This window comes from Anaerobiospirillum sp. NML120448 (genome assembly GCF_023050945.1).
Taxonomy (GTDB): domain Bacteria; phylum Pseudomonadota; class Gammaproteobacteria; order Enterobacterales; family Succinivibrionaceae; genus Anaerobiospirillum.
In genome coordinates this window covers 1-49,883 of sequence record NZ_JALKIM010000022.1, presented here as the reverse complement: position 1 = coordinate 49,883, position 49,883 = coordinate 1, and the positions used below count along the sequence as shown (strand labels likewise).

The 49,883-nt window shown below is 41.3% G+C and carries 12 protein-coding genes; 2 read left to right on the top strand and 10 right to left on the bottom strand.

All coding sequences use genetic code 11. The features are described 5' to 3' along the window. Nucleotides 1–493: 493 nt before the first annotated feature. The 7 genes from MXE38_RS05720 to MXE38_RS05690 form a co-directional block, all read right to left on the bottom strand. Complete coding sequence (locus MXE38_RS05720; RefSeq protein ID WP_246913062.1) at nt 494–4,909, bottom strand: autotransporter domain-containing protein; 4,416 nt, start codon at nt 4,907–4,909, stop codon at nt 494–496. A gap of 1,009 nt (nt 4,910–5,918) precedes the next feature. Continuing rightward, a complete protein-coding gene (locus MXE38_RS05715) occupies nt 5,919–10,247 on the bottom strand; it encodes an autotransporter outer membrane beta-barrel domain-containing protein (RefSeq protein ID WP_246913061.1) in 4,329 nt (1,442 codons plus the stop codon). A 1,155-nt stretch (nt 10,248–11,402) separates the two neighbouring features. Further along, nucleotides 11,403–13,790 (bottom strand): hypothetical protein, encoded by a 2,388-nt coding sequence (locus MXE38_RS05710; RefSeq protein WP_246913059.1) that lies wholly within the window; start codon nt 13,788–13,790, stop codon nt 11,403–11,405. Nucleotides 13,791–14,160: 370 nt separating this feature from the next. Further along, nucleotides 14,161–14,784, bottom strand: a complete 624-nt coding sequence (locus tag MXE38_RS05705) for a hypothetical protein (protein WP_246913057.1) — start codon at nt 14,782–14,784, stop codon at nt 14,161–14,163. A 1,982-nt stretch (nt 14,785–16,766) separates the two neighbouring features. Further along, nucleotides 16,767–21,044: a TraI domain-containing protein gene (locus MXE38_RS05700; protein WP_246913054.1), complete on the bottom strand. Its 4,278-nt coding sequence runs from the start codon at nt 21,042–21,044 to the stop codon at nt 16,767–16,769. 125 nt (nt 21,045–21,169) lie between these two features. Then, complete coding sequence (locus MXE38_RS05695; RefSeq protein ID WP_246913052.1) at nt 21,170–23,542, bottom strand: ShlB/FhaC/HecB family hemolysin secretion/activation protein; 2,373 nt, start codon at nt 23,540–23,542, stop codon at nt 21,170–21,172. A 1,047-nt stretch (nt 23,543–24,589) separates the two neighbouring features. Further along, nucleotides 24,590–25,462, bottom strand: a complete 873-nt coding sequence (locus MXE38_RS05690) for a hypothetical protein (protein WP_246913050.1) — start codon at nt 25,460–25,462, stop codon at nt 24,590–24,592. A gap of 1,595 nt (nt 25,463–27,057) precedes the next feature. Here MXE38_RS05690 and MXE38_RS05685 point away from each other — a divergent pair. After that, entirely contained in the window at nt 27,058–28,734 is a 1,677-nt protein-coding gene (locus MXE38_RS05685) for a class I SAM-dependent methyltransferase (protein WP_246913048.1), read from the top strand. A 649-nt stretch (nt 28,735–29,383) separates the two neighbouring features. On the opposite strand, the gene MXE38_RS05680 is transcribed toward MXE38_RS05685, so the two are convergent. The 3 genes from MXE38_RS05680 to MXE38_RS05670 form a co-directional block, all read right to left on the bottom strand. Next, nucleotides 29,384–35,416 (bottom strand): hypothetical protein, encoded by a 6,033-nt coding sequence (locus MXE38_RS05680; protein WP_246913045.1) that lies wholly within the window; start codon nt 35,414–35,416, stop codon nt 29,384–29,386. A 72-nt stretch (nt 35,417–35,488) separates the two neighbouring features. Beyond that, nucleotides 35,489–36,622: a hypothetical protein gene (locus MXE38_RS05675; RefSeq protein WP_246913044.1), complete on the bottom strand. Its 1,134-nt coding sequence runs from the start codon at nt 36,620–36,622 to the stop codon at nt 35,489–35,491. A gap of 593 nt (nt 36,623–37,215) precedes the next feature. Continuing rightward, nucleotides 37,216–43,476: a type IV secretion system DNA-binding domain-containing protein gene (locus MXE38_RS05670; RefSeq protein ID WP_246913043.1), complete on the bottom strand. Its 6,261-nt coding sequence runs from the start codon at nt 43,474–43,476 to the stop codon at nt 37,216–37,218. Nucleotides 43,477–46,144: 2,668 nt separating this feature from the next. Here MXE38_RS05670 and MXE38_RS05665 point away from each other — a divergent pair. Beyond that, nucleotides 46,145–49,768, top strand: coding sequence for a S6 family peptidase (locus MXE38_RS05665; protein ID WP_246913042.1), 3,624 nt, complete (start codon nt 46,145–46,147; stop codon nt 49,766–49,768). The last annotated feature ends 115 nt before the right edge of the window (nt 49,769–49,883 follow it).

The following is a 49,883-nucleotide window of genomic DNA, read 5'->3' as shown; positions in this document are numbered from 1 at the left end:
CCACTGCTCTTATTGGCCAGATCAAAATTGGCTGAAGCCAGTACCTGTCTTCAGCCAATCAAAGATCAAAAGTTTTTGGGAAAATTTTTTTTGTAATATTTTTGAAAACTACGTTGACATCTACCGGAGTTAATCAGTAATAGAGCTTCTTTCCGTAAGCCAAAGATACAATTTACTTAATCTCGCAGTAAGAAATGCAGTCATGACAGATCTTTAGTTAGCAGTTTTTAGGGAACCTTATGTATTCATAAAAGTGTGGGAATTAGGTTTAACAAATTTAATCCTAAAAGGTATTGAGTAGTGTCATGCGAGCTGCCGTTGTTGTTTTAAAAAGACAAAGCTCAAAGCAAAATGCAAAAAGGCAGACCTTAATCGGAGGATCTGCCTTGTAATAATTGAGCATTGAAATGGTTCTTAGGCGGCTCTTAGCAAAGTGGCTTGCCTTTCACAAAAGCTAAGAACCGCCCGCTCAAAAATAAGCTAGATTAGCTTATTAGAACATGTAACGAACGTTGCCCATTACACCGAACTCATCAGCATTGGAAGAGCCAACATAGTTGGTGTTCAAGCCAACGGAGAACTTCTCACCATACTTAGCATCGATACCCATAGTTGCGCCATAAGTGAAGCTATCGAAAGCCTCAGAAGTTAAGCCAATGGTCTTGGTACCAATAAAGGTAGTATCAAGCTTAGTATCGGTATCGCCAGCGTTAGCAGTTAAGGTTAAGTCGAATACTGGCTTAATAGTCCAAGAACCAGCTACGATGTCCTTAGAGATGGATACGCCAAATGGGATAGCGAACATCTGCATGGTGTCTACATCAGTAGTAGCAACAGTGTAGCCATCAACCTTAGCATCATAACCATCAACTGCTAAACGAGTGTAACGTACACCTAAGTGTGGAGTTACGTCCATAGTAGCTACGTTGAGCTTGTACTCGCCACGTAAACTTAAGGTTACAGAGCTTGAATCGAAGGAAGCCTTAGCCTTAGAGAAGTCCTTGTGGTTAATGTTCTGCTCTACATCATTAGAAACCTGAGTAAAGCCAGCATCAGCTACTAAGCTCATTTGACCAAAGGTCATGCCTGCATATAGACCAAAGCCGAAGTAATCAGCATCATTAGATACTTGATCGCCAACGCCCTGACCATCAACAGAGGCGGAACCAAAGTTGAAGTAAGCACCAGCACGTACGCCAGACTCAGAGGTGAAATCACCACCTAATACTAAGCCAGTTAAGTCTGCGTCTACACCGTAGTCAACGCCATCAGCGTCGAAGTTATCAGACTCTAAGCTCTTGTAAACTGGGGATAACCATAAGCCGCCGCCCTGAGCATTGTTAGCAAATACTAATGAGCCATTAGGATTTGCACGAGACATACGCTCTACTACAGCATCATTAGCAGCCTGCTGTGCTAAGTTGGTTGCCTGAACAGCACCACCGTAAACAGCTAAACGTGCAGTCTCTTCAATTGCCTTACCGCCGTCCTGACCATTTACAGCACCAATGAATGCTACACCATTCTCATCACGGTTATTCTTGTAATTACCTGCCATTACGTCGTAGGTAAGATCCTTAACTGGAGTGGATTGGTTGTAAAGCTTGTCCTTAGCATCCTGTGCAATAGCAAAGGTTAAGCCCTTGTTAGCAGTATCTAAAGTACCAACTAATAAGCCATTAGCAGCCTCAATTGATACAGTACCGTTTGAGGTTAATTGACCATTTGTTAACTTAACAAAATCACCACCAAAAGCATCGGTCACATCAAATACAAGCTTAGAGCCATCATTTAAATGTAAAGTTGTCTTGGTTGTATTAGTTGTATCAGCAAACTGGATAATTTCCTTATTCTGTGAAGTGGCATTATCAAAGAGCTTACCAGTAATTACTAAACCAGTATTGGCTCCTAACTCTACCCAACCACCTTGACCATTTAGATCAGAAGTACCTGTCTTATCGCTAATCTTTTTAGATAAGGTATCAGTAGTACCAGTGCTATCTAAGAACACAGCATCGCCAGAAGCAATAGACATACCTTGGTCTAATACAATAGCAGAACCGAGTTTGTTCTCGATTAAGCTGTTGTTTGCATATAAGTAACCATTAGAACGTAATACTTCAAGGGCAGCGTCTGCGGTTAAGCCTACAGCAAATACAGAGTTCTTACCAACACCAATATCACCGCTAGCAGCTACATAAACAATATCCTCAGGAGCAGTACCAGTCTGATTAATAGCAGCTACAGAAGCAGGAGTGCCAAACTCTGGGTCAAGAATTAAAGAACCACCCTTTAAGTCTAAGCTCTTAACCTCTAAGAGACCATTATCAGCACCTTCACCAACAGCTAAGGTCTTTGTATCAGCTAATACTAAGGAATCAGCCTTTAAAGAACCAGTGATGCTAGAGTTATCATCAAGAGTTACGCTTGTAGCCTGTAAAGTACCACCTAAGTCTAAAGTCTTAGCATAGACATTCTTAACGTTTAAGGTGCTATCAGCAATTACGTTAACAGTGTCTAACTTGGCGGTAGAAGAGCCTAAATCGTTAGTTACAGTTACGTTATTCTTACCATCAACAATAAGCTTGCCGTTACCATCATTAGCTGCAACAACTTCCTTAATGGTACCAGTTGCTTCTACAGTTAAGATAGAGCCATTACCGAGCTTAACACCAGCATCTTGCTCACCAGTTGAGTCAGCAACAAGCTTGTTAGAACCATTACCATTTAAGGTGATAGCACCGCCATCCTTAATTGAAAGCTCGGTTTGGCCTTGGGCTAACTCAACAGTACCCCAATCATTGGAGCCAGCTACATCACCAGTTACACCAGTAACAGTATTGGTGTCGAATACACCAGCTGCACCAGTACCACTTTGAGCCTTATCAAAGGCTATATCAGCGTTCTGCTCAACACCTGAATTAATGGTTACACCAGAAAGCTCTAATAAACCAGTGTCGCCAATAAACTTGGTCTTGATTTCACCGAACTTAGTAAGGTCGATTGAACCACCAGATGCTTCATAACCAGTTAATACTAAGGTTGAGGAACCGTCGAGCTTAACCTTGCCTAAAGCAGAGCTCTTTTCAGCCTCAGCATACTTAACAGAAAGCTTAGAGTTGTCAGTTAATGAAACTTTATCTTGGACTGTCTTTACAGTGCCATCTACGGTGAGTAAAGAGCCATCAGTGATATTTAAAGCACCGTTGGTGTCAACTACTAAGTTCTTGATGGTAACATCAGCTGCATTTGCAAGATTTGCAGCACCGCTAGCACCTACATTTAATTCAGTGCCAGTTAAGTCCCACTTGCCATTGATGTTGAGGGTTCCTTCCTGGTCTTGAGTAGTTCCCTTTACAGTAATTTTCTCTACCTTAGTAACTTGACCATTGGTAGTGCCTGCTTGACCAAGAGTTAAAACACTCTTAGAGGTGCCACCAGAAACAATAACTTCCTTTAAAGAGGTCTCATTGGCAGAGGTTAAGCCATTTAAAGCTACTAAAGAACCAGAGGTTTGTGTGAAAGTATGTGCATCGCTAGATGTGCTTGGGGTTAACTTTAATACACCAGCTTTTACGGTGAACTTGTCAGCAGCAAAAGCAGAACCTAAAGTTACTGCACCATCAGCAGCAAGTTCAAGGGTCTTACCACTTGTAATGGCAAAAGTAGATTGAAGAGCACCAGTGTCAGATGCTAAAACTTTCTTAGTAAGGTCTAAATCACCTGTTACATTAGCAACAGAGCTCTCTTTAAACTCTACCTTAGTGCCGCTGGTTAAAGCGTTAAAGTTATCTGCACTTAAGTTAACCTTAGGAGCATAAATATTTACAGTACCGCCATTTACAATGGTGCCACCATTAGCGTTGAACTCACCAGTCTTGATATCGAGTGTACCGCTTGACTTAACATCAATCTTACCTTGGGTAAGAGTGAAAGTACCTTGGCCAGCTTGTAGTGTTGCAAGGTTAACTGTATTGGAAAGAGGGCCTGCAATGGTTAATGCACCAGTACCTTCAACAGTAAGTACAGAATCAGCGCTATTTACAACAATGTTTTGGCCAAGAATGAAGTCACCAGCACCCTTGGAGGTAAGCTTTGCACCTAAGAAGTTAACATAGCCACCACCGTGAGCACGTAATATTGCAGACTCACCAGAAGTGGTAGTTCCGCTCAAGTTAATGGTGCCGCCATTTAAATTGGCTACATTGGCAGTAATTACAGAACCGCTATTGAGCTTAATATCTGACTTGCCATTAATTTCAATTACGCCAGTACCTGACTGAGCGTTCTGAAGAACAGAAATGCCTGTATTGTCAGACCAGTCAGAGTTGGCTGCGGTTTCACTATTTGTGCCTAAAGTTACAGTGGCATCAGTTAATACAACTTTGTTGAACTGAATATGAGACTTAGTTGCTGATACAGTACCGCCATCAACCTCAAAAGTTGTAGTAGCATCATCAAAATTATGATCGTCTGCGATAGTACCAATAATACCTACGTGACCTACAGTTGTATTAGAAAGATCAGTAATAGTTAAGGTGCCGCCTTTCTCAACCTTTAACTTATTGCTAACCTGAAGGTTCTTTGCAACTTCATTGCTGCTTGTACCTTGCTTTAAGGTTAAAGTACCACCACTAGCAATAGTTAGGTTGTCGATATAACCTTGAGAATTACCTGCGGCAATTGCATCTACAGTTTGAGCATCGCTAACAGTAAATTCTGCTACTGGTTTGCTAGATGTGCCAGTTTTTAAAGCATCCTCAAGATCTGTTTCAGCAGCCTGAGCCTGACCAGCTGCTAAGCCCATGGTTACTACAGCGGCTGTGGCTAAACCCTTGAAGTATGCATTCTGGAAGATTGCACGGTATTGGGTCATTAAGAATTTAATGGCGTTGTTAGTTTGCTTCATTTCTTTAGAAATTCTAAATGAAAGGAGAAAGCTTTGTCTTGTTTAGGTTTGCTTTATCAGGTAGCTACAAAGACTTTTAAATTGCGGATAGTGGAGGGTACTAGCCTCCAAAGCCAATGTAGTTTTGCTGATTACTTTGATTTGGGCTATCAAGAGGTAGTTTAAGATAGATCATTCCAATCAAAGGTTAGCAAAAGGATAAAGCATGCGGCTATTTAAAGCCTATGCTCATGAAAGTGCGTACATGAGTAAAAAGGGACGTTGGATTAGAACAAAGTCTATTAGAGGATTGTCCCAGACCAAAAGACAGCTTAAAGCTGGGCTATCTTAAGGGAAGACACTTGGGCAAAGCTGTTGTTTTATCCTATGGCTTAAAGGTTCCATGTAAAATCATAGAAAAGGGCCATAGATCGCTAACTATCGATTGTTATGGGGTCTATTTGAACCTGTTCTTAGGTTAAGCTCAACAACCTGCTTTGTTGGTAAAGACAAAACTTGCGGAAAGGATAATAGCAATGAAAACAGCACTACCATTATCTATGCGATTTATTACAGAAAGGAATAAAAATTCTACGAAAAAAAAAAGCATAAACTATGCCTAAATTGTTTGCAAAATAAAAAGAACATTATCAAGTGAGTTAATCAGTAATAGAGCCTCTTTCCGTAAGCCAAAGATACAATTTACCTAATCTCATAGTAAGAAACACATCCATGACAGATCTTTAGGTAGCAGTTTTTAGTGAGCACGATGGATGCCTAAAAGAGCTGGGATTAGGTTTCATAAATTTCATCCTCAAAGTTATAGAGTAGTGTCATGCGAGCTGCTGCCATGGTTTTAAAATGACAAAGCTCAAAACTCAACGCAACAAAGTAAAAAGGCAGACCTTAATCGGAAGATCTGCCTTGTAATAATTGAGCATTGAAATGATTATTAGGCGGCTCTTAGCAAAGTGGCTTGCCTTTCACTAAAACTAAGAACCGCCCGCTCAAAATAAGCTAAAGCAGCTTATTAGAACATGTAACGTACGTTACCCATTACGCCGAACTCATCAGCATTGGAAGAGCCAACATAGTTGGTGTTCAAGCCAACAGAGAACTTCTCACCATACTTAGCATCGATACCCATGGTTGCGCCATAAGTGAAGCTATCAAAAGCCTCAGAGGTTAAGCCAATGGTCTTGGTGCCTACGAAGGTGGTGTCGAGCTTAGCATCGGTGTCACCTGCGTTAGCAGTTAAGGTTAAGTCAAATACTGGCTTAATAGTCCAGGAACCAGCTGCGATGTCCTTAGAAATGGTTACTCCAAATGGTACAGAGAACATCTGCATGGTATCGAAGTCAGTGTTAGCAACTAAAATACCATCAGCCTTAGCATCGTAGCTATCAACAGCTAAACGAGTGTAACGTACACCTAAGTGTGGAGTTACGTCCATAGTAGCTACGTTGAGCTTGTACTCGCCACGTAAACCTAAGGTTACAGCGGAGCTATCAACATCAGCCTTTACCTTGCTTACCTTAGCGCTTGGGGTCTGCTCGATATCATTTGATACCTGAGTGAAGCCAGCATCAGCAACTAAGCTCATCTGACCGAAGGTCATACCAGCATAGAGACCGAAGCCGAAGTAATCAGCATCATTAGATACCTTATCACCAACGCCCTGACCATCAACAGAAGCTGAACCAAAGTTGAAGTAAGCACCAGCACGTACACCAGACTCAGAGGTGAAATCACCACCTAATACTAAGCCAGTTAAGTCAGCGTCTACACCGTAGTCAACACCATCAGCATCAAAGCTGTCAGACTCGTGGCTCTTGTAAACTGGGGATAACCATAAGCCACCGCCCTGAGCATTGTCAGCAAATACTAAGGAACCATTAGGATTTGCACGGGACATACGGTCTGCAACAGCATCAGTAGCAGCTTGTTGTGCTAAGTTGGTAGCCTGAACAGCACCACCATAAACTGCTAAACGAGCAGTCTCTTCAACAGCCTTACCGCCATCTAAACCAGTCATGGTCTGGATGTACTGAGTACCAGCCTCACCTAATACAACCTCACCCTTGGTGCCCTTTAAGGCTGCAATAGCAAGATCTTGTACTGGAGCAGACATATTAACAGCCTGCTCACGGAGCTTATCCTCATCTAAGGTAAAGCTAATTTGAGAGCCGTTTAAAGTACCATTTAATAAGCCACCAGCAGCGGTAATTACTACACCATTGTCAGTTGCTGCTGTATCAGAGTTAGAAATAAGAACCTTATCTTGCTCAGATAAAGCAGACTCAAAAGCGATTTTTGAATCTTTCTCTAAAGTTACTGCTGCACCAGTGCTATTAGCAAACTGAATTACTGCCTTATTACCATCTAACTTGGATGATAAGTTATCTGTTACAACTAATGCAGAGTTTGCACCTAATGAGAAAGAGTTATTGGTAGTTAAAGCGCCAGAAAGTGCAGCATGATCTGCTGTAGAATCTAATAATACCTTACCATTTGTTGGAACATAGAGAGACTCATTAGCAACTAAAACAGCACCGTTAGTTTGCTTTAAGGCTTCGCCATTGAAGAAATCTAACTTGGTTAATAAGGCCTTGGCCTCATCAGCGGTGGTACCAACTGCTAAGATAGAGTTCATACCAACACCGATATCACCATTAGCAGAAACTACATCCTTGGTAGTATCAGTTACGTCCTTTAAGGCAACGATAGTTGATGGCTGATCGTAAGCTGGGTCAAGTAATAACTTACCACCCTTAAGATCTAAGGTGCCAACCTCTACTAAGCCAGTATTTGCGCTATCACCAACGCTTAATACAGAGCTAGTACCAGAGAGGGTTACCTTGTCGGCAATTACAGTGTCAGAGACAGTAATGCTGCCAGCAGTAATGTTTTGAGCCTGAACTAAGCCATTAGCCTCTAGCTTAGTGGTAGCAGAAATATCCTTGGTAGTAGAAACTGCACCATCAACTACTAAGTTGTTAGTGTAGATATTACCAGTAGTGGATAATTGACCGCCTTGAACATTTACTTCGCCTAAAGCTAAGGTTGAAGAACCAATGTCGCCAGTAACAGAAAGGTTAGCATTTACTAATGCCTTGCCCTTTTGATTCTCAGTGGCTGTAATAGTTGCTAAAGTACCATTACCTACAACACTTAAAGTTGCATCCTGGGTAAGAGCAACACCACCATTAGTAGTGCCGTCTTTCTTGGTTACAAGTTCACCACCTACACCATTTAGGGTTACAGAAGCACCGCTAGCAATTTCTAAGTTGTCCTTGGTGTCGGCTAACTCAACAGAACCCCAAGAATTGGAGCCACTTACAGCAGCGTTAGCACCTACAATGGTCTTATCCTCGTAAATACCACTTACACCAGAGTTGCCTTGTGCGGCGGTAAAGTCAGCAGTATCGCCAGTGATACCTGCTTCCTTATCAGATAAGGACGCGCCAGCAATCTCAACCAAGCCTTGGCCATCAGCGCCTAATAAAGCTTTCTTGATAGCATCTAACTTAGCTTTCTCAATTACACCTTCTGCACGGCCAGTAAGAACAATCTTAGAAGTGCCGTCTAACTTGAAGTTCTTAATAGTGCTGTCACTTACAACATCACCACTTGTAACCTTAGAGTATTGTGCACTTACTGAGGAGTTGTTCTTAAGATCTACACCATTAGCAGCGCCATTCTTAACAGCATCAGCAACAGTTAAGTTAGAACCATCTAAAGCTAACTTACCTTTTGCTTGAACATCAACACTCTTGAAAGTTAATGCATCAACGCCCTTTAAGTTAAGAGTACCGCCGCTCTGTAATACAACAGCAGTAGTGTCTAGACCAGACCACTTACCTTCAATGTTTAAGGTAGCGGAGTTGTCGGTGGCCTTTACAGTAAGAGTCTCAATGCCAGAAATGGTACCTGCGGTAGCATCGGCGTTTACTAAATTGAAATTAGCAGCAGCGCCGCTAGAATCAACAGTAAATCCCTTGGAGCCAGATAAGCTCTTAGCTACATTAATAGTGCCCTTATTCTGGGTAAAGCCCTCACCAACCTTTAAAGTATCAGTATCTAAAGATAACTTCTCTACATCAAACTTCTTACCTAAGGTAGTGTTGCCAGCATCTAAGGTAAGGTTACCAGTTAAGGTAAGCTTACCGCTTTCTGCAGTGCCACTAGCATTTAAAACATCCTTAGTAAGGTCTAAGTCATCAGTGATATTAATGGTAGCATCACGCTTAACATCAAACTTACCAGCAACAAACTGATGTAAGTTCTCATTGGTCATAGTGGCAGTAGAAGCATATAAGTTCACTGTGCCAGAGTTGGTAATCTTGCCACCAGTAATATTTAAGGTGGTGGCGGTATCCTCACCATAGCCAAAGTTTAAATTCTTACCAGAGGCAATCTCTAAGGTAACATTGTTAAGAGAGATTGAACCTGCATTGGCTGGAGCTGTTGAATCACCACTTACACTCTTGTAAAGGTCATAGCTTGAACCAATAGTTAAGTCGCCACTGCTTAGTTTAATAGTAGAGTCTTTAATAGAAATAGACTTGCCGTGTAAAGCATTGGTAGCACCTGATACATTTACAACAGCCTTATTCTGAATCTTAAGCTCTTTAGCGCCAGATAAGTAGGTTAAGTTATCAGTGTTTTTATTTACATTAGAATGATTGCCATTTAAAGCAATAGTACCGCTATCTACAGAAAGCACACCAATAGAAGTGATATTGGTAGCAGTATCTAATGTAGCAGTCATATTGGTTAATGAGCTGTTAGCGTTGCCGCTGTAGATAGGCTTAGAAGAGGTTTGAATACCACCTTCACCATAAGCAGTTAAGTTAGTTGAACCAACACCGCCTGAGGTAAGAGTAATAGTGCCGTTTTGAAGAGCAAAATCAACAACACCAATATTGCCACCTGATAGGGTTAAAGTACCGCTATTGGACTCAAAGCGACCTACATATGGAGTTTGCTGCTTATCGTTATCGTGGCCTAAAAGGATTGAGCCACCAGATACTATGAGTTCAGCATTATTAACAGTTAAATCACCCTTAGCAAATAAATCACCGCTAGTGGTTACCTTGCCACCAGTGACAGTAATGCCTAGAGCATATTTATTTGAAGAAGCATCTAAGGTTTGATCACCAGAAGTAACTTCGATTTCTACAGCTTCAGCCTTATTAGCCTTTAACTCACCAGTCAAACCATCGGCAGCCTGAGCCTGTCCAGCGGACATAGCTACAGTTACGAGGGCAGCGGTTGCTAAGCCCTTGAAGTAGGCATTGTTGAAAATAGCACGGTATTGGGCCATTAAGAATTTAATGGCGTTATTAGTTTGCTTCATTTCTTTAGAAATTCTAAATTAAGAAGAGAAAGCTTTGTCTTGTTTAGGTTTGCTTTATCAGGTAGCTACAAAGGCTTTTAAAATTGCGGATAGTGGAGGGTACTAACCTCCAAAGCTAATGTAGTTTTTGCCCAGTGACTTTGAGTGAAGCTATCAAGAGGTAGTTTAAGATAGAGTATTCCAATCAAAGGTCGGCAAAGGATAAAGCATGCGGCTTTTTAAAGCCTGCGCTCATGAAAGTGCGTACATGAGTAAAAAGGGACGTTAGATTAGAACAAAGTCTAGTAGAGGATAGTCCCCGACCAAAAGAAAGCTTAAAGCGAAGCTATCTTAAGGGAAGACACTTGGGCAAAGCTGTTGTTTTATCGTATGGCTGTAAGTTCCATGTAAAATCATGAAAATAGCCAATATAGCTAACAAAATAGTTTGCTTTTGTTAAGCTCAACAACCTGCTTTGTTGGTAAAGACAAAACTTGCGGAAATGATAATAGCAATGAAAACACCACTGCCATTAATTATGCGATTTATTACGGAAGGGAATAAAAATTCGACGAAAAAAAAAAGCATAAACTATGCCTAAATTGTTTGCAAAATAAAAATAACAGTATCAAGTTAGCAAATAACAAATAGAGCATCTTGCCGTAAGCCAAAGACACAATTTACTTAATCTCACAGGAAGAAACATAGCGATGACAGATCATTAGTTAGTAGTTTTTAGTGCGCACGATAACTTTCCTAAAGTGCTGCTATTTGGTTTCATAAATTTAAAGCTTTAACCAATGTTGGTTTAACGTAATAATGCTCAATCTTCAGGTGAAGAGAACTGTTGAGAAATCCTGTTTTGCTAGACATAAAGTCAATAACAATCAGTGTTTTGTAGATCTTTTGAGAGCAGTCTGGATAGATTTCATTTTGTCATTTAAGCCATGAACAATTGGCTTTTTACAAAACATTAGGGGCGGGCGATAATGGTTGTGTGCTGTAAAAAACTTCCCTCATAGTGAATACATTTGGTCTCAAAACAACAATCATAAGAATATGCAAGAGTAGCTAACAGCAACATAGTGTACAGAAAGCAAACAAACCCCTAACTAAAGCTATTTAGTTAGGGGCTTGAGAGTTAATAGTTAGCAACTCTAGCAGTGTGGCTCTTAGCTATGAGTTTTGCTTGGTGATTTGGGCTTTTGTTTTAGCGTCTTGCTGGTCGCAAAAGTTGCAATACTCAGTATCCTGCTTACCAAAGATAGCTAGAACATGATAGTTTGAGAGATTCTTGGCTCTTAGCACATTATTCTTTGCACCACCCAAAATTACAAAGCGTTTAGGCAAGGCCTGTAAATCATTAGGGGTAATACCTTTTCTCTTATTCTGGAGTGTATTAGCTAAAAGTTCATTAAGCTCTTGGCTACCAATACCAAAAACATGAAGCTTATTACTGTCAAAGCCATGCTTAAAGCTCTGGTCAACCTCATTCATATTGCCTTTTGCTAAGAGTTTTGAGGCTCTCATATTGGCCCTAGCAATAGGATCAAGTATAGCCTCATCAATTTCTGACTCAGTATTTTCAGCCTCAGTACTATCAGAGTTATTTTCATCAGTCTCGCCATCACCCTCATTAGAGTTTGCAGCACTCTTATTAGTGGCATCACTTGGAGAACTATCAGAGCTATTGCATGAGCCATAATCATCCTCATTAGAGGCATCACTCTCTTGATTGGAAGTAGTGTCCTTAATAGGAGTGCAAGGCTTGCCATTAGTAAATTCAACATTGGTTGGTATGTCTTCGAGCAACATTTCATCGAAAGCTGAATCTTCATTATCAGTATCGATATCACTGTCAATGTCGTCGTAGTCACTTTGATAAAGAGCCTCTAATTCCTCTTGAGCCGCTAATTCTTGCTCTATAGCTAAATCATCATCATTGGTAGAAGCATCAATAGTCTCATTAGCATTATTAGTGCTGGATTCTGCTTGCTTTTCAACAGGGTCAATACCTGTAAAGGTCTGAAAAATCACAGCAACTGGTTTGGCCTCACTGCTATTACTGGTGTTGCTGTCATTGCTAACATTAGGGGAGTTAACTGCTTTACCCTCATTAGAGCCCTTTTGCTTTTCATTGCTTGAGGATCTGTTGTTAGCTTTAGCACTGCTATTATCTACAGTGTTAGCTGAATCGACCTCCACTTTATCACCTGTATCAGCAGTAGCTTCACTTGCACTAACATCATGGCTAACACTATCTGTAGTACTGTTTGCTTCTGCAACTGTAGTTTTAGTGCTGGATTGCTCGTTGTTAGCAGAACTGTTGCATTGAGCCTCCTGCGATGTACTACTTGGTTTTATGCCGCTGTCATTGCCATTAGCACGGTTGTTGTTAATAGCTTTATCGCTGCCAACATCTCTTGAACTGTTGCTACTGGTAAGGTCGCTACCATTGCTACTGCCGCTGTCGCTGGCTTTGTTGTTGCCAATGCTACCCTTGCTATTGTTGTTGCTAAGGTTATCTTGCTGGGCTTTATTAGATTCAGTAGCAACGCTAGAGTTGGCAGTGGTTGCCTGTTTTGTAGCGTTATTGGCATCATCCTTGTTTTCTGATGCTGCTTCTGAGGCTACAGCTAAGTCTTTTGCAGTAGGGGAATCCTTAGAAATAGCGGTGCTGGCCTTAGAAGCAATAGCAATAGCAGTAGCTGCCTTACTTTGAGTAGAGCTTTCTAACTTATTGCCGCTTGGGGCCGCATTAGAGGACTGAGATTGTAGGGCTACAGTAGCGTTAGAGCTATCAAGCTTGGTTGAGTTCCGCTCAATTTGCTCTGAGCCTTTATCATTCATGTTAGTTAAGTAAGAGCAGTTTAGCTCTTCAAGAATGGTGCTGGCATCTAAGTCATCAACGTCTATACCTTTTGATAAAGCCAGGGCAAAAGGAACAACTAAACTTTCATTACCTTGAGCTCTAGCAGCTTGAATAGCTTTTTGTCTCATTTCGAAAGATAAGCTACGGTATTGAGAAAAGTGCTGATCAGCTATGAGAATTTGCTCAGGCACAGCTGTAACGGTCTTCTTAAGAAGACTATTGTAAGTATCGGTATCATACAACAGCTCATTATGAACAGTAGGAGTTAGATCGGTTCCTACTTTGTTGTAGTAAACATAAGGGAGACACTTAACCATAACAGGAAAGTTAATATGTGGTGGAAAAGGCTCAGGGTGATAAAGGGCTTTTATCTCTGGCTCATTCTTCAGGATTTGAATACATCTCCTAATAGCACCAGGAGAAACTAGAAACATGGCACCAGCTAAAAAATCACTCATATCATTTTCAATGGCTTGATAAGCAATATTAAGGTAGTATTCCTCAGATCGAGCAGGATAGACGCTTAACTCTTTAAGAGCTTTTAGTTTGCCCTCACCATGAATCATGTAGACATAGCGCAAGTGCCTATTTTGATTTCGAAGAAGATTATGATATTTAAATTCTGTTGCAAAAGCAGGGATCTGTTTGATAAATTCAACCACTTGGTCATAATCATCTTTACTAGTAAACATGCAAATAATCCTTTGAAAATAAGGTCGCCCTAGGCTGAGTTAAGCTTAAAAACAAGGGCACAAATATTAATGGGTTAAACATGGCTCAAGAATACTCACTGATGGCTATCAGCTTTTTCTCTAGCGTAAAAATCAGTCTTTAAACTACCTAAGCACCAGCAAAGTTGCTTATAGGTTGTGGTCACCAAGAGCAAATTTAGCTGCTGTAGCAGTAGCAGTAGTAGTAGTGCTTTCTTATTACTTTCTGTTTAAAGCTTTGGTCATAGCTTCCTTTGTGCTCCCATTTAGCAAATTAAGAGGATTAAGATGCTTAAGTGCTAAAAGAGTAATAAGAGCTTGGGCTTATTGTTTAAACAACAAAGAGCTATGCTTACTCGTCACTACAAACATAGCTAGTGCTTCCATATTTAAAGGAAGTTTTGATAGGTGGTTTTTCCTTCTTTGCTGCCTTAGTGCTCCTTGTGGAGGAGCGTTTCTTTGCTTGAGGTGGCGGACAATCATCACTATCTAAAATTGCTTCATCATCTTGAGTTAAGAATGAGGAGGATGAAGATGAATGCTGGTGCTGGGCAGCCAATTGCTCTTCCAGAGCTAAGCCTTCCTTTAAAGCATTAGAGGCTTGCTCATTAATAGCCTTATTGAGGTTATCTTTGATATTCATACGCAAACTAATACGATCCTTATTAAGCTTAGTAAAGACCTGATCCTCGCCTTCAAAAAACATAGCCACATCAAAGCAGGAGCGATCAATAGCCTCTAAAAAGTTATCAATAGCACCTCTACGAACGACAATGCGAGTGGGCAAGTCTTTAATCTTGAATGCTCGTTCAGTTAATTGCTTAGTAGAGACAATACTCTTAGAAATAAAACTATTAAGAGCCTCTGAGGTAATACCAAACATTTGGATACGACGGCAATCTATGCCTGCTCGTAAACCTTGAGTAAGAACAGGGGATATTTTTTCCTCTGGTTCTTGTTTTGTTGTTAGTGCCATATTAATTAACACCTCATTATTCATAAGTACCAAAGTACCAGTCTTATGCGCTTTAGTGGTCAGAACTTGCTTACAAGTCCAGACCCCAAGCACACTATTGTTGTTAGTGATTGTTTGTTGCTAAACAACCTAATCCTGCTTAGGAGGTCTAGGCCAAAAAGCAAGGCCTAGACACGGTGGTACAAAAAATCTGTAAGTTTTGCCAAGCAACGCCCCAATCCATCCCAGACTTAGTCCTAAAGTTAATTAGGAGGTCTAGGCCCAAAAGTAAGGCCTAGACACGGTGGTAAATTAAATCAGTAAGCTTTGTTAAGCACAGCCCCAATCCCAATCCCAATCCTAAAGGTAATTAGGAGGTCTAGGCCCAAAAGCAAGGCCTAGACACGGTGGTATAAATAATCTGTAAGCTTTGCTAAGCACTTCTCAAATCCCAGTCTCAGTCCTAAAAGTGATTAGGAGGTCTAGGCCCAAAAGCAAGGCCTAGACACGGTGGTATAAATAATCTGTAAGCTTTTCTAAGCACAGCCTCAGCTCCCCAGACTCAGTACTAAAAGTAATTAGGAGGTCTAGGCCCAAAAGCAAGGCCAAGACACGGTGGTATAAATAATCTGTAAGCTTTGCTCAGCACTGCCCCAATCCATCCCAGACTTAGTCCTAAAATCAATTAGGAGGTCTAGGCCCAAAAGCAAGGCCTAGACACGGTGGTAAATTAAATCTGTAAGCTTTGCTAAGCACAGCCCCAGTCCCAGACTCAGTCCTAAAGTTAATTAGGAGGTCTAGACCCAAAAGCAAGGCCTAGACACGGTGGTACAAATAATCTGTAAGCTTTGCTAAGCACAGTCCCAGTCTTAAAGTTAATTAGGAGGTCTAGGCCCAAAAGCAAGGCCTAGACACGGTGGTATAAATAATCTGTAAGCTTTGCTAAGCACTTCTCGAATCCCAGTCTCAGTCCTAAAAGTGATTAGGAGGTCTAGGCCCAAAAGCAAGGCCTAGACACGGTGGTAAATTAAATCAGTAAGCTTTGTTAAGTACAGCCCCAATCCATCCAAGACTCAGTCCTAAAATTAATTAGGAGGTCTAGGCCTCAAAGCAAGGCCTAGACACGGTGGTAAAGTAAATCTGAAAGCTTTGCTAATCACAGCCACAATCCCATTCTCAGTCCTAAAGGTAATTAGGAGGTCTAGGCCCAAAAGCAAGGCCTAGACACGGTGGTAAATTAAATCTGTAATCTTTGCTAAGCACAGCCCCAATCCATCCCAGACTCAGTCCTAAAAGTGATTAGGAGGTCTAGGCCCAAAAGCAAGGCCTAGACACGGTGTTATAAATAATCTGTAAACTTTGCTAAGCACAGCCCAATCCATCCCAGACGCAGTCCTAAAAGTGATTAGGAGGTCTAGGCCCAAAAGCAAGGCCTAGACACGGTGGTATAAATAATCTGTAAACTTTGCTCAGCACGGCCACAATCTCAGACTCAGTCCTAAAGTTAATTAGGAGGTCTAGACCCAAAAGTAAGGCCTAGACACGGTGGTATAAAAAATCTGTAAGCTTTGCTCAGCACAGCTCCAGTCCATCCCAGACTCAGTCCTAAAAGTGATTAGGAGGTCTAGGCCCAAAAGTAAGGCCTAGACACGGTGGTACAGAAAATAAGAAATCTTTGCTAAGCACAGCCCCAATCCATCCCAGTCTCAGTCCTAAAAGTGATTAGGAGGTCTAGGCCCAAAAGTAAGGCCTAGACACGGTGGTATAAAAAATCTGTAAGCTTTGCTAAGCACTTCTCGAATCCCTGTCTCAGTCCTAAAGGTAATTAGGAGGTCTAGGCCCAAAGCAAGGCCTAGACACGGTGGTAAATTAAAGCTGTAAGCTTTAGAGCTAAGAGCCAGGATGAGCCTTGGTTGTGAGTGCAACCTCAGCTCATCTGGTGGTTGGTAGCTCCTGTTAGCCAGGATGAGGCTTACTTAATAATGGTGGCTTTATTAGTCAGCTTAGGATTGTCTTATGTTGTATAAGATGTAATTGGCCAAGTCCAAAGTAAGCTCCTCTATTAAAGGGTTGTTAATACCTAAGTTAATAATGGCCACATCTGATCCAAAGTCGCAGCCAATAAGGCGTAAATCAATGCCTTTTACAATGACCAAATCATCACCTACAGCAATAGCAAACCATGAGTAATCTCTATTGCTCATATAGGTCTCAGAGAGTTTTTGTACTTGCAAATGAGTTTTAAAGTCACTCTTACAAGAACTAAATTGCTCGGATAAATGGCCATAGCAATAGTTTTGATAAGCCATATTTAAGGTGCTAAGAGCTCGTGAGCCTTGTTCGAGCAACACGGTATTGCCCTCTACATAGAGATCTGAGCCCAATTCGTTAACACTCAAAGAACGCCTTGCACTCTTAAAGATACGTACTGCCCAGTGGTATTGCTCTTTTTGTAAGTCTTTAATGCGCTTATTCTTTAAAAGCTCATTTTGTTTTTGGGTATTGAACTTATAAAGATGTTCGCCATTAAGAGCATTGCTGTCATTACCTGAGTAAGCAAAGCTTCCATCCTCTTTCATTTGTTCTCTAAAAGAACGTACGCTGTTATGGATAGGACTGTGATTATTCTGGCTGTGGTCTTGCTTATTAGCATCAAGAAGCTCTTGTAAGATTTGAGTTCCATTAGGATCTGATAAGCCAGGCTTTAAGTTGTGTGCTGGGCCTTGGGTATTATTAAGATGCAAGCTTGTAGCTAAGCTGTTGCTATCATTAGCACTGGTTCCCTGTTCATTGCAAAGGCCCATGCTTTGGCTAGAGTCTGTGCTGGTCTGGTCAGCATTAGTTTTGGAGCAGCTTTTATCTGAGCTTTGACCACTGCCATTATCCTCGCTTGAGCCATAGCCACTGCTTAAGTTTGAGTTTGCGCTTAAGCTTGGGCTTGATTGATTTATGGCTGCTGTGGAGGCCATAGATGGTGCCTTGGGAGTGATTTCTTGCCATAGGTTGTCAAAGTCACATGTTGGGGCTGCCTGGGACTTAGCTTGAACTTTTGCTTTGGCGCTATTGAGGTTATGGCCTGATGGTGAGAGGTCAAAATCACTGCTTAGATCTATGCCTTGCTCTTGGGCCAGCATTTGAATGCGGGCAATTTGCATTTGGGCTAAAGCGTCAGCACGTAAGCGAGACTTTACTAGCTCTATTACCATTTGAGCAGCAAAGTTCTTTAAGTACATATTGGATGTTTTAGTTATTTGAGCACTATTGATGCGATCATGAGAGGCAACAAAGAGATTAATAGGATGTGATTTATTGGCTAGCACAGCATCAAGGTTAAACACCTGATAAATAAGTGCTACCAAATCAGGGCACATGGAGGACAATAAGCGCACTCCTGAGAACATGCTACTGGTGTGGCTGTGCTCCTCTTTAGAACGAGAGGTAATGTAGCGCAGATACAAGTACTTAGTCTGAGTCTGCTCAGCAAAGTTAGCCAAAGTCTCTAAATGAGGGTTATAGCGCTCGCCACGGTCATTAAAGATTTCCATATCATGAATCAGCTTGCCTAAATCATGAGCAAAGGAGAAAAAGATTAAAGACAGCTGTACTATGAGGTCGAGTTGATAACGATCAAAGCGGCCAATATTATTGTTTTGAGCTTCCATACGAATTTGGTTAATTAAGCCTGAGAAAGTATCTTTTCTTTGCTTAGTGACAGTACTGTTATAGTCATTTAAGCTGCCTTGGCTTAAATTTAAGTCACAGATCTTTTTGACAAAGGCATCTTCAAATAAGGATCGCTTAATATTGCCCATTTCCTTTTCATAGGCCTCGGCAGTGGAGGTGGCACCAATAAGATTGGCACCTAAACCCACTAGGTAAGGATCCTTGCCCGACTCTAAAGCAACATCAATATTGGTATTAGAGTCACTATAGGCACTAGCAAGCTGTGCTATTTGCTCATCTTCTACATAGGTAAGTAAGCCAAAGGCTTTAGCTCTTTGTAAGAGGTTAAGGCTATCCCAATTATCCATAATGGCTTGATCGCCATTAAAGAGGCTACTTGGGTTGTTTTGTACGTGCTTGAGCTGGCTAAGTGCAAGAGTGGTATCGCAATTGCCACTGCCAGTGCCATTGTCATCGCCCGCACCTGCTACCCCAGAGGCGGCAATACCAGCAATAGCACTTGAGGCTACACCAGTAGTAGTAGTAGTAGACGCAGAGTTAGTAGCAGCAGTATTAGTGCCTGCACCAGCACCAGTGCTTACAGCATTGCTGGTACTTTGCTTTTGGTCGTCATCAAAAATAGTGGCCAGACTCTCAATAGGGCCATCGGCAAAACTCTGGTCAAGCATGATGCCCATGGTCTTAGCTAAGTCGGCATATTTTTGGTCTGGGGAGCTATTAGTATTAAGGACTTCTAAATTTAAGTCGGTATTTAAACCATCATTAAGCTCATCATCAATAAGGCCTAAGCTTTCTTGAAATTTTTCATAACTGCTTTTTACCTTGTTTTCTAAGTTAGCTTGCTTTTGGATGTTGGCAAGGTAGGCTGCCTCGGCTTGCTTTTTAACCTTTCTTTGCTCGGTTAAAGAGGCAATAGTATTAGCTACAGTAACTTTGGCATGGGCAAAATTACTGTAGTCCTCAATACAGTCGTTAGCAATTTGTAAGTTGTGACGAATTAAGCCACCAATATCATCATGATGATGGTACATAGAGGCTGGGGCAATGGAGCAGCAACGTACCATGGCTTTAATTAAAGGAATTAAATAGCAATTAAGCTCCTCAGCTGAGCCATCAACACGACGCAATAAGGTGCTAATTTCACCTTGGTTAGCACGAATAAGCTCACCCTCACTAACAGCATCAAAACGCAAATAGCCTTCATTAGCTATGTTATAGAGGCTATGAATTAACTGATAAGAGTGGTTGCCTGCATGCATAGGATCAAGCTCTGGGAGCATAACCTCACCAGGGCCAAGTTTTGCCTGTCCATGCTGACCTACTACTTGTTGCCATAAAGAGCTTTGAGTAATAGGGCACTGTGCTTTTAAGGCAGCTCTTTGGGCAGTGCTAAAAGGGCCGCTGCTACAAGTACTCTTTTGGATATCATTAAGCTCATCTTCCTTATTGCTTAATATTTCATCAGTAGCTTTAGTATCAACCTTAGTAATAGTCCCATATTTATCTTTAGCATAAGCAAAGGTGGTACAACCTAAGGAATGAACCCCAGTACAGCTATTATCATCACTCTTTACTCTTGGTGTGTTATCTGAGGTGTGATGATCACAGCAGTTATTTAATAAAGTACGGCCAGAGCCATTAAGGGAACGAGCCTCCTCCACAGGCAACCCCAACTCGTCCTGCTGATAAGCCCCCAAAGCAGATGCCATATGCTGGTTATGGAGGTTAGAATCAGCATTTAAAGTAGTACTACAGCCGTTATCAGTACCTAACTTATGATTGCTAGCTAAAGCCTGAGAATCATGGTTATGAGCCTCAAGGGAGCTGCAAAGCTCCCCTTCAGCCTTGATAGCTCTTACTCCAGTACCTGCACCAGCAGCAGTAATAGCACCTGCTCCATTACAGAATTTAGCTCCATCATAGGCAGTAGCATCAGTGCCACCAGCACCACCAGCTCCAACACCATAAGCAGTGCCAGCAGTGCCAGCTGGTAGGCTATTGCTGTGATTGTGGCTCTCCATAGGGTTGGCTCTGCTATTGTTGATGAGCATGCCATAAGCACTATCGCTATTACTGTAGCTTAAGTTGGCTACTTGGTTAAGACAGTGATTGCTATGGTAGTTACTATTGCTATTGTGGCTGTAAGCTGGGGAGCTGTAGCCAAACTCACTCTCAAAGCTTGCTCCTTGGTCATAGCATAAGGACTGAGCTGTGCTGCTATAGCCTGGGTTAGAGTTAGAGTATTCTCTTGGGTCGAGGCTAGAGCTAGAGTCAATGTAGCAGCCGTTGCTATTGCTATTGCAGCTATTGCTATTGCAGCTATTGCAACTGCTGCTGTTGCTGTTGTTGCTGCCATTGCTACTATGGCTGTGGCTGTTGCTAGTGCTGTAGAGGCCAGTATTGTAGTAGCTGCTGGTCAGAGGGATACTGGTGCTGGTAGCGGCTGCACAGTTAGTTATAGGGGTAGGGGCAATAGTAGTAGCACTATTATCAGCATTGGTAGTGACACTATGGTCTTCATGGTTGCTAGTTGCTGGGGTAGCTTTGGAGCTGAACTGTTTACAAATTTTAGTTAAATATGACAAATGCTTGTTCATATTGATCCTCTTTGGGAAATGGTTAATGGTTAAGGCTTGGGAGCATAAAGAAGAGCACCTAGGATGATTAATCTAGGGCTTGCTTCTATTGCTCTTTTGTCTTTGGTGGTTAATCACAGCTATTGCTAGCAGGTATAGGAAACATTGAACTTAATGGCTGCTTGATCTTCTGCAAAGACAGGCATGGTGCCCAGACCATGGCTCATGTCTAATTCCAGCTTGAGGCCCTCATAGCTGATATTGGCTGTGAGACCTGCACTAGAGGCTTTTTCACCTACATAATCGTGGTTATATACGTGGGCTGTCTCAATATGTGCTGTAAGGCTTAGTTCAGGTAGCTCACTTGGGAAGTACTTAAGCTCGTTTTTCCAAACTACGCCACCATCACCACTGATATCACCAAATTCATAGGCTCTAAGACCTGTAGAGCCACCTGCTAAGAAAGTGTCAGAACCATCTGGGCTCTGGTTAGCCATTTGATAAGTAATGGCTGTTCGGGCATACCACTCATTAGTAAATTTATAGCCCAAACTTACTTTGCCCTCTAAGGTTAGATAGGTGCGGTCTTCCACCGCACCCCACTCGTCATCACAATAAACACGGGTGGCTAAGAGCTTAGTTTCGTGATCAAAAAGCCAATCACCTAAATAATTAAAACCACTAAAACCTGCATAGCCTGACCAAGTATGCTTTTTAAACTCCAAGTCAAAGTTACGGTACTCATCGATTAAATTACGATAACGCACACCTGCTTTGAGGTTAAACATAGAGTTTTCAGTTCTAAGTACAGGCTCAATGACATAAGCATCAACGCTCAAAGAAGTGCCCTGAGCACCTAACTCACGATAAAAACCACTAAGCTCATAATCGCTATAGCACAGGTCTAAGCCCATTACTGTAGGGTGAGAGTTTATAGGTAGGAGGTAGCTTAAAGAGTAGTTATTTTGCTTCTCATTAGAACGAGCATAGCTAAGGAGCAAACGATCGGCACTGCCTGTAGGACTTTGAATCTCAACTAAGCCACCAAAGCGATAACGTCCTGCACTCTTATTACCCTCGTTATCAGCAAAGAGGGCAAAGCTAAAGCGATCTTGGGTAGGGGCTACAGTAAAATCAATGTCTTTTAATAAGCCATGGGGATCGGCATTATTAGCCTCTCCTAACATAGAAAAAGTACCTAAATCGGCCAACTTTCTAATCTGACTATCAAGTTCCTCAGTAGTGACATCCTTTCCTGATAAGTCAGTAATACCACTCATTAAATAGGCAAGGTAGTCATCTGACACCAATGACTTATTCTCAATATTAAAGTTATTAAATTTTGGGTTAGCAATTACAACATCAACCACGCCATTATCAATGGTCTGAGCAGGTAAATAAGCTCTTGCCAAGGCAAAACCATGGTCTTGATAATAAACAGATAAAGAATCAAGCATGTTTTGTAAGGTAGAGGCATTAACCTCCAAGCCTTTTAAATGATCAATACTATGATATGCAGCCTCAGTAAAAGCATGGTTATCCATCTTTGGAGCATCAGTAATCTTAATATTGAACAGCACAACCCCAGCTCCATTATCTCCATTGCCAGTACTACCAGCAGTGCCAGCACCAGCACGAGCAGCAGCACCTGCTGCCCTGCCATATAAAGCCTGTTCATTACCATAAGCAACAGCAGCTAAGCTTTGCTCAGCCATATCATTAAATCTTCTGTGCACGCCCCCTGTCTTAGACATGTAAGCACCCACAGCATTATCGCTATGAGCCACTAAAGCACTATCTTGACCTGCAGCCACGGCTACAACTCCCAAGTCGTTAGCATTAGTAGTTAAAGCATTATCTCTAGCCGCAGCAGAGGTAGTGGTAGAGGCATTGGTAGTGTTAGTGGTAGAGGAAGAAGATTGGTTCGAGGCCGAGGCTGAGGCTAAGGCTAAAGTTCCCTCCTCGTCCTTGCAAGTTTGAATGTGATCAGGGTTGTGCTCTTGCTTAAGAGAGTTAAAACAAGAGTGGAGAAAGCTACAGCCATGATTGTTGATTAAAACTTGGGACTTGGCATTATCAACATAATCATGAACTACTTTTTGGGAGGCTAATAAAGTAAATTTAGCTAGAGCCTCTTGCTCTACCAAGTTAATACGACTTTGAGGGTTGATAAGATAATGGTAGTTAAGATAATCAAGCTGGTAGTTATCTTTTAAGTAATCACTAAGGGAGCTATCTGTAATGGCATTAATCTTTGGACAATCACTGTAGTTTTCTTGATACTCAGCTACTCTAAGGTGAGGTACTTTTCTCTCTCCACTTAAAGACTGGCTCTTGCCATCCAAAGATACATAGCCATTAGGGCTATAAGATAGCTCTTGGGTAGAGCTCTTAGAGCTATAAGAGCCCTCAAAGAGATCTTGGGCAAAAGTAAGAGCCTGATAGTCCCACAAGAGGCAAGTACTCAGGCCTAATAACATAAGAGTGATAGAACGTGTAACAGAAACAATAAAAGACATAATAAAGTCTCCAATAAAAAAACAAAAAAAATTAAAAAGCCCATCCGTACTAACAGATGGCATTTATCTGAACCTTGCTAGTAAGAGAGCTGTAATTAACAGCTAAGCTATCGTTAGCAAAATTTCGTGCTTATCATTAAAACACCGTGTTTTTGCGGTTTTGTTGACATCAGCCCCCCTCCTTAATAAGGTGGTCAAAAAAGTGTTGAGTGAACTAAACAAAAGCCGATATTTATCAGAAAATACAAGACTCCAAGCAGCTTACGCAGCTATTCTTTGCCAATCAGCAAATCCGATAAATATCAGTTATGTGCTTCACCTAAGATCAAACAAAACAGCTTCCATCAACTTAAAAACAGTAAAAACTCCTCAAAAAAGTTGAGTGAAAAGCAAAAATATTTGCCTTCTTTGCAAAATTCATTTTTAAAAAGCTGATATTTATAAGGAAACGAAAATTTAGTTACCTTTATTTTTACGATACAGATCACAAAATGGTTCCCTCAAAAATATATCTAGGTTTAACCACCTAATATTTGAGTAAAGCCACCACAGTCCTAACCTAGGCAAGCTGTGCTAAACCCTTTGCAACTAGCAACTAGTAACCAGTGTTGGGCACAGCAGTCTCTTGCTTGCTTGCTCATGCCCTGCACCACTTATGACTTATGGGTACCAGACAGGAAGCCACACAGGCACAACAATTAAGCAAAGCAGAACCAACCAGTAAAACAAGTCAGCAAAAGAATTAAGCTGGCAATGCAAATAAGTAACTAACTAACTAAGAGAGCAGTTAGCTTGGTAAACTCACCATGCAACAGTACCAAGCTAAGAGCTCAGCAAGTTTGTTGTTTAGGCAGTGGTCAAGCTGAGCCTTGCTCACAGTTAGAGCCTCTTCTTTAGAACTTAGTGCCAGCTGTTCTGTGGCCTTTGTTAAGTGCCTAAGGATTGGCTCGGAGCCTGCCATTGGCATGGCTCTGGCTCTGGCTCTGGCTCTGGCCCTAGCCACGGCCATGTCCTACGTCCTGTGACTGGGCTTAAGATGGGGCCCAACTAGCAAGTACCACAAGTATTGCTATTCCCATGACCCATATCCTTACTGGCACTCTCTAAGGGGCTTGCTCTATCAGCCTGTAAGGCCGAGCTCAGTGTGCTTGAGTGGTAGATAGCTCTCTTGTTAATGCTCTCGCTTATGCTTACGCTAGGGCTAGAGCTATAACTTGGGCTGTGATTAGCTCTTGAGTTGGTGCTCTTGCCTGTGCTCTGGCTAGGGCTTATGACAGAGCCTTTATTAGGGACTGGGGCTGAGTGTGAGCCTAGTTTTGAGCCTGAGCTGTTTAGAGCTGGTGCTTTACTGTGAGAGTTGGGCTGTGCTTTAGTGTGGGCCCCTAACACAGTATTGTTCTGATTAGAATTAGTAGAGGTAGCTGTAGGGTAGAGTTGGCTACTCTCTACAGTAGCAGTGCTATGGGCAAGGGCAGTTAAATTGCTATCGCCCTTATCAAGAGGAGCTTGCTTAGGAGCTTTAGGTAAAGCATCCCTAGTTCCTGTGGTTAAATTAACTTCATCAAGGCTGGATAAGTAGTCTTCTAACTCCATCTTTTGGGCAAGACGCTGCTCTAAAGAGTTGTGGTTGGCAATAATACGATTACGTCTTACATCAGATAATGTATGAGGCTGCCATAAAATGTCAGAACGCTCATCAGCATGCTTTTGCTCTAGAGCTTGTTGCTCACGGACAAATTCCTCAGAGGCTGATGGATGGGCCTGAGACTGTGAGGAGGTGGCTGTCTTACTATTAGAGCTAACTAAGGTAGTACTAAGAGGAAAATCTCTTCCCCATTCCTGGGCATAGCTAAAAGAGTGAGAGCTTAAGAGTAAGCACCCACATAAGAACAAACGAGTACCTTTAACTTTAAAAAACATAATCAAACCATAAAGTTGTTAACAATCATTAAAACTAAGCAGCCATCATCAAAGAACCAGATGCTGCCCGCCCCAATCCCTAATCCTCCTAGCAACGAACCACGGCCCAAATCCCAGACCCAAGACCTTTAAAAGGCCAAGGTCAGGGCTCATGGCCCAAAACCCAAAAACCAAGACCTAAGGCCCAAGGCCTTTGAAAAGGCCAGTGCTCTGGCTCACACCAGATCACCATATAGAGGCTGGGGCTCTGAGTTTGATTAGAGCCCCAAGCTAAAGCTGAGGCCTGGCACAAGCTCTGGCTCTGAACCATAGGCTGTTGGCCCTAGGTTTGGGCTATAGGCCACAGCCTTAGTCATAGGCCCTGGACGGGGGCATTACTAGCAAGGCTTAGTACTTAGGATTAAAGCATTGAGTTTTTTCAAAATTGTCAGCAAACGCCTGAGCACAGAGTAGTGTCTTAAAGAAGTGGCAAAAAAGTGTTGAGTGAAGTGATTAAAAGCTGATATTTATCGCAAAGAAGTGAGGTTGATTAGTAATGTTGTCAAGGATGGTATAAAAAGAACAAAGTCGATAAATATCATGTTTATTGCTTTAGCTAGGAGTAAGGCTTGCCTCTATTTAGGCTCAAAAACACCCAAATTCCTTTAAATAGTTGAGTGAAAAGCTAAATCTTTTTGCTTTATGAGCAAAGATAATTTTTTAAAAGCTGATATTTATCAGAAAGTGATAGTTTGACTTTGTTTAATTGTGTGAGAGAAATCACAAATTTTTTCGCTCAAAAAACAAGGGTAATTAAACAGGTGAAATTTGAGTTAAAGCCTTTGGTGTTAAACGGCTTGCAAGCTTGCAAATAGGTGTTAGTTCATAAGTCAGGGCATAAAGAGCAAGCAATTAAGCAATAGTAAGTAAGTAAGCTATTAAGTCAGCAGGCCCTTATCGATGGTACCTAACAGATTAAGACAATAAACTTGGGATTTTGCTCTAAGAGGACTGGATTTTAAGGGTGTGGTGCCATTCATAAAGCAAAAATCACACAAAACTCTTACCGAACTAGTATGAACCAAACGCTAATATACTAGTGCTTTGTAACTTGATATGACCATTAAAAACCAATCATGTACATCACTAACGTACTAAATTATTAGTAACTAGCTTAGATATGGTGGTGAGAAATTTTAATGGCTGTTTGCTTTATTATAGGTCTTAATATAATTTTGCTATGAATGTATTTTATATGTAAAATAAAGCCAACCAAGTCAATTTTGCAACGCTATGAGAGCAAAACGGTGAGGTGCTTCATTAGGGGGTGATAATTAAAACCATAGCTTGAGAATCTTTGGGATGGTAAGGCAGAAAATCATATTCACTCTCTGTGTAGCACCAAAAACTTAAAAGATCTTTGTTGGGTATAAGCTTTTGGCTAAAAAAGCTTGTAGGACATATCGCTTTAGGTGAAGCTTTATTAGCAAGTGATATTTTGGTACAAGCTTAGGTTTCCTTATAGTGCCAAGTTCACTCTTTACCAGAGCCACCCAAAGTCATCTCCTTTCACAGCAACGCAAAGTTCTTACGCCAGTAGACCATTAGAACATCAATTGGCCCGCCTCAAACCAGAGAAGCAAAGTGTTATCAATGGCCTCTATGGTTTTTATTACTTTCTAAAATTAAAGAACAATATGCAGCTGATTGAAAATGCCACTGACAGAAAGCTCAGAGGTGCTTATTACACACCACCAGCCATAGCTAAATTCATATTGCAATGGGGAATTAATGGCAGTACTGACTCATCCATACTTGAACCAAGTTGTGGTGATGGAGTGTTTTTAGAAATCCTTGCTCAAGATGAAATGCTCTATAAGCAAATTACCGCCGTCGAGTATGAAGCAAGTGAGGCTGAAAAAGCACGAGCAATTACCTTACATGATGCTGTAGTAATTAATGCTGACTTCCATCGTTTTTGCCTGGACACTAACCAACGTTTTAACTTGGTGGTGGGCAATCCTCCTTTCATACGCTATCAGTACTATGATCCTGCTCAGCAGAAACTAGCCGATGAGATATTTAGTCGCTCTAATTTAAAGAGGACAAAACTCACTAATGCGTGGGTTACTTTTGTGGTAGGTTGCAGTCAATTATTGACTGATACAGGAAAGATGGGCTTTGTTCTCCCGTCTGAACTGCTAATGGTCAAATATGCTCAGCCATTACGTCACTATCTTGCTCAAAACTTTAACAAGATCAACATCATCTCATTTGAAAATCTGGTCTTTGAGGAAATTCAACAAGAGGTTGTGCTACTTTTGTGTGAAAAGAATGGCTCGAATGAGCACTTGATTGAACATATTGAGGTGAAAGATGCTAATGGTTTGCTTACGCTTGATCCTCGTAGGTTGAAATGTCCTACCAAGAAAATTGATTTCCATACCGACAAATGGACTTACTATTTTCTTGAAAACAAAGAACTTGAGTTGCTAGAGAAGGTTAAGCACAATATGCCTTCTATATCTGATTATGCAAAGGTGGAAGTTGGTATCACTACAGGTGCTAACGACTACTTTACTGTGCCGCAATCAATAGTCACTCATTACCATTTGCAAGAGTTTGCCAAACCAATGGTGGGAAGAAGTGTTCAAGTCAACAGTCTTTGTTTTACTACCAAAGATTGGCTCGCCAATGTCGATTTGGGGGCCAAAGCTTACCTTTTGGTCTTCCCATCATCAATTAAAGAGCAGGGAAACGAAGGACTAAAGGCCTATCTTGAATATGGAGAAAACAAAGAGATCCACAAAGGCTACAAAACACGCATACGTGAGGATTGGTTTGTAATTCCATCGATTAAACTATCAGATGCCCTCTTCCTGAGACGCAACCACCAATATCCTAAATTTGTACTCAACGATGCTAATGCCTACACCACAGATACTATGAATCGAGTTTTCATCAATGAGGGGGTCAATAAGAAAGCTTTGGTAGCAAGCTACTACAATTCGCTCTCATTTACCTTTGCCGAAATACTGGGACGCAATTTTGGTGGTGGATGTTTAGAATTGATGCCCAGTGAGGTTGGTGGCATTTATATGCCGTACCGTGTTGAGCATGAAGTCTTATTTGCAAAGATTGATAATATGCTTCGCAATAAGCAAACAGCTGATGAAATTTTGGACTATACTGATAGGATCATCTTTCACGAAGGCATGGGTCTAAGTATGGAAGAGGTTCAAATTGCTCGTTCTATTTGGCATAAGATTATGGGAAGACGGCTTAGTCGATAGGAGAAATTGACTAATAATCTACAAGAACGAGCTCTTGATAAAAACTCCAGTAGTGTCTTATTTCTTGATGGCATTTAACGGCATAGTTGGAAGTACTCGTTAAAGGCTTTACCGCTATTTGTAATAGCCGCCATGATATGAATCAAGATCAAGATCTGGTGCTCCTTTGCTTTTCTAAGTCAGTAGGTTAGTAATAATCTTAGTTGCTCTAAAAGGCTCTCATTATGGGAACAAACAAATAGCAGCAGCAAGCTGATTAGGTACTATTACTCGTTTTGCCCTGATGGGGGCAGGTAATCCTCTATAGTAAAGTGCCATGGTTCCAACCTAAGGTAGGCCTATAGCCATGGCACTTTACATTAGTTCCAAATGAATGAATCTCTACTGCCCCACTCCCATAGGCAAGCCCATGGCCTTTCCCATAGCCTTGCCCATGGAGTTCCTGCTTATCAAGGTTAACCTATTTTCGTAACACTTTGTTTCCTTTACCAGCCACTAGTGGCAGTCGCTATTTAGGGCTGTCAGTTGTAAAGATGAATGTTGCCAACCTGGTGTTGAGAGCTATTAAAGTTTAGTCTGAACCTGCACTTGAGCCAGAACCAGTAGCCAGTCCAGAACCAGAACCAGAGCCTGTAGCCAGTCCAAGGCCTTATTCTGAGTCGGATCCTGTAGCTGGGGCTGGACCTGTAGCAAAAACTTGATTGATATCTGTAATAGAGCTTTGGTTATGCACAGAGCTTAGGGCATTATTGGAGCTCTGATTAAGAGGCAGATTATTGCCTACACGGTTAGCTGCATTAATAATGGTTTGAGCTGAATTTAGGACATCACCATGCTCTAAAGTTTTTAGATCTTGGTACAGGCCTCTTAGGTTTTGAGCTGTGCTTAGTACCTCATTGATTACCTGAGCATTATCATCTTGGCAGCTGTACTCATTGACTAGCTGATTACGATTAATAGCCAAGGCATTACCATACTGTTGCACCTGCTGTTGCACCTGCTGCTCAGGCTGTTTATGCTGCTGACTATGTGCATGCTCCATAGCCTCACTCTCCCTTCTAGAACCAAGGTTTGATTTAGCTCTAGTGCTAAGCTTATTGCTAGTGCTAGTTCCTGTGCTCAGTCCAAGGACAGTGCTTTGGGCAATGTTATTGCTGCTGCTAAGGCCATGGCCATAGCCGTAGCCATGGATATAACCATGGTTATTGCTATTGCTATTGCCAGAGCTTGGGCTATGGCTTAGGTGAGGCTCAAGGGTGTCAGTAATAAAGCTGAGAGGGTTAATGATTTGGCCTTGATAGCCATATTTGAGACGAATTTTGCTATAACGGTAAGCAAAATTAGGGTCAATACATTGTTCTAGTAAAGGCCATTTAGCATAGTAAAGAGCCTGCTTTAAGAGTTTTAAATCATGAGCTTGCTCTTTAGTAAACTTACCTTGATGGCTCTCATGTGCTTGTTTTACTATCTGGCCAATAATGGCAAAGGCTACAATATCTTGTTCTTTGAGCAACTTAGGACGTTGACCATGAGCTAAAGCATAAGCTTCTTTAGGACTTAAAACCTTTAGTTTAATGAGCTTAGTAAGATTTTGTAAGATAGAGGCAAAAGCACGCTCTTTATCGTAGGATAAAAGCTTTTTGTTAAGGAGCCATGGTTGGCAGCTATCTAAGATAGCTTGCTGATATTCAGTTAAGCTCTCATAAACAGGTAGCATCAATTCATAAGAGAGATCATTAAAGATAAGTTGCTTATCTAAAGCCTCATTTAAATCAGTAGGGTTATAAGAAGCCTTGGCAAAAGTCTTTACGCCATTAAGAGCATTAGTCTGATAAGAGATATGATTGGTAGAGTAGCTGTGCTTATCATAAGCAGTGCTTAAGCCTAAAGCTTGATCCAGGGCCTGTTTAGCATCATCGCTATTGTTAAAGGTACGACCCAAAAGCTCAATGCTCTCTTGCTTACTTTGTTCATAAGGAATAGTGCTCATCATAGCCTCAGGGCTATGGCCCTCATATTCCTGGCTATAGTTCATACCTAAGCTCTTATTACGTTCTATCTCCTTACTATTTCCCCTTCCTAAGCCCTGGCCCTGGTCCTGGCTCTGTCCATGAGCATAGTCCTGGCTCTGGCTATGACTATAGCCATAGCAATTACCACTCAAATTACCTTGCTCTTGGTAAGGCTCCTGGCCTAATAACTTGCTAGAGTCCTGTTTTGAGCTTGTGCTTGAGCTTGGACGTGAGTTATAACCCTGATTAAGGCCCTGATGATTGGCTGTGTTGGGGTGCTGTTGAGCTCTCAAGCCATAGTAGTTGCTCATACTGTTAGTATCATCAAGTAAAGACTCATAATGTTGCTCTTCTCTCAGGGCTTGCTCCTGAGATGGAACTTGGCTCTGGTCACGTTTATAGCCATAGCCATAGCCATGGTTGTGGTCTAACTCTAGACCTGATTCTACTGTTGGTGCTAGATCTTTACTGTATCTTGGTGATAGTTCTTGGCCTTTTCCTTGATAAAAGATAGAGCCAGAGCTTGAGTTTGGTACGTTGCCTTGAGCCTGGGCCACAGCCAGGGCCTTGGCCTTGGCTTGAGCTTGAGCCTGGGCTTTTAGCTGGGCCATGGTCTGAGATGTTGGTTGAGCCTTGAAATTCGTCTGTACTGTGCTATTAACTGGGACAGGAGCAGAGGCTGCTTGGGTATGGCTTGGGTATAAGTTGCTATTAGCAAAGATAGCTTGGCCGTTATTGCTGTTATTGGTTGGGTCCTTGGTAACTTGCTTGTAAGTTAGCATGTGAGCTGGGGAGCACCATAAGGTGCTAGGGGAGTTAATACTTAGTACATACAGTTGCTTAAGCACATCAATACCATGATGATATATAGGGGCAATGAGGCCTGAGTCGAGATCATTACAGTAGTTGTAAATAGAGAAAAAGGTAGTACTAATGTTTAAGGGATCTGACCAATAGTGATGAGCATTGAGCATATTATTAATTTTAATAATGCCCAAAGTAGCTGGTGTGAGCCCCTTTTCACCATTGTCCTCATAATTATTGAGTAGAGCCTGGATATCAGGCCAATGACCTAACATTTGCAAGCATTGCTTATAATCACTGCCATGAGTCTTTTCATAGCTTCTCATATTAATGACTAAGGCATCTTGAGTGATTACAGGTCTTTTAGGATAGCTAAATAAACCTACTATGCCTTCTTTAGAGAGCACAATAGGCTTTTGCAGCAGTAAAAAATTATTAGGCTCTTGCTTTTGTGTCATTAGAGGGGTAGCTGGTGCCACCTCCTTAAAACCAAGGGCCTCAAAATTTAAGCTTGCCTCCTCACCAACTCTTTCTTCACAAGCCTCATCAAGGCTTAAGCTGATACCTGTTGCTGCTGTGTCCGTATCTGCTGAGCTGGTTGCTTGTGTGTCTATTGCTGCTGGTTCTGTTGCTATTTGTGTTGCTATTTCTGCTGTTGCTACTGGTGCACAGTTGGGGTTGTAATCGGGGCTGTGGCTGTTATTAAAGGATTTAAGACGATCATGGTAGTTGTAGGCCAAGGCATTAGAGTATGGTGCTCCTAAATTAGCTCCCATCTTGGTATTTAAACTAGCATAGAGGGTATTGGTCTCAAGAGCCATACTTGCAATATAGTCATCTGCTACCAAATTGGTAACACTAAAGACACTATGTCCTAATGAAGGTTGGGAACCACTCTTGGTAGGGTAATTAGTGATAGTATGAGCATTAGCTTTAGTAAGATAATGAGCTTGCTCGGTTGCTAAGTTAGAAATAGCTCCTAAAGTTGCATCGAATTGGCCTTTAGAAGGCTGGGAATGGTCTTTGAGCTCTGTTGCTAAGCTTTCTTTTTGCTCTACGGCTGCAAGTTTTGCTTGCTCTTTAGCTTGCTTACTTTTTAGCAAGGATAAGAGGTGCTCATGCTTGGTATTGTTAAGCAAAATAGTGCCATATGGTTGAGGCATATAGTGCTCGCAGAGCATTTGTACGGTATCGAGATCTACTGCAATACCACTAGCTCTCAGCTCATCAATAGTACTCATGACCTCATCAATAATTTGATAGTCTTGAGCTGTTAAATTAATCTCAGGATCTTCAATTACCAAATCAAGCTGTTCCAAGGCCTCCAAATCCCATCTCTCAACCTCCTCATCAAAAAGCTCTTCATCTAAACGGTAAAGATAAGCCACCTCACTATCATAATCACCGCTATTAGCAGCCCCATTCCCAGTTCCCATGGCTGTACCTGTACCTGTACCTGTGCCAGTGCCTGTGCCTGTCACTGTGATAGCAGTGCTGATGCCATTAATTGTGTCAGCAGTAGCTAAACCATCTGAGTCATTAGCTGTAGTGCCAGTGTTTGTGATAGCAGTGCCAGTACATGTACCTGTAGCTGTAGCAGGGGCTATGTCTGTGCTAGAAACAGTATTAGTAGTGGCTGATTCAGTAGCTGTGGTGCCTGTGGCTGAGACATCAGTGTTAGCAGTGATGGTAGCTGTGTTGGTGTTGGTGCTAATAGCAGCAGGGTCAGTATTAGTGGTAAGAGCAGCAACCATAGCTGTGCTAATAGTATGGTCAGTGCTCATATCATTACTGGTCATAGTAGGAGCAAGAGCTATAGCATAGTGAGAGCCATCGTTCTGGCTACTGAAGATGCCAGTGCTGATATTGCTATTGTTACTGCTATTGTGATAGCTGTTAGTGTTATTAAGCTTTGAGTTTGGCTTTTGGTGAATACTGCTAGAGCTTGAGCTTGATAAGGTGCTAGAGCCAGTGCCAGTGCCAGAACTGGTGCTATCACTCTGGCTACTGTGGTGATAGCTGGAGTTAGAGCCTGGGGTAGCAACAGTATCCGTGCTTAAAGTTGAGCCAGAGTAAGAGCTGGAGTTGGCACTTGCTTGAGAGGCTAAACTTGATAAAGAAGCAAAAGGATTAGGATCTGTGCTGGTAACAGAACTATTATTCAGGGCAGTAGGCTTGGAGGCACTAATAGTGGTACCTAAGCTCTTAATTGCTGATAAGCATAACTGAGCTTTAGCAGAGGCTATCTTATTAGTGTGAGCCTGTGCAGAATAGGCATCCTGAGTTTGAGCAAGAGTAGGCTCTTGCTCAAAGCTATTGCTATAACTGAGGCTGTGGCTTAGGCCCTGGTTCTGGCTCTTGCTCAGGTCATTGCTCTGGCTTACGCCATGCTTCTGGCTAAGACTGTGGCCTTGGCTTAGCATATGATTGTGACTGGCACTGCTAGTAGTGATAGTTTCTGCCTGTGATGGGGTAAGGGACTTGCTGTCTGGCAGGACAAGTACGAGCTCCTCTTCTTCCTCTTCTAAAATACCATCAGAGCTCATTAGTCCATGATGAGTTAGGGCAGAGTTGGGAGTATTGCTCATAGCCAAGTTGGCATTAGGTTCTAAAGCATAATTTGAGGAGCTACGAGAGTTAGGAGATAAGCTCTTTAGCTCTTGGTTAGGCTGTAAGTTATGATTGCTGCTATAACCGTATGTTTGTCCTTTAAGAGAGCTATTAGTGCTAGCTAAGCTCTTTGGGTGGTGTTGGCTGCCCTCCTGTGCTAAATAAAGATCGTCTCTAGTGCTCTTAAGATTACGATTGAGGTTGTGGTTTTGGTATCTGGCAGTGCTCTTAAGCTCACTCTCATGCTGGCTAGAGCCCTGGCTATGACTATTGCTATGGCCATGGTTATAGCTGCCATTGAGGCTATTGCTTGTGAAGCTGCTGCTTTTAAGGCTGCTGTAAAGGCTGTTATGGTTTTGATAGCTGTTGTGCTGGTAGCCATTTGAGGTGTCATTGCTATAGTCTGGGTCTTGGTAGCCATAAGGGCTATGAGCCTTATGATTAGAGGCCAAATCGTTAGCTGCTAAGGCTGGCTTAGTGATTTGCTTTGTGATTGGCTCGGTGCTAGGTAAAGTTTCCTGGCAGTTATGGGCAAGCTCTTGTGGTAAAGCAACTTTATTCTTATTGGCTCTGGAGTTAGAAGCTGGGGCTGGGAATGGCTCTAAGGCTGGAGCTGGTTCTAAGGCTGGGGCCTCTTTTTCTGTGATGGCAGCAATAGTATTGGCAAGACCAATATCAGCACTCATGTGCTCAGGTAATAAGGTGCTATTAAAGTAAATTTGAGCTATTTGGGCCTTGATACGATCTTGGTAGTGAGGGTCGTTTTGTAACTCAGGATGAGCTTTGGTGTACTCATTGATGCTATCAATAAGAGCAAAGCCCTTATCATTAAAGTTTTGATAGCTAATACCTGAGTTGATATTTTTGTCTAAATTAAAGACAGTACTATCAGATAGGCTAAAACGATCTTGAGAGCCAAGAGGGTCAATAATATGTTGGCTGTAATCAAAGCTATGGTGCATATCAGTAGCAGCAGCAAGTTGTTGCTCTTGCTCAGGATCTATCTCCCAGTCATTGACATCAAAATCACGTAACGAGGCTACAGTTAGGCTGGTATTACTGCTATAACCAGCATTAAAAATCTCACTGATTAAAGCTTTTTTACCTTGCTCAATAAAGTCAATTTTTATCTCACATACTGAGACTACTATGGCAAAGATAATGGCTAAAGAACAACTAAGTTTAGCCAAGGTAGTTAGCAAGGCTACGGGATGGGTTAAAGACCACCATAAGATAGAAATAATTTTAGTTTTCATAGTAAAAACTCGATAGACAAAAACTCACAAGGTTAAGAAAAAGGGCTCGACTTCGTATTTAGGCAGTTGCTGTTAGTGATTGGCCCCATCTGGTTGACCTGTTAGAGGTTGATAAGGGGGCATATGAATGTCTTTTTGCACGGCTGCTACCATGGCTAAAATATCCTGCCAATCTTTAAAATCTTGGTAAGGGTAGGGCTGCATCAATGGCTCAAGGCCATTGTTGTTTTTAACTTTTCTTACAACAGGGTTGCGCAGTGGAGTTTTAATTAACAACTCTCCTTGATAGGCCCATTGCTCACCATTTGAAAAGTCGTGATGCTCAAAATAAGGGTTACCCTGCTTTAGGCCTTCTAATAAATTAGTTAATGACCTAATACCATCCTCATCAAGGCTCTTACTTAATAACAGAGCTTGTTCAGGAAGAAACCAATCATATAAGGCAGATGGTGCCTCAGGCTCAATCACAGGAGCAAAATGACGCTCATATTGATGATTGGCATGCTGGTCTAAGCCATCGCAATTAGGAGCTAAGGAATGAGCTTGAGCTTGAGCTTGAGCTGGAGCTTGAGCTTGAGCTGGAGCTTGGGTTTGGGCTTGAGCTTGGGCTTGTTCATCATTGAGCTTTGCTTGCTCTTGAATAATGGCTGTGGCCAGAGCCTCCCCTAAAGCTTGAGCTAAAACTTGGGCATAAGCCTCATCATAAGCTTGAGACCTACCCTGAACCTGCCCCTGCTCATAGCTTTGCCCATGAACCTTATCTTGCTCATGAGCCCGTCCTTGAGCTAGAGTTTGTCTCTGACCAACGGCCTGGCTATGGCCCTGGCCCTGGCCCAGAGCTTGGCTCTGGGACTGGGACTGCTTTAAGGAAGTAGAGAGCTGGGCTTGAAGGGACTTAAGGTCAGATTGCTGCTTTAGTGCTGATGGCTCTTTGCCATTAGGTGATAATTGATAGATGGCTGGAACCTTTATCATAGGGCTAAAAGCAGAGAGGCTCTCACTAGTAAGTGCATGGTAAAGCTGGTAGACAAAGCACATGATGGACATAAGCAAAAAGAGGCTTAAGTACTGTAGGTTACGCTTATGTTTTTTCTGCTGTTTCCTAAGAGCAATTCTTTGCTGTTGCTCAATTGCAACAAAAGAGGCAAGCATAGGATCAAGTTGGTCATCAAAAGCATTGAAGTGATTATGAATATAGGCTTTCATATAATTGTTAGGTTGTTAAGGCAAAAAGGTTTTTGCACAAGGATTCATTAAGACCAAACTTAAACAGTTTGATCCACCGATAAAGCCAAGTTTGAGCTTGGCTCGGCCTGTTAAGTTTTTTGCTTAGCAAAAAGTCTTAGTTGTTTTAGATAAAAAAGTAGCTAAGCAAGGTTGCTCTAAGTAAGGCTGGGCCTAGAGCAAACCTTTAAAAGATGTAAGGCACGATGGCTTAAAGCATAGAAAAAGAATCACTCTTTAACTTCTTAAAGCCACCCCCATAGCAGCCACAGTCGCCACAGTTGCTATCCCTAAGTTGCCACTGCCACCGCTGCTGTCACTACGGTCACAGCCACTGCAGTTGCAGCCACAGTGGGCTATAGGCTTTTTCTTAGCCCAAGCAGCTTAGGTGTTGTTAGTGAAAAATTGGCCGCCTGAGCTGAGAGATTGGGGCTTACCAAGCATATTGCTTGGCTGTTGATAGTAATACCTCTTGATAAGCTAAAGCTCAATGAGCCTAGCTTTAGAAGGTGTAATCAAGGCACAGGTACCTAAGAGAACCAAGCCTAATAAGTAATAGCATGCCTTGGTAATTACTATTTGGAGTGTTGGCTGTAAAAACAGGTGATAGTAAAACCATACAGCGCAATCTTGAACCACGTAATTAACAGAGCATACTCCAAGCAAGGGAAATAACCTCCTATCAACAATGCCACAGCTGAAAGGCTGAGGCTTAGATTTAAAAATGAATAAGGACGCAATAAAGTACGTAAACCCAATAAAGATCTATGATGCATTTCACTAATCAAACCATAGTGATTACCCCATAACAGTCCTAAAGCAAAACAAGTTAGAGCACACTCAACATGATCAAAGAGTAGTTGGGCATAAAGCTCTAAGCGATCTAAGATGGAGCTATCGGCATATAAGGCCTCATTAACCTGACTAAAGCCATTAAATAAGGCAAAGTACACCACAGCACCAAAGTCATAACAGTAAGAGCAAAAATCACTAATACTCTTGGTAAGTACTGCAATTTGGTCTGGCTTAAAGCACCAAGCTATTAGTACTCCTGCTAAGAGCAGCATCATGAGCTCTTTGGCAATAGCCAAATTTTTAAGCAAACTTTGGTTAAAACAAACTTTAATCAAGACTTTTAAAGCCCATTCTAGAGGGTAAAACAACACCCTTAAGAACCATATTAGTAAACCAGTAAGTCCATATTGAGCTTGAATCTCACCTCCCATAGTTAATAAATTGCGCTCATTAGACTTGAGGTTTTGCCTGCGATAAGTTTGTGCTTGCTCATAGTCACGATCCATCTTTGATTTGCTAGTGCTAAGGGCACTAACCATGATAGGAGCAGGACTAAAGTTATGCTCAGCCTGAGAGCCATTGCTACTTAGCTGTGGCTCTCCTCTTTTATCATTGCAAGACAGAGCCCTGGTAGTGCCTTTACTACCCCTAATGCCATCAATGCCACTAGTTCTATTAGTACTGCCATCGCTAGTAGCTCCACTAGCACTAGCGCTAGCTGCACTTGCCTCGCCACTAGCCCCTGTAGTGCTAGCTGTGTTAGTAATTCCGCTTTGTCTTTGCACCAAGTCGTCCGAGGACTTAGGGTGGTACTGTTCATCAGAAAAGTGGCTGTAAAGTAATGATTGTTCATTGCCCACATAGACTTTAGTTTCCTGATTAAGTGTTTGCCTTGAATTGCCTGCTTTGTAGCCATATCTGCCAACAGTAGGGCCATCAAGTTTGACGTTATCTGGTGTTAAATTGGCCTCAAGAGCATCCTTAGGATCTTGTCCTAACATGACGGCTGCCTGCTCTAAAGTCAGCTCTTCATTAATGCGACTGCTAGAGAGCTTAAGTTCAATGTCTGTAGCATGGTGTTGAATACTACGTGCCTCAGATGATTGAGATTGAGCTTGGGCATAAGCATGTGCTTGAGCACAAGCTTGAGCGCAAGCCTGCGCTTGAGCTTGAGCTTGCGCTTGCGCTTGTGCGGCAGCCCCCATGCGCTCTTGGAAGTCAGGTTGTGTTTGCAAGTTGCCCTGAGCATCACTATTGAACTGTAAATTAGACGCAAAATCACTCTGACGCTTTGGGGTGCTGTCAGTGCTGTTGTTAGGAGTACAAGGATTTTGTCGAGCCTGAACTTTCAGGTTTTGTAATGCTTGGGCATTACGTCTTGCTTGAACATAAGCGTTAAAGCGTTGACGCTGTGGGTCATGATGAGAAGAAGGTATGGTCACCAAGGATTGAGCTAAACTCAAAGATGAAGTGGCAGTATCATTAAACTTATCACGGCTCGCATCTTGTAAAGCTATTTCTATTTTGAGCATGTTTTTGCCAAAAGTACAACCACTAATTTTTTTCTCGTTTGGCTGTTCTTTACCAGATACAAAATTTTCACCGCCTGCCAATGGCTTACCATCAATATCTTTGGCATTTAAACCATCACCATCATTTTTTGAAGTGTTTGCACCCTCATTGCCTTGCTGACAACTAGCTCCAAACTCACTCCCAATACTGCCACGATTGCGATAAATATCAGCTTCATCGCCGCTGATAGAACCCTTGCTAACCTCAGCCTCATTGGAGGTGTTTTCTCGATAACTATCACAAATATGCAAACACCCCATAATTTTGCGCCACCACGTCCCTTTAGCACCCTGCCCCATATCCTGAGCTTTACCAGAGTTATCCAGCCTTGCACCTTGAGCCGCACCGCCATTGATAGGCCCGCTATTAGCCATGTCGCCGCCAAAGTTATCCAGCCTTGCACATGAGGAAACAAGGCCATTTAGGCTGCTGGTATTAGTATTGGAACAGTCAAAGTTATCCAGCCTTGTGCCATGAGTCTCACCGCCATTGATAGGCCCGCTATTAGCCATGTCGCCGCCAAAGTTATCCAGCCTTGCACATGAAGAAACAGTGCCATTTAGGCTGCTGTTATTAGCCATGTCGCCATCAAAGTTATCCAGCCTTGCACAAGAGGAAACAGGGCCGTTTAGGTTGCTGGTATTAGCATTGGAACAGCCAAAGTTATCCAGCCTTGCACAAGAGGAAATAGGGCCATTTAGTTTGCTGCTATTAGCATTGGAGCCATCAAAGTTATCCAGCATTGCACAAGAGGAAACAGGGCCATTTAGGCTGCTGTTGTTAGCCATGTCGCCATCAAAGTTATCCAGCCGTGCACAAGAGGAAACAGGGCCATTTAGGCTGCTGTTGTTAGCCATGTCGCCATCAAAGTTATCCAGCCGTGCACAAGAGGAAACAGGGCCATTTAGGTTGCTGTTATTAGCCTTGTCGCCATCAAAGTTATCCAGCCTTGCACAAGAGGAAACAGAGCCATTTAGGCTGCTGTTATCAGCCCAGTCGCCATCAAAGTTATCCAGCCTTGCACATGGGGAAATAGGGCCATTTAGAGGTGCTGTAATGCCATTAGAGCAGCCACAGTCATTAAGCCCTGAAACAGGGGAGATAGGACTGTTTAGGCTGTTGGTATTGGCATTGTTGTTAGATAAGTCATATGGCCTTGAGATTGGGACTGTGTTGCCATTGTTATTGGGCTGGCTTTGCTGAGGGCATGGCCAGTCCTCCATAGGGGCGCTAGTGGCAAAATCGCTAGTTCGCTGAGGGGTTGGTGAAGTATTGGTGCTAGTGTTAGTGGTGTTGTTAGGTCGTGGCTCAAAGGTTTGGGAGCGCATGCGTTTATTTTGCTCTTGGGCAAAGGCTTGGGCTTCGTGGGCAGCGGTAAACTCTGGTCGTTGGTGTCCTGAGTTTTCTTTATCGATAATAGGGATAAAGCCCTTATAGCAGGAGCCATTAGCTAAACGAGCTATAAACTCAAAGTTAGGCAGTTGCATGAGCATAGTGCCAGGGAAGTATTCGCAGTCTTGTTGGCTTAAAGAGCGTGAAGCACTAGCATTGCCTGTAAGACCACCGCTACCTACACTAATAGTAGTGCTTTCATGAGTACATACAGTATTAGGTAAGACATGAGCAATAACATTAGCGGTATCCATATCTTCAACACGCAAGCTTAGTAAGTTATTGCAGTTGGCAATGAGCTGTTCAGCTACGTCCTTAGAGTTAACACGAGCTCGTAAGTCAGCTACTGATTGAGTAGCAATGGTAACAGCAAAATTAGAGGCACGTGATTTGTTTAAGAGCTGTACTAAAACCTCGTTGGCAAGCTCAGAAGCCTCATCAATAAAGACTGATACTTGGTGGTGTCCTTGGATGTTCTTGGCATTAATTTCACCAGCTACAAAGGCTAAATCAGCCATAAGTAATTTGCCCAAGTTCTGACCTGTAATACTGTCTTTTAAGCAATGCAAAGCGCCATAAAAGATTTTGTTATTACGTACAATCTCCATAAAGTTAGTTTGCTTATAGTCATCAGCACTAAGTAGTTGTTTTAGTACTCCTGAGGTTAAACTTACTAAAGATGGCATAATGCTATTAGTAACTTTTTGGAAGAAGACAGGATCCATGAGGCAGACCTCAAAGATTTGTTCAATGGAGTTATCTCTATCTAAATAGCCGTTTTTAGTCATCCATACATAAAACTCTTGTAGAGACTTAATAGGAGCAGGGGCTGCAAGATAGCGAGGCTTGTTTTCTTTGGCAGTAGTGGTTTTACTTGAGGTTTTTTTACTAGCGGCCTTATCAGAAATAATTTCTTTGGTTAGTGATTGATTATCAATAATGTTTTCAATTTGTTTAATTTTTTCGCTATCTTCAACTTGAGCGTCAGAGGCATCTAAGAGACCACTGTTTTCTAAAACAGATAATACTGAGGCTCGCTCACGCAAGTTAATGTACTTATAGCCATTGGCCATGAGCACACTAATAGTATAGGCATTACGTACTAGCTTATCGTCTTTAATGCCATAAATGCAGTTGTAATAGCGTGAGCAATAGACATTATTTAAGTTAACTACTGTCTTATTAATGATGTCTCGCACCGCAATGATAAATCTTTGGTGATTAGCAATATAGCCACGAATTGCATCCAAAGTGACATTTTCATCAAGCAAGCGACAACACTCTACTGCTGCTGTAATAGCCATGGCTGCATAAGCTTTAAAGTTAGCTGAGCTTCCTTGACCGCTAATCATAGAGGTAAGTCGAGAGGAAACCTCAGAGCCACGATCAAAAATAGCAGTAGGGTTTAGTCCAAAATTAATCTCATCAAATAAGCAATTATCAGGATCTTCGCCTGTGACGGTAGCAAAGTTAGGATCGTCATAACGACTATTGGTAGCTCTGATTGAGGCGGCAGTTTCATTATGTTCACTAATATAGTGACGGTGCTGATATTTAAAGCTACGACGCTCTTTAGTATCTGCTGCTTTGTCAAAACCTAAATCGCAGCCCTGGCGCTCATAAAAGTCATTATTGATGAGACTAAAGTAGCCTTTTTTAGTTAGGCTTTTTCGAGAACGCTCAAAGGGGCTTAAAGGGGCAACATTTTGCGTATCGGAGATCTTTTTTGAGTCCATAGCAAATTGCTTTAAGCTACCAGTACTGGCCGCTGCATAGTCCACAGCTACATTGCTCGATAATGGGTTAGAAACATTTCTACCGATATCTAAACAAATAATTTGCTGATAAGGTTCACGCTCAGCAGCTCGGGCTGCTTTAATAATAGAGCGCTGTAAATCACGGTCTCCTTTAGGATCAAGCACAATAACAGTATCACCACGCATAATGGCTTGAGATACTAAGAGATCAAAGAATCTAGTTTTACCAGAGCCTGTAGTGCCTAAGAGTAGGGTATGACCTTTAAGCTTATTGGTTGAAGTGACAATAGGCTCATAAGCAAAGTCAGGCTCAACAGCATGAATATCAGGAGATCCGTCACCTCCTAAAGGGGCAGCCTTGGTTCCTACAGCCATGATTTGTCTGAGCGCTCTACTATGCTTAGGTAACCACTCAAAACCAAAACCTAATAAGCATAAGTCGGTAGGTACAAACTTGCGATGTTGTTTATTACTCTCTTCCATGGCGCTAGCACAAAGAATTTGTGCAATAGCTTCCATGGTGATTTTCTTACCTGCATAAAGGCGTTGGTCACAAAGCAGAGGTACTGGTAATTTGGTGATATAGCCACTATTAATAACAGGTAAATCCCTATCATCAGTAGTGGAGGCTAGAATACCTTGCGCAATGACGTAGTCGTCCACGCTTACTCCACTTTGTAAAATCATGGCTGTGCTTTTATGGCCGTGACCTGATAAATATAAACGAGCATTATGCTCGCTCTGAGCCTTAGATAGTCCTTGTGTTACCTGCACGCAGGATAGCTCCTTATGGCTATGAGCGTTAATCTTATGATTAACTTCTTTTACTTTATTAGACCATTGGCTAAATCTGTTAGTTGATAGGGGCTGTAAGCTTAAAATTCTTTTAGCTTGTTCATTACGCTCTTTAGAAACAGTCTGTGCGTTTCTGGCTTTTAGAGACAAGGACAGACCATAAGGAGTAAAGAGAATACGGCCATTAAAGTAGGAGCGATAAGAGCGATGCTCTTTAAGCTTGGCAAAATTATTATGAAGTGCTTGCTCCATACCACTACGAGGCAAATGCATGGTATACCAACATAAAACCTCCATTACCAAGATAAAGAGTAAGGCGCTAACAACTTGGCTAGACAATACAAAATTGACTAACAAATAAACAGCAATGGCGCAGCACAGACTTACCACCACTCTTATCGAAGTTAAATTATCAATACCATGACCAAGCAATAAATCACGCTCATCAAATTTACCTGCAAAACGAGCTTGCTTGGAAAAAATATAGAGCAATGCAAATTTAAAGTGAGATAAATGTTTAAACATTTAAAGCCTCTACCATATTCAGTAAATTACCAGCTACCAGGAGCTGTAATCTTTATGGTTAAAGCCGTAGAGCCAACATAGTTGACCTACCAACCACAAGAAAAGTTAATCAATAATCACGGCCTAAAACCTTAGGCTTACCTTAATGAGTGCTTTAAGGCTCAAAAAAGTAAGCCTCGTTTTCATGACAGTGACAGTTGAGCTAAAAGAACATCAAAGACATATAGGGAATGAGCCTAAAACTAGCTAGAAATAGAGCTTTTAAGGCTAAACCAGTGCTAAGTAGCTCCCATCACAGATGGGCTTAACTGGAAAACGCAAAAACAAGTTAGCACTATGGCCAAGCACATAGTGCCTAAGTACCTAATCACTTGTAATCATCCTTTTACTCAATAACTAAGCTTGCCATGCTTGAGTTGTATGAGGGTAAGATCAAAAGAAAAAGCAAAAGCAAGCTCAAGCTTGATTTAGCAATCAAACCAAAAGTAAATACATAGCTAAAGCCAAAGCTATAACCCAAGAAAAAGCGGAACCATACAGATAGACTTAGCTTAAGAGAGTTGGTCTATGTTCTAACAAAAGACAACATAGGTAACTTTTTGCTGCTAAGTTAAAGCTTAAGCAATCAACAGCTTATAAAGGGAAATGATGGCTATAGCCATCAAGGCAGTAATACTTTGCTTGTGGCACGAATCGCTATAGGCAGACGATGAACACCATTGCTATATGAGTATGGGCACGTACCAGTAAGTAACGCAAAGCTATGCTTTTAGTAAGGAGTAATAAAAACTCTTTGTGCTATTAAGGCTTGAAATACTAAGGTCAGTACTTCTTACAGAGGCATAGTAGTAAGCAACAAAGAGCTATAAGCTCAATCTGTAGGTACTAATAAGAGAGCAATTAAGCGCTAGAGATAAATAAACCAAAAAGCATAAGCATAAGAGTGTTGTTAGTAAGGAAATAAAAAAGTACAAGGATCAACTAAAGCAATATTAGTTAACTACCATAATAGAAAAGCTCTTAATAAGGCTAATACTAAAGAAGACTTTCCTTAGCAAACAGTAAGGAAAGGCAACTAAGTACATAAAGCATGTGAGTTTTTCTAATAAAATAAAATCTGTCAATGTTTAGCGCGAGTACTATTAAGCATTAAGAAAAAACTTTAACAGTAAGCTTATTTAAGCTTCACGCTAATATCTAGACGACATACTATATATCTATAGTAATAAAATTTCTCAAAAATCTTTCAAAGAAATTATCCTGTCGACCTACTAACTCGGTATAAAAAAGTTCTAATCTCTAATTTGATTTCTTTTTAGTAAAGAGCCAACAAACAATATAAATAAGCCAAAACAACAAACAGTCATCAAGACAGGATTAAGATCCAAAACTTTAAAAAACTACCAAAAATCACGCCAAAACCAATTTGCTAAATTGTGAGAAATATCACGAAATTCCGTGCTGTCGGCTTTTCTTTGTAAATGGAGCTAATTCTTCGAAAACAATCATCAATGAACTACTACTACTACTGCTGCTACACAACTCAGCAGTAAAGTCAAAACCTCATGAGCATCACTGCATGAAGCAGCTCATAAACTTTTAGAAAGACAAATACCTGAAATTTGCTGAAAATTATCCCTTCATTGAGGTGAGTCCGATATATGTCAAGATTATTGTTTTTTCGAAAGGGATATTTATCACTTAACCGAAAATGCTCTTTGTGCTCTTAATGCTGATTTACAAGGTAAATTTCGTAAGTTAAGGGATATTTTTAACTACGTTCAGGACGATGTTCAAGATCAATGCAGCCTTTTCCGAGGCCTTTAATAGGAGATGCACTTAAGCTTGTTTATAAGAGTAAGCAATACCATAACTTAAGGTTATTAAATAACGTGTGTATTTAACCTAGATTTAACAAACCGTATAAGGTTAAACAGTGTGCTTTGGAATGATAGCTATAAAAGGTGGTTTTTAACAGAAACATATATAAACACAAGGTTCTTTAAGATATATCTATTTAGCAGTAGCTAACTATAGTTAATTGTATATCTATTTATTTTTACAATAATAAGCTCATAGATATCAGTGTTTGAGCGTAAAAGCCTGCATTTATGCATGGTTATATCTATTAAACGTATTTATCCAAGTTTTATGAAATTTTTGCCGTTAATTGATATGTTCACACAATAATATTTTGTTATGGAAATACTAAAAAGGTTTAAATAGAGTAGGTCTTTTAGTTTCGGTCTTTTGGCCATTCACTAAACAATTTCATCTAATATGCAAGTTTAGAAGAAAATATGGGGCAATGCTTGTATGCTCGACACACTCTATTTAGGTCTCAAAATCTCTAACAAAATCTTGTTTGCTAATTAATACTTAGGAAATAGCTACTGGCTAGTTCATGTGAATTATCTTGCTATTCCTAAGCTTTTAAGCTTCTTTTGGCATACTAACCTGCTCGTACTGGATCTTTTTGTTTTAAAAAAGCTAGCTTGTGGTTGTGGTTGATAAATAGGCTTTAGAGTTGTTAACAAGTTAGCTTTCAGATCATCATTGTGTAGCACAAACATCAAGGAAGACCAATTGGCTTTAAATGTAGTGTTTAGGGCTGATTAGTCTTTTTTTGCTTTTAATAGGCTTAATTTCGATACAGACAAGGAATAGTATGCAAAAGCTAAGTACTAATGCAGCTAATTACACAGTGAGCAATCAATGCAGCAAGGAGTCTTTCCGTTTAAAGCCTTTGGCTTATGCTGTAATCTCTATTATGGTAGCAGGTAGTGTTTTTACCTCTGCTCAAGCTACTGATTTAAATATTACAAAACATTGGGTTCGTGATTATCTCGATTTAGCTCAAAATAAGGGTGTATTTGAGCGTGGCGCTACTGGTGTACAGATCGTACGTAAAGACGGATCTGTATTTAAACTTCCTGATGTACCAATCCCAGATTTTAGTGTAGTTTCTAATCATGGCCCAGCTACCTCTATTGGTGGTGCTTATATTGTTACCGCAACTCACAATAAAGCTAAAGGTGATTGGGTATGGCCTGTAAAGAACCCTGTATTTGGCAATACTAAATACTCAGTACAAGGCCATGAACAGGGTGGTAGTGATTTCTCCGCACTTCGTTTAGATAAGTTTGTTGTTGAAACTACTGGTGTTCAACATGGTATTGATAGAAGTCTCAATGAAGCTCAATTCGTAGAGCGCTATGGTGTTGAATACAACGGCAAGAAGCAGGTAATTGCTTATCGTGCTGGTCAAGGCGTTTTTAAGTTAATCGATCAATCTGGTCGTACTGAATATGCAGGCGTAACCTATAAGCCTGAGCTTTTATCTGGTTCTTTGTTCACCATGATGAATTTTGGTGGCAAGTCAGATGTCATTGATTTTAAGAATTTTACCTCTTTCTTTAATGGAACTACTGGTGGCGATAGTGGCTCTAGCGTATTCGTTTGGGATACTAAAAATAAAGAATGGGTAGTTGCTGGTGTTCTTACTGGTATTAAATGGAGTTCAGCTACTGGTGATTTTTATTACTACTCCAAATGGAACCAAGGCGTAGTAGATAAACTTAAAGAGAAATTTACCCATAAGGTTACTTTAGATAATGGTACTTTAACCTTTAATGGTAACAAGCAATATCAGATTAATGGTGGTAATGCTCAACAGTTTGCAGATAAGAAAGATTTATCTTTTACTGGTGGCGGTACTATCAACCTAAACCAAAACATGCATTTGGGTGTTGGTGGTCTCATTTTTGATGCTAACAAGACCTATACCGTGAATGGTAAAGAGTACTCTTATAAGGGTGCAGGTATTGATATTGGCAAGGGCACTACTGTTCATTGGAACGTAAAGGGTGATGCTAGCGATAATCTTCATAAGATTGGCGAGGGTACCTTAGAGGTAAATGTAGCCCAAGGCAATAATATGAAGATTGGTAATGGTACTGCTATCTTAAAGGCTGAAAATAGCTTTAATAACGTGTACCTTACCAATGGTTTAGCTACCGTAAAGCTTGATAATGACAAGGCCTTAAACAACACTGGCAAGTTTGGTGGTGTATTCTTTGATCGCTATGGTGGTACTTTAGATCTTAATGGCTATTCTCAAACCTTTAAACGTATTGCTGCATCAGATGATGGTGCAATTGTAGCCAACTACAATAAGAATCAGCGTGCCGATGTAAAATTTGAGCTGCCTTGGCAATATGCCTATCACGGCCAATTTAAAGGCAATTTAAATGTTAAGCATGAGTTTGAGCAAAAGTTAGAGGCAGGTAAGGATCTTAATACTCGTCATTTAATTCTTGATGGCGGTATGGAGATCGAGGGTGATATTAGTGTAAAGAATGCTAAGCTCACCATGCAGTCATTACCAACTTCTCACGCAAGCTTTGGTAAGCCAGGTTGTCAGCTTTATCCAATTATTTGCGATAAGGACTGGACTAAGCCAATTAAAGACAAAGAGCAAGCTGTAAACGATAAGTATGGCACTCACTATAAGTCTGATAATACTACCAGTAGCTTACAGCAGCCTGATTGGGAAGCACGTACTTACAAGTTTGATACTCTAAAGCTAGACAATGCTACTTTAGGTGTAGGTCGTGATACTACTGTGCTTGGCGATATTGTAGCTAAGGATTCCAAAGTACAGTTTGGTGGTGATGTAGCAACCTATCGTGATCAATTTGCTGGTAAGAATGTAACTGGCTTTGATTTCCGTCAAGAGTTGCATTCTGGCTCTGCTGAGTTCAATCCAAGCATTTACTTTGATGGTAATATTACCGCTTCCAATTCAACCTTTATCAGCTATATGCCAATGTTTAGCGCCAGCTTTGAGCTTAAAGATGGTTCTAAGTTTGAGAGCAAGGATAAATATAGCGTTACTCGCTTGTTAGATAAGGGTATTAAGGTTGAAGGTAAGTCTACCTTAATCTTAGGTGATGTGTTTGCTCACAGCAATCCAACTCCTGTGACTATTTCTAAGTCAGATGACTCTACCATTTCTATTGAGAATGTTAGTGTCTTTAACACCTCTTTAACCTTACCTGGTGATGTCGTGAAGGGCTCATTAAGAGCTTACCATGACGGTAAGATCTTTGTTGATCAATGGGAGCTTAAGAACAGCAATTTAGCTACTGCTGGTAATGGTATTATCAATATTGGTCGCTTAAATACTGTTGGTACACAAGCAGCTAATGCTAATGTGTCTATTAGCGGTACTCTTAATATGACCGACCTTAACCCTAATCAAAGAGGTGCAGGCGCTAAAGAGTGGATTGGTTTGAGCTTAAATGAGTTGACCTTACAAAAGGACTCTAAGATCACAGCCGCATTCTCTAATGACTACTTATCTGTCAACAATTTAAAGTTTGATGGAGAGCATACTTTAATTAGCACCAACAAGCTTACCGATGAGCGTACTGATAAGAACATTAAGTTCACTACCCAGGGTCATGATGTTGCAGTAAAGAGCACTATTACTGATAAGGAAATTACTTTTGCCTTTGAGGATAAGCGCCCACAAACTCAAGCTCAGGGCTATAGCCTATTTAGAATGATGTCAGATCGCCTCTTAGATGAGGGTGATGATTATTTTGAGATTGAGCCAAGCGCTACTATGAACATCTTGGCTGCAATTGAGTCTCATCAAAAGTCTGGTGGTGCATCTTATCAGGAAGTAGCAATTAGTGATGCTCTTTCTATGGAGGATACTCAAGAAAGCGTCAAGGCTATCAATGCTATTGTTAAGCGTACTGACAACATGTTAGAGCAGACAGCTAAGACCATTTCTCAAGATAAGATGGTTCAGCCAATCAGAACAGCTATTGATACTCGTTTAGCTTCTTTACGTCGCTCCGCCCGCTCTGCTACTGCCTCTTATCATCCTGTAGCAGCTATTGGTGATTTTGCTTCTATGGCTAAGGCTACTGAGGAGCAAAGACTAAATAATAGCTTCTTTGTGGATGTAAGTGGTGGCTATCAAAAGAACGACTCACGTAAAGAGCATGTTTTAAGTACTAATTTAGGCTTTGACAATGTCATGAGCATTGAAAATGGCCGTATGGTGCTTGGTGGTGCTTTAAGCTTAACTAAGGTAGATAACTCTGATACTGGCATGTCAGATGACGGTATGATGTATTCCTTAACAGGCTATTTATCTTATGAGCAAAAGCAGGGCTTTGAGCTACAAAGCTATTTAACTGCTGGCTATTTAGTAAATGATCGCTCCATGATGCCTGAGATTAATTTAGGCGAGCAGACCTTTGACCCTAAAAGTTAGCTAACAGTGTCATGTAATTTATTAAAAGTCAAGATTTATATCGAAAAAAATGTTTATTGGGAGATAATTTTTTCTATAAATCATGACATTATATGTGATATAATGTCATGGTTTT

Coding starts and splice junctions, on each gene's coding strand:
- MXE38_RS05700 (WP_246913054.1), bottom strand. CDS start 21,044: ATGAACAAGCATTTGTCATATTTAACTAAAATTTGTAAACAGTTCAGC.
- MXE38_RS05680 (WP_246913045.1), bottom strand. CDS start 35,416: ATGAAAACTAAAATTATTTCTATCTTATGGTGGTCTTTAACCCATCCC.
- MXE38_RS05670 (WP_246913043.1), bottom strand. CDS start 43,476: ATGTTTAAACATTTATCTCACTTTAAATTTGCATTGCTCTATATTTTT.
- MXE38_RS05710 (WP_246913059.1), bottom strand. CDS start 13,790: ATGTTTACTAGTAAAGATGATTATGACCAAGTGGTTGAATTTATCAAA.
- MXE38_RS05715 (WP_246913061.1), bottom strand. CDS start 10,247: ATGAAGCAAACTAATAACGCCATTAAATTCTTAATGGCCCAATACCGT.
- MXE38_RS05675 (WP_246913044.1), bottom strand. CDS start 36,622: ATGAAAGCCTATATTCATAATCACTTCAATGCTTTTGATGACCAACTT.
- MXE38_RS05695 (WP_246913052.1), bottom strand. CDS start 23,542: ATGTCTTTTATTGTTTCTGTTACACGTTCTATCACTCTTATGTTATTA.
- MXE38_RS05665 (WP_246913042.1), top strand. CDS start 46,145: ATGCAAAAGCTAAGTACTAATGCAGCTAATTACACAGTGAGCAATCAA.
- MXE38_RS05705 (WP_246913057.1), bottom strand. CDS start 14,784: ATGGCACTAACAACAAAACAAGAACCAGAGGAAAAAATATCCCCTGTT.
- MXE38_RS05690 (WP_246913050.1), bottom strand. CDS start 25,462: ATGTTTTTTAAAGTTAAAGGTACTCGTTTGTTCTTATGTGGGTGCTTA.
- MXE38_RS05720 (WP_246913062.1), bottom strand. CDS start 4,909: ATGAAGCAAACTAACAACGCCATTAAATTCTTAATGACCCAATACCGT.